This window comes from Chitinophaga agrisoli, assembly GCF_008386695.1.
GTDB lineage: Bacteria > Bacteroidota > Bacteroidia > Chitinophagales > Chitinophagaceae > Chitinophaga > Chitinophaga agrisoli.
This window is the reverse complement of the sequence record NZ_VUOC01000003.1, coordinates 230,687-288,357: the sequence shown is the minus strand read 5'-3', so window position 1 is coordinate 288,357 and position 57,671 is coordinate 230,687. Positions and strand designations below refer to the sequence as shown.

53 protein-coding genes (2 of these 53 running past the window's edge) are annotated in these 57,671 nt (G+C 49.7%); 22 read left to right on the top strand and 31 right to left on the bottom strand.

The window, feature by feature from the left end:
- The 11 genes from F0L74_RS16440 to F0L74_RS16390 form a co-directional block, all read right to left on the bottom strand.
- Positions 1-849: the 5' portion of a DUF4833 domain-containing protein gene (locus F0L74_RS16440; protein WP_149838998.1), read on the bottom strand. It extends 447 nt beyond the left edge of the window; only the first 849 of its 1,296 coding nucleotides appear in the window; the start codon lies at positions 847-849; its stop codon lies off the left edge, out of view.
- 10 nt (positions 850-859) lie between these two features.
- On the bottom strand, positions 860-3,427 hold the full coding sequence (locus tag F0L74_RS16435) for a DUF5686 and carboxypeptidase-like regulatory domain-containing protein (RefSeq protein ID WP_149838997.1): 2,568 nt from the start codon (positions 3,425-3,427) through the stop codon (positions 860-862).
- Complete coding sequence (locus F0L74_RS16430; RefSeq protein ID WP_149838996.1) at positions 3,424-3,795, bottom strand: GtrA family protein; 372 nt, start codon at positions 3,793-3,795, stop codon at positions 3,424-3,426. The genes F0L74_RS16435 and F0L74_RS16430 overlap by 4 nt, the downstream gene beginning before the upstream one ends.
- Positions 3,796-3,800: 5 nt before the next feature.
- Positions 3,801-4,259 carry a phosphatidylglycerophosphatase A family protein gene (locus F0L74_RS16425; protein ID WP_149838995.1) on the bottom strand — a complete coding sequence of 153 codons (459 nt, stop codon included), beginning with the start codon at positions 4,257-4,259 and terminating at the stop codon, positions 3,801-3,803.
- The gene (locus tag F0L74_RS16420) at positions 4,256-5,587 is read right to left on the bottom strand and encodes an inositol-3-phosphate synthase (protein WP_149838994.1); all 1,332 of its coding nucleotides are present in this window, start codon (positions 5,585-5,587) and stop codon (positions 4,256-4,258) included. Before F0L74_RS16420 ends, F0L74_RS16425 begins: the two co-directional genes overlap by 4 nt.
- 109 nt (positions 5,588-5,696) lie before the next feature.
- Positions 5,697-6,686, bottom strand: a complete 990-nt coding sequence (locus F0L74_RS16415) for an NAD-dependent epimerase/dehydratase family protein (RefSeq protein ID WP_149838993.1) — start codon at positions 6,684-6,686, stop codon at positions 5,697-5,699.
- A 51-nt stretch (positions 6,687-6,737) separates the two neighbouring features.
- On the bottom strand, positions 6,738-7,907 hold the full coding sequence (locus F0L74_RS16410) for a GNAT family N-acetyltransferase (protein WP_213086998.1): 1,170 nt from the start codon (positions 7,905-7,907) through the stop codon (positions 6,738-6,740).
- Positions 7,904-9,094, bottom strand: a complete 1,191-nt coding sequence (spt, locus tag F0L74_RS16405) for a serine palmitoyltransferase (protein ID WP_149838992.1) — start codon at positions 9,092-9,094, stop codon at positions 7,904-7,906. The genes F0L74_RS16410 and spt overlap by 4 nt, the downstream gene beginning before the upstream one ends.
- A gap of 384 nt (positions 9,095-9,478) precedes the next feature.
- Complete coding sequence (locus tag F0L74_RS16400; RefSeq protein WP_149838991.1) at positions 9,479-10,054, bottom strand: YceI family protein; 576 nt, start codon at positions 10,052-10,054, stop codon at positions 9,479-9,481.
- Between the two features lie 51 nt (positions 10,055-10,105).
- Positions 10,106-10,705 carry a TetR/AcrR family transcriptional regulator gene (locus F0L74_RS16395; RefSeq protein WP_149838990.1) on the bottom strand — a complete coding sequence of 200 codons (600 nt, stop codon included), beginning with the start codon at positions 10,703-10,705 and terminating at the stop codon, positions 10,106-10,108.
- 127 nt (positions 10,706-10,832) lie between these two features.
- Entirely contained in the window at positions 10,833-11,027 is a 195-nt protein-coding gene (locus tag F0L74_RS16390; protein ID WP_149838989.1) for a hypothetical protein, read from the bottom strand.
- Positions 11,028-11,509: 482 nt separating this feature from the next.
- On the opposite strand from F0L74_RS16390, the gene F0L74_RS16385 reads away from it, so the two are divergent.
- From F0L74_RS16385 to F0L74_RS16350, 8 genes are all read left to right on the top strand, one after another.
- Positions 11,510-12,109 carry a TetR/AcrR family transcriptional regulator gene (locus F0L74_RS16385; RefSeq protein WP_149838988.1) on the top strand — a complete coding sequence of 200 codons (600 nt, stop codon included), beginning with the start codon at positions 11,510-11,512 and terminating at the stop codon, positions 12,107-12,109.
- Between the two features lie 560 nt (positions 12,110-12,669).
- Complete coding sequence (locus F0L74_RS16380) at positions 12,670-15,177, top strand: TonB-dependent receptor (protein ID WP_246197741.1); 2,508 nt, start codon at positions 12,670-12,672, stop codon at positions 15,175-15,177.
- Between the two features lie 28 nt (positions 15,178-15,205).
- Entirely contained in the window at positions 15,206-16,369 is a 1,164-nt protein-coding gene (locus F0L74_RS16375; protein WP_149838986.1) for a PepSY-associated TM helix domain-containing protein, read from the top strand.
- Entirely contained in the window at positions 16,366-17,073 is a 708-nt protein-coding gene (gene pxpB, locus F0L74_RS16370) for a 5-oxoprolinase subunit PxpB (protein WP_149838985.1), read from the top strand. Before F0L74_RS16375 ends, pxpB begins: the two co-directional genes overlap by 4 nt.
- A 147-nt stretch (positions 17,074-17,220) precedes the next feature.
- On the top strand, positions 17,221-18,219 hold the full coding sequence (locus tag F0L74_RS16365; RefSeq protein ID WP_149838984.1) for a 5-oxoprolinase subunit C family protein: 999 nt from the start codon (positions 17,221-17,223) through the stop codon (positions 18,217-18,219).
- Positions 18,206-18,946 (top strand): 5-oxoprolinase subunit PxpA, encoded by a 741-nt coding sequence (locus F0L74_RS16360; RefSeq protein ID WP_149838983.1) that lies wholly within the window; start codon positions 18,206-18,208, stop codon positions 18,944-18,946. The genes F0L74_RS16365 and F0L74_RS16360 overlap by 14 nt, the downstream gene beginning before the upstream one ends.
- A complete protein-coding gene (locus tag F0L74_RS16355; protein ID WP_246197740.1) occupies positions 18,943-20,118 on the top strand; it encodes an NRAMP family divalent metal transporter in 1,176 nt (391 codons plus the stop codon). Before F0L74_RS16360 ends, F0L74_RS16355 begins: the two co-directional genes overlap by 4 nt.
- Before the next feature lie 155 nt (positions 20,119-20,273).
- Positions 20,274-21,158 (top strand): DMT family transporter, encoded by an 885-nt coding sequence (locus F0L74_RS16350; RefSeq protein ID WP_149838982.1) that lies wholly within the window; start codon positions 20,274-20,276, stop codon positions 21,156-21,158.
- A gap of 6 nt (positions 21,159-21,164) precedes the next feature.
- Here the strand turns inward: F0L74_RS16350 and F0L74_RS16345 are convergent, their stop codons facing one another.
- Together F0L74_RS16345 and F0L74_RS16340 are read right to left on the bottom strand one after the other, a co-directional pair.
- On the bottom strand, positions 21,165-21,563 hold the full coding sequence (locus F0L74_RS16345; RefSeq protein ID WP_149838981.1) for a DoxX family protein: 399 nt from the start codon (positions 21,561-21,563) through the stop codon (positions 21,165-21,167).
- 134 nt (positions 21,564-21,697) lie between these two features.
- On the bottom strand, positions 21,698-23,827 hold the full coding sequence (locus F0L74_RS16340) for an alpha-ketoacid dehydrogenase subunit alpha/beta (protein WP_246197739.1): 2,130 nt from the start codon (positions 23,825-23,827) through the stop codon (positions 21,698-21,700).
- Positions 23,828-23,905: 78 nt separating this feature from the next.
- On the opposite strand from F0L74_RS16340, the gene F0L74_RS16335 reads away from it, so the two are divergent.
- Positions 23,906-24,340, top strand: coding sequence for a MarR family winged helix-turn-helix transcriptional regulator (locus F0L74_RS16335; RefSeq protein WP_149838980.1), 435 nt, complete (start codon positions 23,906-23,908; stop codon positions 24,338-24,340).
- A gap of 154 nt (positions 24,341-24,494) precedes the next feature.
- Here F0L74_RS16335 and F0L74_RS16330 read toward each other — a convergent pair whose 3' ends face one another.
- From F0L74_RS16330 to F0L74_RS16315, 4 genes are all read right to left on the bottom strand, one after another.
- Positions 24,495-25,106, bottom strand: coding sequence for a fumarylacetoacetate hydrolase family protein (locus F0L74_RS16330; protein WP_149838979.1), 612 nt, complete (start codon positions 25,104-25,106; stop codon positions 24,495-24,497).
- Positions 25,107-25,153: 47 nt separating this feature from the next.
- A complete protein-coding gene (gene pth, locus F0L74_RS16325; RefSeq protein WP_149838978.1) occupies positions 25,154-25,735 on the bottom strand; it encodes an aminoacyl-tRNA hydrolase in 582 nt (193 codons plus the stop codon).
- A 144-nt stretch (positions 25,736-25,879) separates the two neighbouring features.
- Positions 25,880-26,470, bottom strand: a complete 591-nt coding sequence (locus tag F0L74_RS16320) for a 50S ribosomal protein L25 (RefSeq protein WP_149838977.1) — start codon at positions 26,468-26,470, stop codon at positions 25,880-25,882.
- Between the two features lie 36 nt (positions 26,471-26,506).
- Positions 26,507-27,457, bottom strand: coding sequence for a ribose-phosphate pyrophosphokinase (locus F0L74_RS16315; RefSeq protein WP_149838976.1), 951 nt, complete (start codon positions 27,455-27,457; stop codon positions 26,507-26,509).
- A gap of 222 nt (positions 27,458-27,679) precedes the next feature.
- Between F0L74_RS16315 and radC the strand changes: the two genes are divergently transcribed.
- Entirely contained in the window at positions 27,680-28,387 is a 708-nt protein-coding gene (radC, locus tag F0L74_RS16310; protein ID WP_149838975.1) for a RadC family protein, read from the top strand.
- A 105-nt stretch (positions 28,388-28,492) separates the two neighbouring features.
- Positions 28,493-29,476 carry a Gfo/Idh/MocA family protein gene (locus F0L74_RS16305; RefSeq protein ID WP_149838974.1) on the top strand — a complete coding sequence of 328 codons (984 nt, stop codon included), beginning with the start codon at positions 28,493-28,495 and terminating at the stop codon, positions 29,474-29,476.
- Between the two features lie 106 nt (positions 29,477-29,582).
- Here F0L74_RS16305 and F0L74_RS16300 read toward each other — a convergent pair whose 3' ends face one another.
- From F0L74_RS16300 to F0L74_RS16285, 4 genes are all read right to left on the bottom strand, one after another.
- Positions 29,583-30,266 carry a 2-C-methyl-D-erythritol 4-phosphate cytidylyltransferase gene (locus F0L74_RS16300; protein WP_149838973.1) on the bottom strand — a complete coding sequence of 228 codons (684 nt, stop codon included), beginning with the start codon at positions 30,264-30,266 and terminating at the stop codon, positions 29,583-29,585.
- A 60-nt stretch (positions 30,267-30,326) separates the two neighbouring features.
- Complete coding sequence (gene queA, locus F0L74_RS16295; RefSeq protein ID WP_149838972.1) at positions 30,327-31,376, bottom strand: tRNA preQ1(34) S-adenosylmethionine ribosyltransferase-isomerase QueA; 1,050 nt, start codon at positions 31,374-31,376, stop codon at positions 30,327-30,329.
- A 90-nt stretch (positions 31,377-31,466) separates the two neighbouring features.
- Positions 31,467-33,221 carry an ABC transporter ATP-binding protein gene (locus F0L74_RS16290; RefSeq protein ID WP_149838971.1) on the bottom strand — a complete coding sequence of 585 codons (1,755 nt, stop codon included), beginning with the start codon at positions 33,219-33,221 and terminating at the stop codon, positions 31,467-31,469.
- Between the two features lie 79 nt (positions 33,222-33,300).
- Positions 33,301-34,071 (bottom strand): AMP nucleosidase, encoded by a 771-nt coding sequence (locus F0L74_RS16285; protein ID WP_149838970.1) that lies wholly within the window; start codon positions 34,069-34,071, stop codon positions 33,301-33,303.
- A gap of 57 nt (positions 34,072-34,128) precedes the next feature.
- Between F0L74_RS16285 and F0L74_RS16280 the strand changes: the two genes are divergently transcribed.
- The gene (locus F0L74_RS16280) at positions 34,129-34,572 is read left to right on the top strand and encodes a type I restriction enzyme HsdR N-terminal domain-containing protein (protein ID WP_149838969.1); all 444 of its coding nucleotides are present in this window, start codon (positions 34,129-34,131) and stop codon (positions 34,570-34,572) included.
- 51 nt (positions 34,573-34,623) lie between these two features.
- Here F0L74_RS16280 and F0L74_RS16275 read toward each other — a convergent pair whose 3' ends face one another.
- The 4 genes from F0L74_RS16275 to F0L74_RS16260 all read right to left on the bottom strand — a co-directional run bounded on the left by F0L74_RS16275 (position 34,624) and on the right by F0L74_RS16260 (position 37,717).
- Entirely contained in the window at positions 34,624-36,042 is a 1,419-nt protein-coding gene (locus F0L74_RS16275; protein ID WP_149838968.1) for a Glu/Leu/Phe/Val family dehydrogenase, read from the bottom strand.
- A gap of 29 nt (positions 36,043-36,071) precedes the next feature.
- The gene (locus F0L74_RS16270; protein ID WP_149838967.1) at positions 36,072-36,314 is read right to left on the bottom strand and encodes a CcmD family protein; all 243 of its coding nucleotides are present in this window, start codon (positions 36,312-36,314) and stop codon (positions 36,072-36,074) included.
- Complete coding sequence (ccsA, locus tag F0L74_RS16265) at positions 36,311-36,973, bottom strand: cytochrome c biogenesis protein CcsA (protein ID WP_149838966.1); 663 nt, start codon at positions 36,971-36,973, stop codon at positions 36,311-36,313. The genes F0L74_RS16270 and ccsA overlap by 4 nt, the downstream gene beginning before the upstream one ends.
- Positions 36,974-37,057: 84 nt before the next feature.
- The gene (locus F0L74_RS16260) at positions 37,058-37,717 is read right to left on the bottom strand and encodes a heme exporter protein CcmB (protein WP_149838965.1); all 660 of its coding nucleotides are present in this window, start codon (positions 37,715-37,717) and stop codon (positions 37,058-37,060) included.
- A gap of 234 nt (positions 37,718-37,951) precedes the next feature.
- Here F0L74_RS16260 and accC point away from each other — a divergent pair, with 234 nt between their 5' ends.
- Both accC and F0L74_RS16250 read left to right on the top strand, forming a co-directional pair.
- Positions 37,952-39,436: an acetyl-CoA carboxylase biotin carboxylase subunit gene (gene accC, locus F0L74_RS16255; protein WP_149838964.1), complete on the top strand. Its 1,485-nt coding sequence runs from the start codon at positions 37,952-37,954 to the stop codon at positions 39,434-39,436.
- Positions 39,437-39,495: 59 nt separating this feature from the next.
- Positions 39,496-39,990 (top strand): GtrA family protein, encoded by a 495-nt coding sequence (locus tag F0L74_RS16250; protein WP_149838963.1) that lies wholly within the window; start codon positions 39,496-39,498, stop codon positions 39,988-39,990.
- Between the two features lie 3 nt (positions 39,991-39,993).
- On the opposite strand, the gene F0L74_RS16245 is transcribed toward F0L74_RS16250, so the two are convergent.
- Positions 39,994-40,566, bottom strand: a complete 573-nt coding sequence (locus F0L74_RS16245; RefSeq protein WP_149838962.1) for a thymidine kinase — start codon at positions 40,564-40,566, stop codon at positions 39,994-39,996.
- Between the two features lie 128 nt (positions 40,567-40,694).
- On the opposite strand from F0L74_RS16245, the gene F0L74_RS33315 reads away from it, so the two are divergent.
- Complete coding sequence (locus F0L74_RS33315; protein WP_188316038.1) at positions 40,695-41,645, top strand: DUF8457 domain-containing protein; 951 nt, start codon at positions 40,695-40,697, stop codon at positions 41,643-41,645.
- Here the strand turns inward: F0L74_RS33315 and F0L74_RS16230 are convergent.
- Positions 41,615-42,919, bottom strand: a complete 1,305-nt coding sequence (locus F0L74_RS16230) for a 3-deoxy-D-manno-octulosonic acid transferase (protein WP_246197736.1) — start codon at positions 42,917-42,919, stop codon at positions 41,615-41,617. The genes F0L74_RS33315 and F0L74_RS16230 overlap by 31 nt on opposite strands.
- A 116-nt stretch (positions 42,920-43,035) precedes the next feature.
- On the opposite strand from F0L74_RS16230, the gene F0L74_RS16225 reads away from it, so the two are divergent.
- From F0L74_RS16225 to rfbD, 6 genes are read left to right on the top strand one after another with little or no spacing between them, the layout of a single operon-like run.
- Entirely contained in the window at positions 43,036-44,163 is a 1,128-nt protein-coding gene (locus F0L74_RS16225; protein WP_149838959.1) for a DegT/DnrJ/EryC1/StrS family aminotransferase, read from the top strand.
- A 6-nt stretch (positions 44,164-44,169) separates the two neighbouring features.
- A complete protein-coding gene (locus tag F0L74_RS16220) occupies positions 44,170-45,489 on the top strand; it encodes a UDP-glucose dehydrogenase family protein (RefSeq protein ID WP_149838958.1) in 1,320 nt (439 codons plus the stop codon).
- A 54-nt stretch (positions 45,490-45,543) separates the two neighbouring features.
- Positions 45,544-46,488, top strand: a complete 945-nt coding sequence (locus F0L74_RS16215) for a UDP-glucuronic acid decarboxylase family protein (protein ID WP_149838957.1) — start codon at positions 45,544-45,546, stop codon at positions 46,486-46,488.
- A 45-nt stretch (positions 46,489-46,533) separates the two neighbouring features.
- Positions 46,534-47,586 (top strand): dTDP-glucose 4,6-dehydratase, encoded by a 1,053-nt coding sequence (rfbB, locus tag F0L74_RS16210; protein ID WP_149838956.1) that lies wholly within the window; start codon positions 46,534-46,536, stop codon positions 47,584-47,586.
- Positions 47,587-47,604: 18 nt separating this feature from the next.
- A complete protein-coding gene (rfbC, locus tag F0L74_RS16205; protein WP_149838955.1) occupies positions 47,605-48,165 on the top strand; it encodes a dTDP-4-dehydrorhamnose 3,5-epimerase in 561 nt (186 codons plus the stop codon).
- 5 nt (positions 48,166-48,170) lie between these two features.
- The gene (gene rfbD, locus F0L74_RS16200) at positions 48,171-49,037 is read left to right on the top strand and encodes a dTDP-4-dehydrorhamnose reductase (protein ID WP_149838954.1); all 867 of its coding nucleotides are present in this window, start codon (positions 48,171-48,173) and stop codon (positions 49,035-49,037) included.
- A 75-nt stretch (positions 49,038-49,112) separates the two neighbouring features.
- On the opposite strand, the gene F0L74_RS16195 is transcribed toward rfbD, so the two are convergent.
- Both F0L74_RS16195 and hscA read right to left on the bottom strand, forming a co-directional pair.
- A complete protein-coding gene (locus F0L74_RS16195) occupies positions 49,113-50,519 on the bottom strand; it encodes a hypothetical protein (protein WP_149838953.1) in 1,407 nt (468 codons plus the stop codon).
- A 112-nt stretch (positions 50,520-50,631) separates the two neighbouring features.
- Complete coding sequence (gene hscA, locus F0L74_RS16190; RefSeq protein ID WP_149838952.1) at positions 50,632-52,461, bottom strand: Fe-S protein assembly chaperone HscA; 1,830 nt, start codon at positions 52,459-52,461, stop codon at positions 50,632-50,634.
- A 169-nt stretch (positions 52,462-52,630) separates the two neighbouring features.
- Between hscA and tyrS the strand changes: the two genes are divergently transcribed.
- Positions 52,631-53,914 carry a tyrosine--tRNA ligase gene (gene tyrS / locus F0L74_RS16185; RefSeq protein ID WP_149838951.1) on the top strand — a complete coding sequence of 428 codons (1,284 nt, stop codon included), beginning with the start codon at positions 52,631-52,633 and terminating at the stop codon, positions 53,912-53,914.
- Positions 53,915-53,955: 41 nt separating this feature from the next.
- On the opposite strand, the gene F0L74_RS16180 is transcribed toward tyrS, so the two are convergent.
- Both F0L74_RS16180 and F0L74_RS16175 read right to left on the bottom strand, forming a co-directional pair.
- On the bottom strand, positions 53,956-55,248 hold the full coding sequence (locus F0L74_RS16180; RefSeq protein WP_149838950.1) for an amidohydrolase family protein: 1,293 nt from the start codon (positions 55,246-55,248) through the stop codon (positions 53,956-53,958).
- Positions 55,249-55,284: 36 nt separating this feature from the next.
- Positions 55,285-57,671 carry the 3' portion of an amidohydrolase family protein gene (locus F0L74_RS16175; RefSeq protein ID WP_149838949.1) on the bottom strand. It continues 694 nt past the right edge of the window, so only the last 2,387 of its 3,081 coding nucleotides appear in the window; its start codon lies beyond the right edge, outside the window — the gene reads right to left on this strand; the stop codon is at positions 55,285-55,287.

Genomic DNA, 57,671 nt, shown 5'->3' with positions numbered 1-57,671 from the left:
AGGTACCGGAAAAACCGGCCGGTCCGGACCACCATTCGCCTGGCTGGCCTTTACACCAGCGCCAGTGCACAGCAAAACTATTAAACCTACCAGCGCTATCAGCTGTTTGCCTGCGGGCTTGCTTTGTGCCGCCCCCGGCGTCTGTTGCTCTTTTTCCATGGTCTTTTTCGCATCCCGTAAACGGTTCACCGCCGTAATATTAGTCATCACAGCCAGCACCGTAATTGGAATGGTAAAGATAGACATGGTTTCAAAAATATGGAAGGGTAAACCCGGTATAAATAATTTATAGCCGCCGCCAATGTAATGGCCGGCTACCCCGCACGCTATGGCAGACAGCGCTATCAGCACCACCCGCTCCGGGCGCTGCATCAGACCGCCTTTGCACTCAATGCCCAAACCTTCTGCCCGGGCCCTGGTATAACTTACCATCATGGAGCCTATCATGGCAATAAAAGCAAACAGGGAACTGAGGAAGTAGTGATGGGCCACCAGGTAATAACAAATACCCAGGAACAGCACCAGCTCGCTGTAACGGTCCAGTACGGAATCATATAGCGCGCCAAACTTGGAGCTCATTTTGCCCAGGCGGGCCACCTGGCCGTCCAGCATGTCAAATAATCCTGCAAAAAGGATCAGGGCGCCTGCCCATCCTACATAGGAAAGATCGCCCCGGTTACTTTTCTCTGCCCCTACCACAAATATGATGGCTACCCCAATGTTCAGGATCAACCCTATGGTGGTAACCGCATTGGGCGTAAGCCCTATTTTTATCAATCCTTTTACAACAGGATTTATGACCACATAAATGGCCTGTTGTAACTTATCTCTGAAAGTGCTCTTTTTCATCGGTACAAATTTAGAAATCCAACCTTACCCGCGTTCTGATACCCCATTTGGGAACATCCGGGTGGTCGAGGTACGTAAACCTCCTTACCAGGTCTACACGCACCAGCTTAAAAATGTTCGCAATACCTACGCTGCCTTCAACATACGGCTTTTCATCCAGGCTAAAGGTAGTAGGCATACCGTATTTGTCCACCGGGAATTTGAAGAGCGTAGGGTCGTTTTCCGGCCTGTTCTCCGCACGGACGCCGCCGTACAGGAATTTGGCAGCAGCCACCTCGCGCAGCTTCAAACGCTTCAGCAACGGTATTTTATTAAAGATAAACCCATTAAAGTGATGGTCTATATTTAAGCTTATATAGTGATCGCTCACGAACTCCAGGAAGTTCATCATGTTATACGACTCCAGCTGGTAAGCATAGGTCTGGTTAGCATGGTGAACCGTCAGCAGCGGGAACGGTACTTTACCAAAGGTATAACCTCCTTCTATCACCACCTCACTGTAGCCAATGGGCGAAAGATAGATCAGCTTATACATGTTCAGGCTGATGTTCTGATAGTTATACTGGCTATTGAAAAGGCCTTTCACCCCAAAGATCGCCCGGAGCGTAAAAATCGGGTATTTATTGGGAATAGGAACACGAAATTGTTTTCCCTGGTAGAACTGCTCATGGGGCGCCCACCTGAACTCGCCGGAGAACTCCGTGGTAGTGACCTTTTGCACACTGTCTGATGCAAACGAACCTTTGATATACGCCAGGCTGCCCGCCGGAGTTTGCGCCCAGTTCTTGAACCCTACCCTAAAAGAGGTATGGTTCCGGAGCTCATGGAGATAGGTGACATTATAAATATCGTTGTACAGCCACTTATCGTTATTGCCCCGTTTGAATGACAGCAGGAAGTTATCTTCCTGGATAAACTGCAGTTCCTGACCAGGGATCTTCATATCCCGCTGATAGTTGGCGGATAACGACCTTACCGGGAACTCCCATATGGAACGGTGGGTAAAGGAATAAGTGCCGCCAAAATAGTATTTCCACTTTTCGTCCTTGAAGCCATAAGCGGCATAGGACTCCAGGTAAATGCTCTTGTTGAATTTAGGCGTGGTACGGCCACCCAGGCGAAGACGGAAACCCTCTACCGGGTTAAAGCTGTAAAAAGTGTTCACCGGTCCTACCTCTATGGGGCCAAAGCTTTTATAACCCGCCAGCAGCAAGGTGGCAATATCCATGGTACGCCGGAAGGACTTCATATGCTGCAGGCTGTCAATATTGGCGTATACCTTGGATTCTGCGTTAGACAGGGTATCATGACGGTTTTGCTGCCAGAACCCTTCGGTAACTGTAGTAGCGCTATCCGGCGTTACCTCAGTGGCGCCTTTGTAAAAATCATCCGGCATGGCCTTGTTGATCACAAAATCCTTTACAGATACTGTACGCTCCCCGTAAATACCGCCTTTGCCGTTGGCAAACATACCCATGTCCGCCATCAGCGTACTTTTACTGGTATACCAGCGGTTATCCGCCGTTTTCTGGAACTCCTGCAGTACGCGGAAATCACGGATCCAGTTAATATTGGTGCGTTTATTACCGGTCATATCCGCCCGCTGAATGGCATAGTGCCCATCCAGGGTCACATACAGCTTACCCTGCAGCAGCAGGTCTGTCTGGTTCCGGGGCACAAATTCCATTTCGATCAGCTTATCGCCGGATTCGGTGGTAATCGTGTCTGTGATGAAGTATTTATAGAAAGTAGGCGCTGCGTTGGCGATAGGGCTCAGGAACTGGTTAGTGAACAACATCAGGTTGTTGTCATAAATGTTGAAGTCCTGGTAAATATGGTTCAGATAAGCGCTCATACCCTGGTTATCGATATAATCTTCAAAGCTTACCTTCTTATCCCCCTTTACAAACTCTTTCTTTTTCTCCGGGTCACGGCGGTAGTATACGTCTGCGACTTTCTCCTCCAGGTAAATAGGCAGCAATGATTTGCCCTCTACCTTGGTGGTGTCCTGGTTGTCAAACATAAACTGGTACTTACGCACCAGCCGGCCGTTCTTAAATTTTTCGGAAACATTACTTAATGAGAACGACAGCTTTTCATACTGGTTAAACTGGCTGTAGTCATAATGTTCAATACGATTCTTGTCCCTGTTGTCTATCACCAGGCGGATAAGCTCTACCGCCGGGTTATCTTTATTACGGTAACGTTCGCGTTTGCCGCTTTTTACCACTACTTCCCCTAACATACGGGATGTAGTTTCCAGCCGTACATTCAGCGTTTGTTCTGCGCCAATGTTCAGCTTTACTCTAAAGGTGCGGTAGCCCAGGTTGGCTACATGTAAACTGTCGTACCTGCCGTTAAACTGCAGGCTGAATTTACCGTTCATGTCCGTTGATGTACCAATGTTGGTACCCGGTATAAACACGTTCACGAACGGCATAGCCGTCTTTTGTTTTGCGTCTACGACGGTTCCTCTTACAGTGGTGGTTTGCGCGTACATCCTCAACGAGCAAACGGTTAACAAAAACATCAGCACCAGGCTTATCTTTTCCAAGCTATGGTCCTTACTAATCTTCATCTGAATACAAATTTCTTTTGCAATACATAATTATACCCTATGCCCACCACAACAGCTGTCACTACTTTTGAGATCACATAGCTCTGTCCTATGTATTGCGTGATCAGAAAAACTCCTGCCGCATTCAGCAGGAGGTTGCCGGTCCAAACCAGCACGTACTTAATAAACTGCCATTCTATTTTCCTGTCGGCTGCATTAAAAGCCCACAGCCGGCCTATCATAAAGTTGAGTATGCCGCCGGCAATGGTTCCCGTTATACTACCCGCCAAGTACCACCATCCAAAAACATTCACCAAAACGATTGTGGTCAAAAAGTCGAAACAAGTGGCTGCCAAAGACGCGGCCTGCGCTTTTATAAAGGTCGCCATTTTATTTAAAACAGTTTAGACCTGCATATCACCTGTAACAGCAGGTTGGCATATACACCCGCTATCACATCGTCCAACATTACGCCCCACCCACCGGGTAAACGCTCTGCTTTTCTGATATACAAGATTTTGGTAATATCGAAAAAACGGAACAGGACCAACCCTGCCGCCACATAAGGTATGCTTAGGGGTACCATTAGCAGGCTGATGCACATTCCGGCTACCTCGTCTATCACCACCCGCTGGTGGTCTTTACCCCAGTCTGCCTCTACATGGTTTGCGCTCCAAACACCTACTGCTACTATCAGTACAGTCACTGTCCACTGCATTGTAAAATTGGGGATCTCCCCAGCCTGGAGTATATACCAGCAAACGGCCGTTACCAATGCGGCTACGGTTCCCGCTCCTTTGCCTATATACCCTATCCCCAGGCTGGTGGAGATCAGCTGATGGAACTTTTTCATGCGTCAGCTGCAATATCCTCGTAATAATCCAGGCCAAGATGCGTGATCAGGTCTTCGCCCATCATATGACGTAAGGTATTTTCCAGTTTTATCAACTGTTTGAAGATATCATGTTCAGGCCTCAAACCAGGCGCAGTTTGCGGCGATTTGAAGTAGAATGACAACCATTCCTGTACACCAGACATGCTGGCCCTTTTAGCCAGGTCGATGAATAAGGCCAGATCCAGTACAATAGGCGCTGCCAGGATAGAATCGCGGCACAGGAAATTGATCTTGATCTGCATGGGATAACCCAGCCAGCCAAAGATGTCAATGTTATCCCAGCTTTCCTTATTATCTCCACGGGGAGGATAATAGTTGATACGGATCTTATGGTATAGGTCGCCATACAGCTCAGGGTTTAAGTCAGGACGGAAAATATCCTCCAGTACCCCTAGTTTGGACACCTCTTTTGTTTTAAAGTTATCAGGATCATCCAGTACCCAGCCATCGCGGTTGCCCAGGATGTTGGTAGAGAACCATCCCTGTACGCCAAGCGCCCTTGCATGCAAACCGGGTGCCAGAATCGTCTTCATCAGGGTCTGGCCGGTCTTGAAGTCCTTACCACCAATAGGCGTGTTGGTCTCTTTAGACAGCTGTACCAGGGCCGGAATGTCGCAGGTGAGGTTAGGCGCGCCGTTACAGAAAGGCACACCCAGCTTCAGGGCGGCATACGCGTAGATCATGCTGGGCGCTATACGGCTGTCATTAGCCTTCAGCGCCTGTTCAAACTTTTCCAGTGTTTCATGGATGTCTGCCGCTTCATGGAAGATCTCCGTAGAGCCGCACCATACCAGTACTACACGGTCACAGTTATTTTTGGCCTGAAAATTCTTGATATCCTCCATTACAGCCAGTGCCAGGTTGTACTTGGTATCGTACTCCTTTACGTGGGTGCCATCGAGGTTCTTTACAAAATTCTTGTCAAAAGCAGCCTTCATGGGTACCAGGGCTTCCAGCTCCGGCTGTATGGCCTTCAGCAAGTGGGTATCCAGTACGCCGGCTTTAACGGCCGCTTCGTACACGTTATCTTCATAAACGTCCCAGCCGCCAAATACGATATCATTTAAATGAGCCAGGGGAACAAAATCTTTGATCTTGGGAGTCCTGTTTTCTGTTCTTTTGCCCAGGCGTATGCTGCCTGTTTGGGTAAGGGAACCAATGGGTTGGGAAAGCCCTTTCTTAACTGCCTCCACGCCGGCTATTACCGTTGTGGCTACCGCACCTAAGCCTGGAATCAATATACCCAGCTTTCCTTTCGCATCCTGAACTTGTTGTTTCTTCGCCATATCAGTTTTTTGTTTTAATTCCCGGCTGTCCCTCCCTTTTTAACGGCGGCAGGTGATGTACCGGGGTTTCATCTCAATTATTTAACCTTCTTGATTAAACATTTTCATCCTATAACCATTTATGGTCCTTATACCATTGCATCGTTTCTGCCAACCCCTTCTCCAGGTCATAGTCCGGTACAAACTGCAGGTCTGCCCGGCTTTTCTCAATGCTGCAATGCCAGTTTGGCGCCGTGAGCTCATTCAGTTTTTCCCTGTTGAGCGCTGGCGCTTTCTTCCCACTGGAAGGCATTTTTTCGAGTACTCCCGCTATCACCTGCACAATACCATACGGTACGTGGAACTTTAAGGTGCGTTTGCCAAGCAGCTTTTTTGAAATGTCTGCTAAAGCGTAACGGTCGTACACATTTCCATCTGACAAGTTGTAGGTGCCTGTGCCGGGCGATGTAAGTGCACTAATGGTGGCCTTTGCCAGGTCTTTCACATAGATGAAGCTGAAGCGTTGCCGCTGGCTTCCTATATACGGTTCCAGACCCCGGCTGATCAGTTTGAACATAATGAATATGTCCTTATCCCGGGGGCCATACACAGCAGTGGGACGTAAAATGATCAAGGGAAGTCCCTCCATCTGCTGTAAATACTGTTCTGCCAGCAGTTTACTCCTTCCGTACGCCGTAACAGGCCGCGGCTCATTATCTTCCAGGAGCGGGGCCTGCGCATCATATGCAATGGGCCCCAATACTGCCAGGCTGCTGATAAACACGAACTTACTCACCGGTTTGGCCGCATTACGTATAGCCTCTGCCAGGTGTTTGGTATACCCTGCATTCACCGCGTTGTATTCCTCATCGGAGAATGCTTTGGTGATACCGGCTGCGTGTATCACATAATCATACTGCTTATCATTCAGCACTTCCCTTATGGAAGCTTCGCTGTTAAAATCAGGGGAAACATATTGCACCTCATATCCCTGCAAATGATCAACGCGGCTGGATGCCCTTACGGCTGCATGTACTTCCAATCCCGCCTGTAATGCTGCCTCGATCAAATGAAACCCAACAAACCCACTGGCGCCTGTAATAAGAACTTTTCGTCTCACTTTTATGTATTTGTTTGAAGGTATAACTCCTGATAAACGGATACCCTACCTTCAAATCGCCTTTTCGTATATACGGTACGTCTTATAACGCTCTCCGTTCATATGCTCTATGGGCTTGTTCATCATATCATTGTGCTCCAGTATCCAGCTGGCTTCCGCCCACCGGTAACCTTTCTCACGGCCTTTTTCCATGATCATGCCATAGAAAACACCTTCGATACCCAGTTTACGGTATTCTTCCAGCACACCCAAAACGGCTATGCGCAGCACTTTGATCTTACTTTTTCCCAGCAACAGCTTCAAAAGCCCCGTAGGGAATAACCTGCCTCTTTTTACGTTGATCAGGATCTGGTTCACATCCGGTATACAGATGGTAATACCTATTACCTTACCCTCATGCTCTGCCAGCAGCACAAAATCGGGGTCCACCACCAGCTTCAGGTCATTGGCCATGTAGTCAAACTCCTTATCGTTCATGGGCACAAAGCCCATGTTCTTATCCCAGGCGGCATTATATACACCACGAACCCGCTCGGCTTCCGCCTTGAAGTCCTTCATGTTTATTTTCCGGATGGTGATGTTCCGCTGCGCCAGACGCTCCTTCAGCAGCTGCACCATCCGTTGCGGCTTGTCATTTACATTCTCATCCTTGATCCGGAATGCATACGTATCCACTTTTTTCTGCAATCCCCAGGCGCCTAACAGGTCAATATAATACCGGGGATTGTAAGTCATCATGGCTACCGGCGGCATGTCAAAACCATCTACCAGCAGGGCGCAGGGCTCATTGGTAGAGAAATTCACAGGGCCTATCATCGTTTGCAGCCCTTTTTCCTTTAACCATTTTTCGGCTGTCTGGAACAGGGCGTCTGCTACAGACTGATCGTTGATGCTTTCAAAGAAGCCAAAGAACCCGTCATTCGCATTATTGAATACATTATGATTCTTGTTGTGGATAGCGGCTATCCTGCCCACGATCTTATTATCCCGCCATGCCAGGAAAAGCTGCAGGGTAGAATGGTCATGGAAAGGATGCTTGCCGGGTGTTAGCAGATCGCGCTGCGCAATGAACAGCTCCGGTACATAGTTGGGATCATCTTTATATAGATCATGGGGAAAATCTATGAATTGCCCCAGTTGTTTCTTGGATTGAACGGGCTCTATGCTCACGGCTGCTCCAGATTGCTGCTTACGCTGCTGCACCGGCGATGCGTCCATCATATCTTTTCTTTTACGGTTAAAACGTTCAGTTTCTTAAACGCGCGTTGCATTTTCTCAACCGCCTGGTCTATCTGTTCAAATGTATGGGTGGCCATTAAGGAGAAACGGAGCATGGTAGCGTCTGCAGGAACTGCAGGGGCCACAACGGGGTTTACGAATAAGCCGTTATCCTGGAGCAGGCGCGCCATCATAAAGGTCTTTTCCTGGTCCCTTACATACACCGGTATAATGGGAGAAGCGGTAGGCCCTAATTCGAAGCCTTCTTCTGTGAGTAGTTCTTTGGCATAGTTGGTATTGGCCCAGAGCTTTTCTATATGCTCCGGCTCTGTTTCGATGATATCCAGGGCGGCAGTTACGCTGGCTACGGAAGCAGGCGTCATGCTGGCGCTGAAGATCAGGGAACGGGCGCTGTGTTTCAGGTACTCGATGGTATCCGCATCGCTGGCCAGGAAACCTCCCAGTGAAGCAAATGACTTGCTGAAGGTACCCATGATCACATCCACCTTGTCATTCAAACCAAAGTGTGATGCCGTACCGGCGCCTTTTTCGCCTACCACACCCAGGCCATGCGCGTCATCCACCATAATACCGGTGTTATACTGCTCTGCCAGGGCTACGATCTCCGGCAAACGGGCCAGATCGCCTTCCATGCTGAACACCCCATCCACCACGATCAGTTTGTTCACTTCCGGGGGTAAGCCCTTCAGTTTGGCTTCCAGGTCCTCCATATTGTTATGGCGGTACTTGATCACCTTTGAATAGGATAAACGGCTGCCGTCCAGGATGGAGGCATGGTCATACTCGTCGAGGATCAGGTAGTCGTTACGGCCGGTTAAACAGGACAAGCCACCCAGGTTAGCCTGGAAGCCGGTGCTGAACAGGATCGCCTTTTCCTTACCCACATACCGGGCCAACCGCTCTTCCAGTTCAATATGAAGGTCCAGGGTGCCATTGAGGAACCTCGAGCCGGCGCAGCCGGTGCCATAGGTATCAATCGCTTTTTTGGACGCTTCCTTGATCTTGGGGTGGTTTGTAAGCCCCAGATACGAATTGGAACCAAACATCAGCACCTTTTTCCCATCAATGATCACCTCAGTGTCTTGAGCAGATGATATAGGCCTAAAATATGGGTATATACCTTTTTCCTTGGCAATAACTGCCTCTTTTACAGGTAGCCTCTTGTACATTAATTAATATGCTTGAGCTGTGAAAATCGTACGCGTAATTTGCTTTTGCTTGCCATAAAAGCCTTTAAATCATTCGACTCAAAAACTTTTAATGTCCAAAAATACAATTCTTAAACATTTCTTAACAAAAAATTTTGAAGCTGGTCTTGGTTTAGCATAGGGATGTGATTCACTTTCAATAGGTTAAATATTTTTATAATTATTTTAACTGTGCTCCCGATCATCACATATATATTAATCTTTCCTCGAATGGAAAAATATCCTATCGTTTCCAGAGACAAAAGCTAACAAAGCTGCAAATTAAAAACGAATTACACAAATTGCTATAATACAATCGTGTAATTCGTTCATCGTAGATCTTAATGGAAAAGCCATGCGGCCGTATTAACCTTTTACGAATTCTGTGTTCGCAGTGATGGTTACCTCGTCGCTCAGCATACCGCTGGGGAATTTGGAACCAAAGGCGAAATCAGAACGTTTGATAGTACCGGTAACTTTGAAGCCAGCAGTAGGTTTCTTGCTCATCGGGTTCTCTGTGATACCCCTTAAAGTAGCATCCAGGGTTACGGTTTTGGTAACGCCATGCAGGGTCAGATCACCGGTCACTTTGTACTTTTTCTCGCCTACTTTCTTGAAAGACTTGCTTTTAAAGGTCAGGGTGCTGAATTTAGCCGCGTCAAAGAAATCTTCAGATTTCAGGTGGGCATCCCTTTTTTCGTTGTCAGTGTTCACGCTGTTCGCGTCAGCAGTCAGTTCTACTACAGCATCAGAAAAGTCGTCTTTAGCGCTGGTGATGGTAGATTTAAAGGAGCTGAAGATACCATCTACGTCAGAGATCATCATGTGCGTAACGGTAAAACCTAATTTAGAGTGGTTAGGGTCAGCAGTCCAGGTTGATTGTGCAAAACCCGCTACCGATAAGATAGTGCATACTGCAAAGAGTAAGGCGGTCTTTTTCATTGTTTGTTTGTTTGATTGTTGATTATTTATTGTTTTTAATGAATAAAAGGTTCATGCTTTACATCCTTTGATAAAACCTGAGATCAGGTCCTGCAGGATGAGTTTGTTGAAATCTTCCTTATTGGCCGGCCCTATCATGTTAATGGACACCAGTCCGTGTATCATGGACAGGAAGGCCTGGAACTTCAGGAAATGGTCTATACCCGGATAACCGCAGCGGTGAATGACCTCATCTATAGCGCACTGGATCACGTGCATACAGTCCTCTACCTCCGGTATCTTACGGGCGCTCTCGCAGGTAGGTACCCCCAGGCTGAACATCAGCCGGTAATACTCCCTATGCTGGAAGGCAAAATCCCAGTACCCGGCGCCTACCGCTTCCAGTTGCTGTTCCGGCTCCTGGTACCGTTGCCGGTAAGTAACCAGCTGGTCCCGCAGTAGCTGGAATCCTTTTTTATTGAATTCCGCTATGATAGCGTCTTTATTCTCAAAATGATCATAAACCACGGGCACGCTGTATTCAATGGCGTCTGCTATCTTCCGGATAGACAGGGCCTGCCAGCCTTCCTCATTCACGAGTTTCCAGGCAGCTTCCAGGATGGAAGCCCTTACCTCTTCCTTTTGCCGTTGTTTACGCTCTGTAATACCCATCTTTCTAATTGATCATATGTGCAAATGTGGCCGATGTGCCGCCCGGCGTGTTCACTGTTCTGTTTGACAATTCCGTTCTACATCCAATGTGTCATTTCCACTATCAGTTCACTTTTCAGCCGTTCTTTCATCCCTCCGGTGCCATCTTCTTCACAATCCGTGCTTTTATCCATTCTTCCATCCCGCTCTCATCCATTTTTCCTGCCTTCTCATCCTTCACCCGCCCTTTTGGCCTTCCTGTGTCACATTTCCATTCTTCTATCATCTTCTGCACCATCACTTTCACTATTCCCACTCTCATCCATTCCTCCGGTCTTTTCATCCTTCATCCGCCCTCATAGCCTTCCTGTGTCACATTTCCATTCTTCCATCATCCTCTGCTCCATCTCTGTCGCCATCCCGCTCTCATCCATCGCTCCTGCCTTCTCATCCTTCACCCGCCCTTTTGGCCTTCCTGCGTCACATTTATCCATTCTTCTCTCCTCTTCTGCACCATCCTTCCTTTATCCTTTCCAATCTCCCTACTGTCCAGTTGGCTCGTCCAGTTCCCCTCCGCGGTTCCCTTCCAACCTCTTCCGTCAACACACCCGTCACACTTGCAAATATTCTTTTTTTCCTATCGGCTATTAGAAAACCTAACAGCGTTAGCAAAGGTAAGGGGTAATATTTGTTTCAACAAATATTTCTTATCTTTCAGGTATAAATTTTTCGACCGTTAAAGATTTTCAGTCTGAAAGTCTGTCAAAAATTGGGGCTTATCATTTTTTCTAGCTAGTTTTGAGCAGAACGACTTTTAAACCTACAATGACAACACTGGCGAAAGACGAGGTGATCAAATCCGATATACTGGATGAAGCGGCGAAGCTTTTCCGGCACTATGGGCTACAGAAAACTACCATGGAAGACATTGCCAAGGCGGTAGGTAAGGGAAAAAGCACGCTGTATTACTATTACAAGAATAAAGAAGAGATCTTTGATGCGGTGATCCGGAAGGAAAAGAATGCTATTTTCCGCAATATCCAGGAGGCCGTGAGTAAGGAAGATAGTGCCGTAAAGAAGCTGGAAGCCTTTACCCGCAGCAAAATGCGGGAAATAAGGCGGATGACCACCCTCTACCAGGTGGTGGCTACAGAGGTACGCAATTGCAGTGAACTGGAAATGGGCATCCGTAAGAATTATGACTGTACTGAGGTCGAAATACTGAAAAGCATTCTCCAATACGGGGTTATCACCGGCGAATTTCCCAACTATGATCAGCAGGAACTGGACATCCTGGCCTTTTTACTGGCCAATGCCCAACGCGGCGTAGAAGCAGCACTGATCATGGACAAGAAAATGGATGAGATTGGCGAAAAAATGGATTTCCTGGTTTCTATATTGATGAATGGGATAAAGAAATCCTAAATTTTTTTGCCGCTTCTTCGACTCCAAAACGATAATATTCTACTTTTTTATCAATAAATAATTGCTGTTACAACAGTGTAACAGTTGTAGGTTTAGGCAATAAGCCGGAATATTCCTGTTCCGGCTTTTTTATTTTTTGGGAGCGTTAGATCCATTTCGGGAGGTCTCTGTAAACTTATTTCAGGACTAGACCCACTTATAGATAACCGGTATATAACCCGTATCTGACCCGTATATAACCCGTATATAAGCCGTCCCTTTATAGATACGGGTTATCTACCAGTTAACTACTGGTCAGTTAGCGCTTAACTACGTGTTGTCTATCTGTAGCTAACGTCAAATGATCCACTTGCGGAAGTAAATCACTGTAAATCAATAGTTTGCATAATGCCTGCCCGCAGCCCCCACCGCCACTCCTGTAATTTTCCCTTTTGCGTAAATCGATTTCCCGATTGGCGTACTAACAAACTAATATCCCGGTGTTTCTTTGCGCTCGCAAAACACACGCAAAAACACAAGCGCAACAGTTGAACATGCCAATTTCTACTAACCGGAGCATTTTGACAGCATTATTCATCTTACTGTCATTCAATGCATTAGCACAGAACAGCATCAAAGGAACAGTGAAAGACCTGAACAGCAGTCCTTTAGAGAAAGTAAGCGTAACGCTGATCAACAAGCAGCGCAGCGCCGCCACTGATTCCAACGGGGAATTCAGCTTTACAGACCTACCGGCCGGAAAATATACCGTCCGCTTTTCCCATACCGGCTTCGAAGCCGATCAAAAGACCATTACCCTGGCACAGGGCGAATCCCGTGTAATAGACATCGTAATGGTCCCCTCTACAGAACAGCTGCAGACCGTGGAGATCACCGGCCGTAAGGAATCCGGGTATAAAAACACGGCGTCCTTCATAGGCAGCAAAACAGCTACCGCCCTTAAAGACGTGCCACAGGCCATCTCCTACGTGACCAAAGAGCTCATGCAGGACCAGTCTGCCGTACGCGTAGGCGATGTAGTGAAGAACTTTAGCGGCGTGAACCAGTTCACCTTCTATGATGACCTCACCATCCGCGGTTTCCGTATCAACGGTGGCAGCACCACACAGCTGCTGAACGGTATGCGTACCTTTACCGGCTTCTGGAAACAGCCTATGGTTAACTACCTCGAAAGGGTGGAAGTGATCAAAGGCCCCGCCTCTGCCTTGTTTGGCAATGCCTCCCCCGGCGGTACCGTTAACAGGGTTACTAAAAAGCCCCTGGAAGAAGACCGCAAATCACTGAGCTTTACCGTGGGTAGCTTTAATACCACCCGCGCGCTGGCAGATTTTACCGGCCCGCTCAACAAAGACAAGACCATCCTGTACCGCCTCAACATCGGTTACGAGAATGCGCAGTCTTTCCGGGTGCTGCAGTTCGACAAAAACATTGTAATAGCGCCTTCCATCTCGTTCCTGCCTACGCCTAAAACCAGGTTGAACTTTGATGCGGTGTATAATAAATCCAACAGCCGCCTGGACCGTGGACAGTCTGTATTCGCCGGTAAGACCGAAGAAGCGCTGTACACCACGCCCATTTCACAGGCGTTGAACGCGGTGAACGATCACCTGGATGAAGAGAACTATACCGTTATGGCCTCCCTCACCCACCAGTTCACCAGCAAACTGGCTTTCAACCTCTCTTACCTGCGTACCGGTTACCTGCAGGACCTGGTAGAGAACCGCAGCGCTAATGCTTATGCGGTAGACTCCCTGGGCAATACCATCAACTCCCTGGTAGGCAGACAGGCCTTTATCCGTCAGTCCAAACAATTCAGCGATAACGTATCCGCTTATTTCACCTACGAGGCGCATACCGGCAAACTGGAGCACAAACTGCTGCTGGGCTATGACTATGCGCAAAGCACCCTGCCAAAAGGATCTGATCAGTCAACCGCCAGCGGTTACCTGAAAAAAGACGGTACTACCGGCGCTTATAACAAGAATAAGCCCGGCGACTATGTGATGATGAACTACACGGTAACAGATAAAAACGGCAAACCGCTCCAGGGCGCCGCCGGTAAGGACTCTATTATCCGTATCCCCAAACCTAACGTGCCTTCCTACGACCTGATCAAAAGGAACAACAACCTGGAAGACATGACCAAGTACATTTTTGCTACCGGCGTTATCAACAGCGCTACGCAACCGGTGTTTGGCGGGTTAAGCGGCGTGTACGCACAGGACCAGATCAAACTGGGCGCTTTACAGGTATTACTGGGCGTACGTTATGAAGTGTACACGGATAAAGCCGCCTATCAAACGGATAGCCAGCACATTGTAAGGCAGCATAAATTCCTGCCCCGTGTAGGTCTGGTATATAGCGTTAACAATCATATCAATGTTTACGGCGTATACACCCAGGGCTACAACCCACAGGATCCGGCTATACAGTCTGATCCCCTGGCCGGTGGCCCCTTTGCGCCTATAGAAAGCAACCTGGTAGAAGGCGGTCTTAAAACAGAATGGCTGGGTGGCAGGCTTACTGCAAACCTGGCGGTATACCAGATCCACCAGACAGGTACCCTGTACCAGGATTCCAAAAGCGATTACCTGGGCGCGTATGTGCAGATAGGTAAAGAGCGGGCCCGCGGCGTGGAACTGGATGTAACCGGTCAGATCGCTCCTCATTGGGATGTGATCGTTACCTATGCTTACAATGACGCACAACTCCAGGATGTAGGTAAAGCAGACTCCGCATGGCTGGGCAAACAAAAGCCCAATGCGCCCAAACAACAGGGTAGCCTTTGGACTAAATACACAATTCCTGCTGGTCCCCTCAGTGGATTTGGCATAGGCGCAGGCGGCAACTTTGTGACCCGCAGGAACCTGAGCCTGGATCCCAGCGTGACCATCCCTGGTTTTGTACTGTTCAACGCGGCCTTGTATTATAAAGTAAACAGGGTACAGATCCAGTTCAACCTGAACAACCTGGCCAACAAAACATATTGGGTGGGCGGGTATGATTACCTCCGCCTCTTCCCCGGTGCTCCCCGTAACTGGCAGACCACCATTTCGTATACTTTTTAATGATAACGAACGCACTTAAAATATTTCAGTGAAAAAGATCATCGACTGGTTACATCTATGGTTGGGGATCGCCTCCGGACTGGTAGTGCTGATAGTAGCTGCCACCGGTAGTCTGCTGGTATTTGAGGACGAGCTGGAGCCTATGCTTCACCCCTCTTTCTACTATGTGCAGGCACCTGAAGGCGAAAAAGCCCTATCCATGGATGTACTGGCCGGTGTAGTAAAAGACCGGTACCCCGGTTATAAACTGCGGGAGATCAATATAGAGCAGGAGGCTAACCGCAGCCTTATCGTACTGGTAGACAAAGGAAAGGATGATATACTGGCCGTGGCCGTGAACCAATATACCGGCCAGGTCATAAAAGCGGTAAATGAACAGCGCCGCTTTTTCTATGTGGTACTGCAGCTGCACCGCTACCTGTGTATGGGCAAGGTGGGTAAAGTGATCACCAGCATTTCCTGCACCATTTTTCTGATACTGGTAATAACAGGGCTGGTGCTCTGGTGGCCCAAGCGTAATACCCGCAAACAGCGCATACGCGTAAAATGGAATGCCTCCTGGAAAAGGCTTAACTGGGATCTGCATGCGGTACTGGGTTTTTATGTACATATCGTGATCTTTGTAATTGCCCTGATGGGCCTTACCTGGAGCTATGAATGGGTGAACAACCTCATCTACCTTACGCTGGATGGCAAACCATATAAAAAAATAACCGCTCCCAAAGTAGAACCGGCAAAAGCCAAACATACCGCTTACCTGGACCGGATCCTGGCCAGCACCGATAGCGCCCTTACCTACCACGGCCCCATCAAGATCCGTTTTGCGGAAAAAAAGGGAGAGGCCATCACCGTTAACCGCAAGAACAAGGATGCCGCCATTGACAATACTATTAGTTTTATGTACTTCCAGCCCGGCACCGGCGCGCTGGTAAAAACCCGCCTGTATGAAAACGAGAGCCGGGGCTTTAAAGCACGCCGCCTGGTCTACCCCATCCACACCGGCAGCCTGTTAGGCTGGCCTACCAAGATCATTGCGCTGATAGCTGCCCTGACCGCTACTACCCTGCCCGTTACCGGCTTTTGCGTATGGCTGAACCGCAAAAAGAAGAAAAAACCTGCCAGGGCTAAAAAGCCCGCACTGAATGAAGTCCTCCTGGCGAAAGATTCCGTATCTTTCCCTGCAGGGATATGAATAATCATTTTAGTATTACTCCGCTGGGCGATAGCGCCATCATCATTGAATGGGAACAACAGATAAACCCCGCTGTGAATGCGCAGGTAATGCAAGCCTATCACCGTTTACAGGCACTATCACTCCCCTATATTACAGACCTGGTGCCCGCTTACGCCTCCCTTTCTGTATTATATGATCCGCTGCTCATCCGCAGCCGGGTAAAACGCCCTGCCCGCGCATGGATCACCGGCGAAGTGATCAAAGCCCTGCAGCATGGCGCAGATGTTGTCATGGAACCTGCCCGCAGCCTGGAGATACCGGTCTGTTATCATGCCTCCCTTGGGCTGGACATTACAGAGATGGCCCGGCAAAAAGGCATTACGGAGCAGGAGATCATTGCCTTACATACCTCACAGACCTATACGGTATACATGTTGGGCTTTTTACCGGGCTTCCCCTACCTGGGTAAGGTAGATGGGCTGCTGGCCACACCCCGGTTAAAACAGCCAAGAACCCAGGTACCCGCCGGCAGCGTGGGTATTGCCGGGGAACAGACCGGCATTTATCCCATGGCATCTCCGGGCGGATGGAACCTGATCGGGCAAACGCCCTTGCGGATGTTCGATCCCTCGCAAGAAGATCCCAGCTATTGCCGGCCGGGAGACCAGGTAAAGTTTAAAGCCATCACCCTGGATGCCTTTAATAAAATGATCAATAACTGATCCCAGGACAACAAGTATATATTGCCACCCGTTTTTAATGATATATAAAACCTGTTAATGCGGACAGTATCAATCACGCAGCGGTACAATTGAAAATTAGACATATAATTGCGGACAGCATGACCACTTCCAACAATTCCTGATCATATGCTACGTGTTTTACAACCCGGCCTGCTGGATACCGTGCAGGATGCAGGACGGCCTGGCTATCAGCACCTGGGCATTAACCCCGGCGGGGTAATGGACCGTGTAGCCCTGAGCGTAGCCAATAGCCTGGTGGGCAACGAACTTACAGAAGCTGTGCTGGAGCTGCATTTTCCGGCAACCGCCTTCCTGTTTGAGGACTATGCCATGATCGCTATTTCCGGGGCCGATCTTGGGCCTATGATAAATGACCAGCCCGTGCCCATAAACAAGCCCCTGCTGGTGTCCCGGCAGGCCGTATTGCGCTTTACCCGGCCGGTAAGTGGCGCCTGCTGCTACCTGGCTATCCGTCATGGCCTGGCATTAACGCCCTGGTTAGGCAGCAATAGCACCAACCTCAAAGCCAATGCCGGCGGTTTTATGGGCCGGTCCTTACACAAGAATGATGTATTGCCTTTCCGCCAGTCCGTTCCCTACAACGTAATACTGAAAAAGCAAGAACTGGATGAATTACCCTGGACGGCGGATATGTATGGTTTATACGGCCCCGCTGACAGGCTGCGCATCACCACCGGCAGCGCCTTTGCTACGCTGGACAGCCATTCGCAACAGCTGCTTACCGGCAGCGCCTTCTCTATTGCCCCGCAAAGCGATCGTATGGGCTTCCGCCTGGCGGGCCCCCATCTGAAAAGAACAGAACACCAGGAGCCGCTTTCTGCCGGCGTTACCCGCGGTACCATACAATTACTGCCCAACGGGCAGCTCATCATCCTGATGGCAGACCACCAGACCACCGGCGGTTATCCCCGGGTAGCCCATGTGATCACGGCAGACCAGCCCGCGCTATCCCAGCTGAGGCCCCGTGATGACCTGCGCTTCAGCATCCTATCCCAGGAAGCCGCGGAAGATGAGTTATGGCAGCAGGAACAACGTTTGCTCTTTCTGCAAAATGCCTGTAAATTACGGTTAGAAGAATGGCTCTCTCATTATGGCTTACATTGATCTGAACTGTGATATGGGCGAAGGCCTGGATACCGACGCCGCCATCATGCCCTATATCAGCAGCGCCAATATTGCCTGCGGTTATCATGCCGGTGATATGGATACCATGCGTTATACCGCTACCCTGGCCGTACAACACCAGGTAGCTATAGGCGCCCACCCCGGTTTTGCAGATAAACAAAATTTTGGCAGAACGGAACAGCACCTGGAAGATAATGCCCTGTACGACCTGGTGACCCGCCAGCTGCACACGCTGCAGGAGGTATGCCGTTCCCTGCAAACGCCCCTGCGGCATGTAAAACCGCATGGCGCTTTATACAATATGGCTGCCAAAGACCTGCCTATGGCCCGCGTAATTGCTAAAGCCATTGCCGATGTAGATAAAAGCCTGTGCCTGTTTGGGCTTAGCAACAGCCGGCTGCTGGAGGCCGGTCAGGAAGCAGGATTGACCACCGCCAGCGAAGTGTTTGCAGACAGGACCTACCAGGACGATGGCGCCCTTACTCCCCGCAGCCATCAACATGCATTAATAGACAATGAAGCACAGGCAATACAACAAGTGCTGCAGATGGTGACCCGGCAACAGGTCACTACCGTAAACGGCCGTATGATACCTATTACGGCCGGCACTATCTGCATTCATGGCGATGGCGCGCATGCTGTTGCTTTTGCCCGTGCGGTACATACCGCTTTACAACATCACCATTTAACTATCCGGCGCCCTTGAACAAACAACGATCCTCCGCCCTGCTGGGCGCTGCTTTCCTGATGGCCACTTCCGCCATTGGTCCGGGATTCTTAACGCAAACCACCGTTTTCACGCAACAGCTCACTGCCTCCTTTGGCTTTGTGATACTGGTATCCGTGCTGCTGGATATAGGCGCGCAGCTTAATATCTGGCGTGTTCTTACCGTGACGGAATACCACGCCCAGGACCTGGCCAATGCGCTGGCGCCTGGCCTGGGTTATATGCTGGCCGCGCTGGTGGTGCTTGGCGGCCTGGCATTTAACATTGGTAATATTGCCGGCTGCGGCCTGGGCATCCAGGCGCTAAGCGGAATGGACACCATATATGGCGCACTACTGAGCTGCGGTATTGCCCTCTTTATCTTCTGGCTTAAGGAAGCCGGTAAGGCACTGGATCATTTTGCGCGCTGGCTGGGTATCCTGATGGTGCTGCTTACCATGTATGTGGCCATCAGCTCCCATCCGCCGGTAGTATCCGCCCTGCAACAAAGTATATGGCCTGCTGTTATTGATACCAAAACGATCGTAACGCTGGTAGGCGGCACCGTGGGCGGGTATATCAGCTTTGCAGGCGCACACCGCCTGTTGGATGCGGGCATTAGCGGGCCCGGTAACATCAGGGAAGTAAATAAAAGCGCGGTAAGCGGTATTATCATTACAGGTATTATGCGCGTGCTGTTATTCCTGGCGGCGTTAGGGGTAGTTACACAAGGCGCGGTGCTGGATAGCGGCAACCCGCCGGCTGCCGTATTCCGTTTTGCCGCCGGCGAGATAGGTTACCGTTTCTTTGGGATGGTCATGTGGAGCGCAGCTATCACTTCTGTAGTAGGCGCAGCTTATACCTCTGTTTCCTTTCTGAAAACATTCCATCCTTTTATAGCAAAACAGGAGCGTTGGTTTATCTCCTTCGTTATTGTTTTTTCCACTGCCGTCTTTATAGTAGTAGGAGAGCCGGTACGCCTGCTTATTATGGCGGGCGCGCTCAATGGCCTTATACTACCGGTAGCCCTGGCCGTGATATTGATTGCCAGCAGCCGCAAACGGCTTACCGGTGCATATAAGCATCCCTTATGGATGCAGGTAGCCGGATGGCTGGTAGTGATCATTATGAGCTGGTTATGCGCGGTTACTATCAGAAACTGGCTGATATAATCACGGAGCGCTGGTCCGGGGCTATGGGTGGCTCCAACATCCCTGCAATCTGCATAGCGGCAACGCTTCGCCACGCTGCCACTTGTGGGCAGTCTGCTTTCAATAACCAGGGAACACCCAATTCGTAACTGATAATTCGTAATTTAACGCCCCTTATGCGTCAACTATTTGCCGGGTTACTTTTTGCAGCATTATGGGCGTCTGCTGCGGTAGCCACTAAATTCGGCATACATACTACGGATCCCCTGTTACTGGCTAATATACGCTTCGTGCTGGCCGGCAGCCTTATGCTGGGTTATGCCTATGTGCTCCGGAGGGATAAACAATACCGTGTGCCTAAAGGCGCTGAGTGGCGGCACCTGCTTATCTTTTCCTTGTTAAATACTACTATCTACCTGGGCTGTTTTGTGTTGTCTATGAAACAGGTGTCTGCCGGCATTGGCAGCCTCTCTACGGCTACCAGCCCCTTGTTTATTATGCTTATTTCCGCGGTGTGGTTAAAAAGAAAACTACGCTGGTATGAAATTACCGGGGTGATATTGGGCCTGGTGGGCGTTGGCCTGGCTACCTATCCTTTACTGCAGGATAGTCATGCTACCTTAGGCGGTTTAGCCATCCTGCTCAGTGGTATGGTATCCGTATCTGTTGCCACAGTGTATTATAGCCGTGTGGAATGGCAACTGCCCAATATCGTGATCAATGGGTGGCAGGTATTGCTGGGTGGGTTGCTGTTATTGCCGTTTACCCTGCTGGCGGCTGATTTTAAACACTCTCATTTTACCCTCGTATTCTGGGGGGCGGTGTTCTGGCTGATCATACCAGTATCCACCATTGCTTTGCAGCTTTGGTTCTACCTGGTAAAACTGGACGCTGTAAAAGCTTCTTTCTGGATCTTCCTGTGCCCTATTTTCGGGTTCATATACTCCTTCCTGTTATTGAACGAGCCTATTACGGCGTATACCTTTGCCGGCACCGCCCTGGTGATTGGTGGATTGTACCTGGCGCAGCGGGAAAAGTTCAGTAAGCAAGGCAAATCATAATGCAGGTTACCGCTTCCTTGCCAGATTCTCATCCACACTCAATGGCCCTGCGCCAAAATAAGCAATGATCAATGCGCCGCCCAGCATAGACATATTCTTCATGAACATGGCCATATTCATCTGCGCCTGCATTGGATCGCTCATGTTCCAGAAGGCATGCATCCAGAAAGACACCGGTATCAGGAAAATAACGATCAGCCAGGCGCCCAGCCGGGCCTTATAGCCAAACATAATGCTAAGCGAGCCTATAAAGGCAATAATGCCGGAAAACGGCACCAGGAACGAGGGAGCAGGCACTCCCTGGGAAGCCGCATACCCTGTCATTTGCGGGGAAAAATGCCCGATCAGGGTGTTCAAGAAGATCAGTGAAAACAGGATGCGGCCCAGTAATACAACAAATTTCATGGCAAAGTTTTTTGGTTAATTATTCGCTCATTGAAGTTGTCATCTTTCTAACGGCCATCATGGATGGTAAAGGATCACACTGTCAGTATACAAGGCAGCTGCAGGACAGCTACATTCTTCCCCCTCATATACAATCAATACGCCAGTATATCCCGGATAGCTGCTTCCACCTTTTCCGGCGTAGGCAGCATAGCGCTTTCCAGCGCCAGGTTAATGGGTACAGCCGGCAGGTCCAGGGCGCCCATCGTATATACGGGGGCATCGAGCTTACGGAAGCACTGCTGCTGTATACGCGCCGCCAGGGCTTGTGCAAAGGAGTTATTCAACTGCTCTTCCGTTAGTACCAGGCACTTGCCGTGCCGGCTCACCGTTTCAAATACCAGGGCCTCATCCAGCGGGTACAACGTGCGCAGGTCTATGATCTCCACATTGCCGGGGAATGCCTTAGCGGCTGCCAGCGCCCAGTAAACGCCCATACCATAGGTAATGATACAAAGGCTGTTGCCCAGCTGTACATCTTTGGGATGGGCATGCTGCACCACCCTGCCCTTGCCCAGTGGCAATACATAGTCCTTATCCGGTTCTATGGTCATGGCCTCCTGGGTGCCTGGCACTTTGCTCCAGTACAGCCCTTTATGTTCCAGCATCACAACCGGGTTGGGATCCAGGAAAGCGGCTTTCATCAAACCTTTCATATCGGCCCCGTTGGAAGGGTATACCACTTTAATGCCCTTAATGGTAAGCAGCGTGCTTTCTACGCTGCCGGAGTGATAAGGGCCACCGCCGCCGTAAGCGCCTATCGGCACACGGATCAGGGTCTGTACCGGGTATTTGCCGGCGCTCAGGTAGCAGGATTTGGAGATCTCCGTTACCAGCTGGTTAAAACCTGGATAGATATAATCTGCAAACTGTACTTCTACTATGGGTTTTACGCCTACGGCAGAAAGACCGGCTGTAGCGCCTATGATATAAGCTTCCTGTATAGCAGTGTTATAAACGCGGTGATCGCCAAACTTCTCCGCCAGGGTAGCCGCTTCGCGGAATACGCCGCCCAGGCGGCGGCCCACATCCTGCCCGTAAAAGATGGCTTCCGGGTATTGCTGTAAGATCTCTTCTACGGCATGCAACGCGGCATCTACCATTACTACCTTGCTGCCATTGGCCGGGCTGCGCTGTCCTTTTTCTTCCGTTACGGCTGCGGGGGCAAATACATGGTCCCGTACTGTTTGCGGATCTGGCGCCGGCGCATCTGTGGCTATCTCAAATGCGGCTGCCACGCTCAGTTTGGTTTCCGTCTCTATGGCTGTAATGGTGGTCTCGCGTACGCCTTTATCCAGCAGCAGCTGCCGTAAGGCCGGCAGCGGGTCCCGCCGGGAATGGGCGGCCAGGTCTTCTTCTGTCCGGTACCACTCCTTACGCACGCCGGAGGTATGATGACCCAGCAAAGGTACATGGGCCTGTACCAGGATGGGTTTCCTTTCCGTACGCACAAAATGGATGGCTGCCTGCATGGCCTGGTAACTTTTCTCAAAATCACTGCCATCCACCCGCATACGTTCCATTCCTTTAAAACCGGCGGCATACTCGTAAGCGTCCATGGCCCGGGTTTCTGCACCAGTGGCAGAGATGCCCCAGTCGTTATCCTGTACCAGGTAAATAACCGGCAGCTGCCATAACACGGCGCATTGCCATGCCTCGCTTACTTCCCCTTCCGTTACACTGCCATCGCCCAGGGAGCATAACACTACCGGCAGCTCGCCTTCCGGCCCTTTGTTTAACAGGCCGGGCTCACTGGTCTCCAGGTAGCGGATCCCCTGCCCCATACCAGTAGAAGGGATCACCTGCATACCGGTGGCGCTGCTTTGATGCGGGATCTGTGGCCGGTCATCGCGCCGGCTGCTGGGATGGCAGTAATAGGAGCGGCCGGCAGAAAACGGATCATCCGCCTTGGCCAGTAACTGCAGCATCAGCTCTTCCGGGCTAAAGCCCATGGCCAGCATCAGGCTGTCATCCCGGTAATACGGGCTTACGTAATCCCATGGCTGTAATTGAAGACCGGCGGCAATCTGGATGGCCTCATGGCCGGCGGAAGTGGAGTGTACGTATTTGCATATGTTCCGGTTAGCGTCGTAAGTGGCGGCCATCTGGCGGGCTAAACACATGAACCGGTACGCTTTCAATAATAATGCATCCTTGTTGGCGGGGCGTTCCTGTCCTGTAATGGTGGTTTTTAAAGTTGGAACGCTTGTATTATCTTTAAACACGTAAAATTGTTTTGGTGTGAGCTATTCCAGATAAATAATAGTTGCTACTACAACTATTGCTACTGCAAATTACAAAATATGCCTGATACTTATGTCAGCAATCCATCTTTTTTCAAGCTGGATGCTACCCTTAAAAAGATCCGTAACTACTGGCAAAAGAATTTTGATGCCCATCAGAAAGATATCACGGTGGATCAGTGGCTGCTACTGGAAAACCTGCACAAGCATAAGAAGATCACCCATAACGAGCTGGCCCGTCTTACCTCTAAAGACATCACTACTGTATCCCGTATAATAGAGTTAATGGTAAAAAAGGAGCTGGTACAACGGGAGAGCGCCGTTAGCGACCGGCGTAAGGTATTTCTGCAGCTCACCGCGTCCGGTATGGAGAAGTACCGGGATGTAAGGCCCCTGGTGCTGGAGATGCGTAAGACCGGCTGGAAGGATCTTACAGAAAGGGATTACCTGGAGTTAACGAGGATCCTGGATGTTATTTATCATAATATACCCTGATTGATGTGCTGATATGCGGATGTGTAGATGTGCAGATGAAAATGCAGCGGACGATTAAATCTATCTCCATTATACGCTACCAGATCAATAGCGCAAGGCGCTTGTGCGGTGGCCATCATTAGCACATCCGCACATTTGCACATCCGCACATCGGCTATTTCACCATAAACTCCAGCAGGCTATCGTTCTCAATAAACGCTTCCAGACTGTCGCCTATTTCCACGGGGCCTACGCCTACCGGGGTGCCGGTAAAAATAAGATCCCCTATGTTAAGGGTAAAGAACTTTGATATATAGGCCAGCAGAAAATCGAAAGTGAAGATCAGGTCTTTGGTATTGCCTTGCTGCACGATCTCTTTATTCTTGTACAGGCAGAAATTAATATCCTTTTTATCTGTTTCCGGCGTAAGCGGTATAAATTTCCCCACTACGGCAGAGTTATCAAATGATTTGGCGATCTCCCAGGGTAATCCTTTGGCTTTTTGCTTATCCTGCAGGTCCCGGGCGGTAAAATCAATACCTACTGATATTTCGTTGTAATATTTATCGGCGAATTTCTCCTGGATATGTTTACCATTCTTGCATACGCGCAGCACCAGCTCGCACTCATAATGCAGGTTATCTGTAAAATCAGGATAGTAGAATGGATGATTATTCTGCAATAATGCGTTTTTGGGCTTCATGAATAATACCGGTTCCGTTGGCACCTCGTTTTTCAGTTCCTTGGCATGTTCGGCATAGTTTCTTCCAACGCAAATAATCTTCATAATGCGCATTTTTAAAGGTTAAATAAAATGGCCCCTTTTCTGCAAAGTTAGCTGGCAGAAGGGAAAGTCAAATTATTATAATTATTCATTGTTCTGGGCAACCCTATGGCGGCAATACTCTCTATGATCTCCACAGATTTATCTATCTTCTGCTGCACCACGGGGCCCTCCTTTTCTGTCCACCTACCCAGCACATACTCCACCTGCCGGCCTTTGGGGAAATTATTTCCTATACCAAACCGCAGGCGTGGGTATTGATTGGTACCCAACAGCTCCTGTATACTCTTGAGCCCGTTATGCCCGGCATCACTGCCACCCGGGCGAAGCCGCAGCACCTCCAGGGGCAATGCCAGTTCGTCCATCACCACCAGCAGGTTCTCCAGCGGCACTTTCTCCTTATCTACCCAATACTTTACGGCTTTACCGCTGAGGTTCATATAGGTAGTAGGTTTTATTACTACAAAAACCTTTCCCTTCCATTTGCATTCCGCCACATCTGCTAGCCGGTCGCTCTTAAATGTGCCGCCATGTTTGGCTGCAAATGCATCCGCTACGTCAAAGCCTATATTATGACGGGTATGCCTGTATTCTTCACCTATATTGCCTAAACCGGCTATTAAGTATTTCATTGGGTTGCTAAATCATCATCAAAAATAGAAATTAAATCCGCATAACATCCTATGGCCTGCCCATACGGGTGTATGATACTAAAAAAAATCCCCGGTCGCCTGTTACCGGGACCGGGGATTCTATAAAAATATCTGCAGATGCGATTATTTCTTCTTAGCGTCTTTTTCAGCGCTTGCTTCGTCCTGGCGTAACTGACGAGTCATTACAACAGAAGCAACGGGGATACGGGGAGAGTTCAGTACTTCTACGTTCTCCACCTTTACATCTTCCACGCGGATGTTCTCATTCAGGTCCAGGTTGTCGATGTTCACTTCAATGTTCTCACGCAGGTCTTTAGGCAGGGCTTTAACTTTCAGCGCTTTCATTTTCACTACCAGTTTACCACCAGCTTTTACGCCAACGGACTGACCTACCATTTTCAACGGCAGGGTAGCTACTACTTTTTTGTCTTCCACCAGCTCCAGGAAGTCGATATGTGCCAGTTCATCAGTCACCACATCAAACTGCTTGTCTTTCTGGATGCACCGGTAAACTTTACCGCCTAGTTTAATTTCCGCGATCTGGAAATCCGGTGTATACACCAGTTCCTGGAAGGCTTTAACCGGAGCTGAGAAGCTCACTGTTTCGGCACCCCCGTAAATAACGCAAGGCACTTGCTCCTCAGAACGAAGTTGGCGGGTGGCTTTTTTGCCGAATTCGCTCCTGAGTTGTCCTTCGATGGTTATTGTTTTCATTTGTTAAACATTTATTTAAAATGATAAAATACTTAGTTACATCCCCCTGCGCTGGCTATGTACAAACAGGCTGGTAATAGACTTGTTCTCGTACATGTTACGGATAGCCACCGCAAAAAGCTCTGCTACGCTGATCACCTTTATCTTGGAACACTCCCCTTTTAAAGGCATGGTATCACATACCACCAGTTCGCTTAATATAGACTTTTCAATATTCTCATATGCCTTACCGCTCAATACCGGGTGTGTACAGAAGGCCCGTACGCTCCTGGCTCCCTTCTCCATCAACAGGTTGGCCGCCTTGGTAAGGGTGCCCGCCGTGTCAATGATATCGTCTATCAACACAATGTCCTTATCTGTCACATCCCCTATCACCACCATGGAGGCTATCTCATTAGCGCGTTTACGGTGTTTATCACATATCACCATTTCCGCATTGAAATAAGATGCTACCTCCCTTACCCTGTTAGTGCTACCCACATCAGGGGACGCAAAGGTAAGGTTTTCCAGCTTCAGATTCTCTATATACGGGATGAAAATTGCCGAGCTGTCCAGGTGATCCACGGGGATATCAAAGAACCCCTGGATCTGGGGCGCATGTAAATCCATGGTTATCACCCTGTTAGCGCCTGCAGAGGTAAGCAGGTTGGCTACCAGTTTGGAAGCAATGGCCACCCTGGGCTTATCCTTCCTGTCCTGGCGGGCAAAGCCAAAATAAGGGATAACGGCGGTAATATACCCGGCCGATGCCCTTTTGGCGGCATCTATCATCAGCAGCAGCTCCATAAGGTTATCCGCCGGAGCATTGGTGCTTTGGATCAGGAAAACATAGTCCCCCCGTATACTTTCCATGTATACCGGCTGGAACTCGCCATCGCTGAATTGCTGGATCTGTAACTTACCAAGACCATTGCCATATCTCTTGGCAATTTTTTCGGCTAATGCGGGGTTGCTGTTGCCCGTAAAGATTTTTACTGATGGTTGCATGACTATGGGAAAGAGGTGCAAAACTATAACTTTTGGGGGGATCTGCCCTATTTTTTTTCCGGACAGGGCCATAAGAAACACTTTTGCACTTTTGGGCATAAGTAAAAACACCAGTACCAGGCGTTTCAGCGGCTGTATCCCCGTAAATGCCGGTGCGGATTGTGGAGTAAAAAATTTTTTTTGCCGGAGAGGAAGGGCTAATTTTAGTTAAACGCTTGAAGGATGCACATTAATGTTAACCTGCCGCACAATTCCATCAGAAATTGGTCCCCAGATGATCAACCAAGAGAAAAATTAATGTACAAAGGCGCCGCTACCCTCAGCGATGCAGAGTTATTGGCTATCCTGCTCAATAATGGTTCCAGGCACAAATCCGCCCTCACGCTGGCCCGTGAGATCTTAGCAACCGCCCACAATAATCTTGGAGAGCTGGGTAAGCTAAACATATGGCAGCTTAAAAAACTGCGTGGCATAGGCAATGCCAAAGCCGTTGCCGTTGTAGCCGCCATGGAGCTGGCCCGCCGCAGGCAGGCCGGTTACATGCGCCAAAAGAAAGTGATCCGCCATGCCATAGATGCCGCCCTGTTCTTTAAACCCCTGCTCGCAGATTACCAGCAGGAAGCCTTTTATGTGCTGTTCCTTAACCATGCCTCCAGGGTATTACATTACCGCTGCATCAGCACCGGAGGCATGTGCGCCACCATCGTAGATCCCAAACTCATCTTCCGCGAAGCCCTCGAAATAGGCGCCTCCCGCCTGCTGCTTTGCCATAATCACCCCTCCGGCAATCTCACCCCCAGTTTTGCAGATATCGGGCTTACCCACAAATTAAAAGAAGCCGGCAAACTCTTCGATATCACCATCATGGATCACATCATTGTTTCAGAAGCCGGCTACTATAGCATGGCAGAAGAAGGTAAAATCCAATAAAGTATGGATGCAGTAATACATAGCTAAACTTTTGGATATAATAATTCCCATTTTCCTTACATTCGCAGATATTTCGTTCAAATCTGTATTATTTACTCACCTGGTATGCTGAAAATTGGAATTTTTGGTGTTGGACATTTGGGCAAGATTCATCTTTCCCAGCTCATGACGATGAAAGATGTAGAAGTGGTAGGATTCTATGATCCCAGCAACGCTAACGCGGCCAGCGTGGCAGAGCAATACCAGCTTCCCCGGTTCACGATCGCGGAAGAGCTCATACAGGCCGTAGACGCCATCGATATCGTAGCGCCCACCACCCTTCACTTCAAACTCTGCGAAATAGCCCTGCGTAACGGCAAACATATTTTTGTAGAGAAACCCATGACCAATACCATGGAAGAAGCTAAAACACTGGTAAAGCTGGTGGAAGAGGCCAATATAAAATTCCAGGTGGGGCATGTGGAACGGTTTAACCCGGCTTTCCTGGCACTGAAAGGTTATGACCTGAAGCCCATGTTCATAGAGGTGCACCGCCTGGCGGAGTTTAACCCGCGGGGCACAGATGTAAGCGTGATACTGGATCTTATGATCCACGATATAGATATAGTGCTCAGCATTGTACAGTCCACCATCAGCCGCATATCTGCCAGCGGCGTGGCTGTAATGAGCGATACGCCGGATATTGCCAATGTACGTATAGAATTCCACAACGGCTGTGTAGCTAATCTTACCAGCAGCCGTATCTCTCTCAAAAAAATGCGCAAAATGCGCCTGTTCCAGAAAGATGCTTACATAGGCATCGATTTCCTGGATAAGAAAACAGAGATCATCAAGCTGAAAACACCGGCAGATGAAGGGCTTTTTACGCTGGATATTGATACCAATTCCGGCAAAAAGACCATCGCGATCGATAACCCGGAAGTAAAACAATCCAATGCCATCCGTATGGAACTGGAGCTGTTCCGCGACAGCATATTGGAAAATAAACCGGTAGCCGTAAATGTGATAGATGGATTACAGGCCCTGGAAGTGGCCCATCAGATATTGCAGAAGATCAGCAAGAACCAGCCTGCCGCTGACGCCTCCTGATGCATATTATAGTCTTATCGGGAAGCAGCCTGTGGCGCTTTAGCATATGTCATGAATCAATTTGCCGTCTTCTAAAAAGACGCCAGCAGTAAACACGCCAGCTCCCTCATTCCCCTCCTTTTGCCAGCAATGCATGCGCAATCACCAGGTCCAGCGGACGGGTGATCTTAATATTACGCTCCTCTCCCTGCACCAGGTGTATGCGGTGCCCCATCCGTTCCACTACCGTGGCTTCGTCCGTAAATAAAGGATCATAAGGCAGCTCAAAGGCCGGCAGCAACTGTTCTGATAAAAAGGTCTGGGGGGTTTGTATAATACGGAACTGCTCCCGGTTCCTGGCGGCATTGCCTTCACCGTTCACCTCACGCACACTGTCCTTCATGTCTGTTACCGGTATGGCATTACCATGCAGCAGGGTTTGCTCATAACAATGGCGGATCAACGATATGGTCAATAAAGGCCGTACCCCGTCATGTACAAATACCACCGATCCGTCCTGTACCTGCTGCAGGCCATTCTTTACAGAATGGAAGCGGGTTTCGCCGCCTTGCACCAGCGTAACGGGCGGGGGCGTATCAAAACAGGCCAGCACCTGGCGGGCAGGCTCAAAATGGGCCTCCGGCACTACCAGTACTACCTGCATATCCGGATAAGCGGCCACAAAAGCGCTGATGGTGTGATACAATACCGGTTTGCCCGCCAGCTCCAGGAACTGTTTGGGCATTGTGCCGCCCATCCTGGTACCGGAGCCACCGGCAACGATGATGGCTATTTTACTGCGTTGTTCCATGCGGTCCAAAAATAAAAAAGTCCCACCGTAGTGAGACTTTTTTTAGCTGATAAATATGGTTTATAAGATCAGCATGGCATCGCCATAGCTGAAGAAACGGTACTTTTCCTTGATAGCCTGCTGGTAGGCTTCCATGATCAGATCATAACCGGCAAACGCGCATACCATGATCAGGAGGCTGGTCTTGGGCAGGTGGAAATTGGTCACCAGCGCATTGGGAATGGAGAAATCATAAGGCGGGTGGATAAAAGTATTTGTCCATCCTTCTGCTGCCTTTAAATGATTCTGTGCGGTAACGGAAGATTCTACGGCCCTTACGGTAGTGGTACCAATGGCGCAGATCTTACGGTTCTCGTCCTTTGCCTTATTTACGATCTTAACGGCATATTCCTCTATATGGAAATACTCAGCATCCATTTTATGTTTGCTCAGATCTTCTACCTCAATAGGCCTGAAAGTGCCTAAACCGGTGTGCAGCGTTACTTCTGCAAACTTGATCCCCTTTATCTCCAGGCGTTTGATCAGCTCGCGGCTAAAGTGTAAACCTGCGGTGGGAGCAGCTACCGCACCTTCGTACTTAGCGTACACGGTCTGATAACGTTCCTTGTCCTCATCTTCCGGCTTACGTTTAATGTACTTGGGCAAAGGTGTTTCACCCAGCGTATCCAGCACAGCCTTGAACTCATCATCATTGCCTTCGAACAAAAAGCGGATGGTACGTCCCCTGGAGGTAGTATTATCAATTACTTCCGCTACCAGTGATTCGTCGTCTCCAAAATACAGCTTGTTACCTACCCTGATCTTACGGGCAGGGTCCACGATCACATCCCACAAACGGTTCTGCTTGTTCAGTTCACGCAGCAGGAATACCTCGATCTTAGCGCCTGTTTTCTCTTTACGGCCGTATAAGCGGGCAGGGAATACCTTGGTATTGTTCACCACCATTACGTCCTTGTCATTGAAATAGCCGATAATGTCCCTGAAAACTTTATGCTCTATTTTGCCGGTGGCACGGTTTACCACCATTAAACGGGCCTCGTCTCTTGATTTGGAAGGGTGCTGCGCGATCAGATTTAAAGGAAGATCGAACTTGAATTGCGATAATTTCATATTACGGTATGAATGAATTTAAAGGTTGCAAAGGTATTGATAACTTATAAGTCTACAAAAAAAACATTCTCGTTCCTGGAAAACAATAACTTATGAATAAATATTTTTAGGAATGGCGGCAATTAGCTGCTGGGTATACGCACTTTTGGGGTGATCGTACACCTCTCCTGCCGGACCGGTTTCCGCTATCCGGCCCTTATTCATCACCATCATACGGTCGCTCATAAACCGTACTACAGAGAGGTCGTGGGAAATAAAGATATAAGTGAAACCATACTCCTCCCGCAGCTTTATCAGCAGGTTCAGCACCTGCGCCTGTATGCTTACATCCAGCGCGGCTACTGATTCATCGCAGATAATGAACGAGGGGTGCAGGGCCAATGCCCTTGCTATCACGATCCGTTGCCGCTGCCCGCCGGAAAACTCATGTGGATAGCGGTAAAAATGCTCCGGACGCAGGTTCACTTTTCCCAGTAATTCTATTGCCTTCTCTTTCCGGCCCCGTTCATCACCATACAAACCGTGTACCAGCATAGGCTCAATAATAGCCTGGCCCACGGTAAGCCGTGGGTTCAGGGAGGAATAGGGATCCTGAAAAATGATCTGCATATCTTTCCGCAGCTCCCGGAGGTCCGATGCGCCCATGCTATTGAGCTCCTTTCCTTTATAAACAATACTGCCGCCAGTTGGTTCTACCAGCCGCAATAATGTTCTGCCCAGGGTGGTCTTGCCACAGCCGGATTCGCCCACCAACCCCATCGTTTCCCCTTGTCTCACGGTAAAGCTTACCCCATCTACCGCTTTTACCCAGTCCTGCACTTTACCAAACAGGCTGCGCCTGGCAGGGAACCAGGTTTGCAGGTTATGCACTTCCAACAAAGGGGCGCTTTGTTGCAGCTGTTGCTCCCTGGCAGCCAGCTGTGGCGCGGGGGCTACCAGGCTGTTGACCAGCTCCTTCACGGCATATGGTTTTTCCCGGATCTGGCCGGCGGCGTCTGTTTCCATAAAATCAGCCGTTACCGGCAGACGGTACAGCTGTTTATCCAGCGGCGGCCGGCAAGCCAGCAGGCCCCTGGTATAAGGGTGCGTTGGGTGACGGAAGATCTCCTGTATCGGTCCCTGCTCCACTATGCCGCCTTTATACATTACGGCCACCTGGTCCGCTATTTCAGCGATCACGCCCAGGTCGTGCGTAATAAATACCACGCTCATGCCTGTTTGCTGTTGCAATTCCTTCAGCAGCTCCAGTATAGCTTTCTGTACGGTTACATCCAGTGCGGTGGTGGGCTCGTCTGCTATCAGCAGCTGCGGCTGGCAGCTAATGGCCATGGCGATCATTACCCGCTGCTTTTGTCCGCCCGACAGCTCATGGGGATAGCGGCGCAGCAATTGCTCCGGGTTGGGCAGTTTTACCTGGCGGAATAAGTGAATGGTTTGTTCCCGGGCGGCTGCGCGGGAGACGTTTTTATGCAGGCGGATGGCTTCTGCTACCTGTACGCCACAGGTAAGTAAGGGATTCAGGGAGGTCATAGGCTCCTGGAAGATCATGGCCAGCTCATTTCCGCGCCGGGCACGCATCGCTTCAGGAGAAAGGGCCAGGAGGTCTACCGGCGCGTGTCCGGGGGCATGATACAGGATACGGCCGCTGGCGATCCTGCCGGGCGCCTGCACCAGGCGCATCAGGGAAAGGGCGGTAACGGATTTACCAGAGCCGGACTCCCCTACTATACCCAGGATGCCGCCCCGCGGTATATCCAGGGAGATATTGTTCACTGCCTTGATTGCTTCCTGCTCTACAGCAAAAGTAACGGTAAGGTCTTGAATGGAAACCAGGGTATCCGGCATGCAGAATACAAGATTTTATGACCGTGGATCTAATGGCGGCAAAACGCCGCTACCAAATCTACGACCTAAAATCCAGATGCTAAAATCGTAGGTGCTTCACTGTTTGGTGGTCCTTGATCAGGTTCTTCAGGGAGTCTATACCTATCTTCAGGTGGCGCTCTACAAAGTTGGTAGTCACTTTACGGTCGCTTTCCTCTGTTTTAACGCCTTCCGGCACCATAGGCTGATCGCTTACCAGCAGTAGGGCCCCGGTGGGGATCTTGTTATAGAAACCTACAGAAAAGATAGTGGCAGTTTCCATATCCACTGCCATTGCGCGGATCCGCTCCAGGTAGTGCTTAAACTCTATGTCATGCTCCCATACGCGGCGGTTGGTGCTGTAACAGGTGCCCGTCCAGTAGTCACAACCGTATTCCCGGATGGTGGTGGAGATCACTTTCTGCAAGGCGAATGCAGGCAGGGCCGGCACTTCCGGGGGAAAATAGTCGTTCGAGGTACCCTCGCCGCGGATGGCTGCAATGGGCAATATAAGATCGCCAATGCTGTTCTTTTTCTTAATGCCACCGCATTTACCCAGGAATAACACTGCCTTGGGGTGGATGGCGCTTAAAAGATCCATTACGGTAGCGGCGCCGGGGCTGCCCATACCAAAGTTGATAATGGTAATATCCCCTGCTGTGGCGCATTGCATAGGTTTACCGATACCAATGATCTCGGTATCATTCCATTCTGCAAATAAACTGAGATAATTACTGAAGTTAGTGAGGAGGATGTGAGAGCCAAAGTTCTCCAGCTTTTCGCCTGTATAGCGGGGGAGCCAGTTAGCTACAATTTCTTCTTTTGTCTTCATAGCCTTTTGACACGCAAATGTACGCCTTTTGGGCGACATTTACGTTAGCTTTGTGTTATGATCGCCATCGAGTTCCCTGCGCCTGACTTTAAACTGGTACGTGAAGACAACAAAGAGCTGATATTTGACCAGTACCGGAAAAAATACGTAACGCTTACGCCGGAAGAATGGGTAAGACAGAACTTTCTGAACTACCTGGTAAAAAGCCTGCGCTACCCCAGCGTGTTAATAGGCATTGAAAAAGAGATCTACCTGGGCGAACTAAAGAAACGCTGCGATATTGTGGTCTATAACCGGCAAATGCAGCCCTGGATGATCGTAGAATGTAAGGAAATGAATGTGCCGCTTACCCTGCTAACCGTAGAGCAGATCGTGCGGTATCATATGGTGCTGCGGGCCGTATACCTGGTTATTACCAACGGGGTTAACACCTATTGCTGCTGGTACGCCCCCGAAAAGGAACAATGGGAGTTTGTAACGGATATACCGGTGTATGAATAAAAAAGTCCTGCACCGTAACGGCGCAGGACACATATAGATAAAAAGATAAGATCAAGGGAAAATACCCAGCTGCTCGTAAGCTGCGCCCACTTTATCGATAGCGCAAACATAAGCGGCTGTACGCATATCATGGATCTTGCTGTTGGTGACCATGATCTCGCGCACTTCATGTAAAGCTGCATGCATGGTCTCTTCCAGGCCGGAGTATACCAGGTCCACTTCATCAGCGCCATGCGCAATGAACTTCCTTTCTTTGTCAGACACCTTCTTACCGGTCAGGTCTTCAATCGTGCTCAGGATGTGGATGTTCATGTTCTCATCAAAACGCTTGCCCAAACGGCCATAACGTACGTGGCTCAGGTTCTTTAACCATTCAAAATAAGAAACGGTTACACCGCCTGCGTTCAGGAACATATCCGGCACTACGATCACGCCTTTTTTATTCAGGATGGCGTCTGCTTCCGGCGTAATAGGGCCGTTGGCTGCTTCGCCTATGATCTTGGCCTTGATATTGGGAGCATTGTCTTTATGGATCACATTCTCCAGGGCAGCCGGGATCAGGATATCGCATTCCATTTCCAGGCCGTCCGTATTTTTCTTCAGGCTGGTGCCGCCGGGATAGTTAACGAGTGAACCGGTTTCGTTACGGTGTTTCATCACCGCTTCCGGATCCAGGCCCTTTTCGTTATACACAGCGCCATCCCACTCTATCAGGCATACGATGATAGCGCCTGCTTCGTGGAAGTATTTGGCAGCATGGTAACCCACGTTACCCATACCCTGTACGATCACTTTTTTGCCTTCCAGACCGGGCTCCAGACCCAACTTCTGCATATCTTCCTTAATGTTGCACAGCTCGCGCAGGCCGTAGAATACGCCCATACCGGTAGCTTCCTTACGGCCGCGTACCCCGCCCTGTGAAACAGGCTTACCGGTTACGCAACCGTAGCCGTCTATTTCCCCGGGACGTAAGCTCATGTAAGTATCCAGGATCCAGCTCATTTCACGTTCGCCGGTACCATAGTCAGGCGCCGGTACGTCCACGCCGGGGCCAATGAAGTTCTTTTTCACCAGCTCTGCCGTGTAACGGCGGGTAATATTTTCCAGCTGAAAAGGGGTGTAGTTGCGGGGATTGATTTTGATACCGCCTTTGGCGCCGCCAAACGGTACATTCACGATGGCGCATTTATAGGTCATCAGCGCAGCCAGGGCCATTACCTCATCCTGGTTCACCCCTTCGCTGAAACGGATACCGCCTTTACAGGGCAGTTTGTGATGCGAGTGCTGTACGCGGTATGCTTCAATAACTTCTATCTGGTTGCCTACCCTTACCGGGAATTTAATACGGTATACGGCATTGCAGGCCTTGATCTGCTCCAGTATACCCTTTTCCCATTTCGTGAACTGAGCCGCGTTGTCAAAGCTCCGTTCTACGCTTTCAAAAAAGTTGTAATGCTGTACTTGCGACATAAAAAATTGTTTTGGAAGTATTGTTTTGGTTATGACTTAGACTGTTGTTGATGTTCCAGCTTGCTGATCTTACGGTCCAACCGTATGAGATACAATATGATACCGATAAAGATGATCACCAGTACTACCACCACCACATAGATCTTACCATTGCTGCGCAACATTTCGTTCACGGGGCCTTTTTCTGTATTTTGCTGTTGCGCCTGCGCCATGAGGGATGTAAATACGAGGGCCAGGCTAAAAAGGAAATAAGCAATGCGTCTGTTGATCATTTAAAAATATTTTTTAACTCTAATCTCTTGTAGCGTACCCGCAGGGTATAGATCCATACGCCCAGCAGGGTCCAGCCGGTAAAGGCCGGATAAAATACCATCATCAGCGTACCGTCCGTATCCTTGGATTTGAAACCAGGACTGGTGGCGCTGCCCGGATGCAGGGAATCTACCATACGGGGGATGATATAGGTTAATGGTATTAACATGGCAAAGGCAAAGATGTTGTAGATCGCAGATACACGGGCGCGTTTATCCAGATCGTTGATAGACATGCGCAGTACCTGGTAGGCCAGGTAGATCATCAGCGCCACCGCCGTGGAGATCTGTTTAGGATCATTGGTAATGGTGCCGCCCCAGGTATAGGTGGCCCACAAAGACCCGGTCACAAAACCCATAAGACCAAACAGGATGCCCACATTAGCCGCGCTGCTGGCCAATATATCCTTTCTCAGGTCGTATTTATTAAGAAATAATAAGGAATTGACAACGGAGATCGTGAACAGCGTATACATGCTTATCCACATCGGCACGTGAAAGAAGAGATTACGCGTTGACTGCTCGTTATTTTCTATCACAGGTATCTTTACCAGGAACCCTGCAATGATCGTGTACAGCAGCAATAATACCGCCAGCGCTTTCCACCAATGTTTTGCCATTTTTTTGTCAGCTATATTGGGGGCAAACCTACAGGTTTTATCACGAATCACAAAATAACAGTGGCAACTTGTTTATGACTAAAATCAGTCTTTCCACAGAAAGGGAAACAGTATCATGGCCAGACCAACGATCAGCACATCCATTCCCCCCAGCAGTATGAACATATTGGATAAGCCAGGTTGGTAAACGGTCACAAAGGCGGTGCGGGCCACGCTGGCCAGCAGCATCAGCAGGGGCATAATGATCGGGAAACCCATAATGGCCATGAGGGCCGCATTCTGGTTAGCCTGGGCCGCAATGGCCGCCAGCATGGTAAATAACAGGGAAAGGCTGATACCTCCCAGCATCACCACCCCAATAAAATACCAGAATTTGGTAACCGGGTTCCCCAGGAAAACCATACAGCTTACCAGGGTGATAATGCTCATAACAGACATGAGCAATATGTTATAGAGCAGTTTAGCGGCAATAAAATTCCTGGGATGCACCAGGGAGTAGAAATACAACAGCCGGCCCCGGCTTTCCTGCATAAAGCTTTTGGCAATGGCATTTACCGATACAAACAGCTGTACCACCCAGAAAAGGGCATTCCAGATCTGCTCCTCCGGTTGGCCCATCATCATATTGATCACAAATACGGTAGAGATAATATACAGCAGGATGCCATAAAACGCGTATTGCTGGCGTAGTTCCAGTAATACATCTTTCTTTATCAGCGTTAAGGTTTGATGAAGGCCAGACATATGGGGGACAAATATAGAGAAATTAGCGCGCTAACGCGATATCCAGGGACGGACTGCTACTAATGTTATTTTATCAGGTCTCTCCTTCGCTTGTCCTTCGGTTGAGGTTCGCTTAAGGTTCGAATAAGCTATAGTGAGCGTCATTTGGTTAAAATAGTATCATATCCCTGTGTCCTAACTTTTTGGCCACCACCTAATTAATATTATCTTCGTCACCCTAACAACGACAGCAGCATGCAAAAAATACTGGTAGCCAATAGAGGGGAAATCGCGTTACGGGTAATGCGATCCGCCAGGGAAATGGGTATACAGACCGTAGCCGTGTATTCGGAAGCAGATCGTACCATGCCTTTTGTACAATATGCCGATGAGGCCATCTGCATAGGCCCTGCCCCCTCCAACCAGTCATACCTGCTGGGCAATAAGATCATTGAAGTGGCCCTGCAGACAGGGGCAGACGCTATCCACCCCGGGTACGGTTTCCTGAGCGAGAATGCCCGTTTTGCACAGGCGGTAGCCGATGCGGGGCTTATTTTCATTGGCCCGGACGCCCATTCCATTGAGATGATGGGCAGCAAGCTGGCCGCCAAACAGGCCGCCCAAAAATTTGGCGTGCCCATGGTACCGGGTACAGAAACGCCCCTGCGCAGCCTGGAAGAAGCGCAGGAGGTGGTGAAGAAAACGGGCTTTCCCATTCTTATTAAGGCGTCTGCCGGCGGCGGCGGCAAAGGCATGCGGGTGGTAAATAATGAGGGCGAGCTGGAAGAGCAGATCCGCCTGGCCAAAAGCGAAGCCATGAACGCCTTTGGGGATGACGCGGTATTTATAGAGAAGTATGTAGGCGCTCCCCGCCATATTGAGATCCAGATCCTGGGCGATAAACACGGCAATTATGTATACCTGTTTGAAAGGGAATGCAGCATACAACGCCGCCATCAGAAACTGGTAGAAGAGGCCCCCTCTTCCTGCCTTACCCCGGACATCCGGGCCGCCATGGGCAAATGCGCCCTGGATGTGGCCCGTGCCTGCCAGTACCATGGCGCCGGCACCGTAGAGTTCCTGGTGGATGATACGCTTAATTTCTATTTCCTGGAGATGAATACCCGCCTGCAGGTGGAACATCCCGTAACGGAGATGATCACCGGGCTGGACCTGGTAAAAGAGCAGATCCGCATAGCGCGGGGCGAAAAGCTAAGCTTTACACAGGAAACCCTTCAGATAAATGGCCATGCCATAGAACTACGCATCTGTGCAGAAGACCCTGCCAATAATTTCCTGCCGGATACCGGCTCCCTGGCCACCTATATACGGCCCCAGGGATATGGCGTTAGGGTGGATGACGGCTATGAGCAGGGCATGGATATCCCCATTTACTACGATCCTATGATCGCCAAGCTGATAGCCTGGGGCAGCGACCGGGAAGAGGCGCGGCTGCGGCTGCTGCGTGCCATAGACGAGTACCAGGTGACCGGTATTCACACTACCCTGCCCTTTGGCAGCTGGGCCTTACAGCATCCGGCTTTTATAGAGGGAAAGTTTGATACTCACTTTATTGGCAAGTATTTTGTCCCCTCCCTGCTGCATACGCCCAACGAAGCGGCTACACGTGCGGCCGCTATCCTGGCAGCGCAGATCTGGCAACAACACCGGGTAGAGCAAACACCGCTTTCTGCCCCCAGTGCAAACGGCCACTGGAAGAAAAGGAAAACCTTACGATAACACACTGCGGTTTTCTTATAAGCGAAAACACCTAAATTTGTGGTAATTTATAATATGAAATGAGGCAATTTATCCTTCAGATCATCGATTTTTTCTACCGGCCGTTTGCCAAGCTGATGCCTTTGCAAACGTTCCGTTACCTGGCATGCGGCGGTGGTAATACCCTGCTGGATATTGTGCTTTACTTCATTATGTACAATTTTGTGCTGCATAAACAGATGGTGCACCTCCCTTTCCTTACCATTACCCCGCATATTGCGGCCCTGTTTATGTCTATGTCCATTACCTTCCCCTCCGGCTTCCTGCTCAGCAAGTACATTGTATTTTCAAACTCTAACCTGCGCGGGCGCATTCAGCTGTTCCGTTATTTTATGCTGGTGAGCGCCTGTATATTGCTGAACTATGTATTTATGAAGCTGTTTGTAGAGTATCTGCATATCTACCCTACAGTTTCCAAGATCTTTACCACCTTCTTTGTGGTGTGCTTCAGCTACCTTACGCAGAAGAAGTTTACGTTCAAGGTGAAGTCTTCAGAAAAGTTAAATTTATTCTAAAATTCAGGCGGGTTTTTCGTAATAGCAGTGCCGGCAACGGGGCTCATATACGTCCTGTTCGCCCAGCAGCACTGTTTCTTTACTGGCAGTTTTACGGTAAGAGAAGCTGGCAATATTGCCACATTTTACGCAGATCGCGTGTAGTTTGGTGATATAATCGGCTTTGGCCAGCAGTGCCGGCATAATGCCAAAGGGGCGGCCCCGGTAGTCCATATCCAGCCCGGCCACGATCACGCGTATGCCACGTAAGGCAAGCTGGTCGCATACATAAGGTAGCTCTGCGTCAAAGAACTGCGCCTCATCGATACCTACAACATCCACCTCCTGCGCCAGTAATAAGATCTGCTGGGAATTATCAATAGGGGTTGACATAACCTTGTTCTCATCGTGCGAAACGATCTGCTGCTCATCATAACGGATATCTATACCCGGCTTAAATATTTCCATCTTCAGGTTGGCGATCCTGGCCCTTTTCAGCCGCCTTAGCAACTCTTCCGTTTTACCGGAGAACATGGAGCCACATATCACTTCTATCCACCCTCTGCGCTCTCCGGCAAGGGAAGGTTCAATAAACATATAATAGGTATTTTAATTAGCAAATGCCCGAAAAAAGCTAACTTTATGCAAATAAAATAAATTCTCCCACACCGCGTTAAAACAATTAAGGGCATCGTGGTTATTTAATTTCCAATCATAGTTGAGACATGGAAAAGATCAATGCATTAATTGACAAGTTACAGGAATTGAAAAATTCCAACGCAGACCTGCAGGCCATATCTTATTATGCGCAACTACTGCAGGCAGAGGTGTTACATGCACGTACCCTGCAAAGTGTACACGAACAGCACACGCAAAGCCAGGGCAATATAGCAGTGATCATGCCGTCTGCCACCGCGCAAACAGTTACTGTTGTGCGGCCGGCCGAAGCGGCTGCTGCCTATCATAACGCCGAGACGACTACTTACCATAACGGACATACGAATACGACGGTCCTGCACAACATTACTGTAGCGCCGGAGAAATATACGCCGCCGGCCCCACCGCCGCCACAACCGGTAACGGCACGGCCGCAGCCGATAGAGAGCATCCGGCCCGCTGCGGTAGTGGGCGCCCGCTCCCTGGAACGCCAACCGCAACTACAACCACAGCCACAACCATTGCCGCAGGCGCAACCACAGCCACAAGTGCAGGTGCAACCACAGCCGCAGGCGCAAACCCAGCCCCTGCCGGAAAGGCAACCTGCCACCGCCCCTGCTACCCTTTTTGATGTAGAAAAGGAGAAGGCAGCGCCAGCTAAAAAAACCAAAGAAGGCGGCCTTCGTAAGGAGATCAATGAGCTGGCAGCCCAGGGCGCCCCCTCCTTGAATGAGAAGCTCAAACAATCTAAATCAGAGATCGGGGAAAGGCTGGGCGAGATGCCTGTTAAGAACCTGAAGCAGGCCATTGGCATTAATGATAAGTTCCAGTTTATACAGGAGCTGTTCCGCGGCGATGTGGACATGTATGAACGTTCCATCAAAACCATCAACGAGTTCCATACCCTGCAGGAAGCAGAGTACTGGATAGAAAGGGAGCTCAAGATCCGCCAGGGATGGCTGGATGATACCCGTACCGTACAGCACTTCTACTCCCTGGTCAAGAAGCGCTTTTCCTGAATAAACGCCATCACCTTACCAGTAGCCCCTTTGTTGGCCGCCACATATTGGCTGGCTACATAACCCGTTTGCGTGCATGCCTCATCATTCAGCAGCAGCTCTTCCATCTGCTGTGCCAGGGCAGCATCATTGGGTACCGTAAACGCGCCCCCCAGTGCTACAAGATCTACGGCTTCCGCATATTGATCATAAACAGGGCCAAACACGACCGGTTTGCCCCAGGTGGCCGGCTCCAGCACATTATGGATGCCATTCCTGTCAAAACCGCCGCCTATATAACTTATACAGGCGTACCGGTACAGTGAGGACAGCATGCCTATATTATCAATGATCAGTACCTGCCCCGGGTGCTCAATATCCACCGGGAAATCGCTTTCCAGGTGCGGTACACGGGCATCTGCCAGCTCAGAATACCGCAGGGCGCCGGGAAACCGGCCCAACAGTTTCTTTATATGCGCCTCCCCAATTTCATGCGGCGCTATTACCAGCCGGCGATCCGGTTCATAATGCCCGGCCCACCAGGCAGCCAGTGCGCTTTCGTCACTGTCCCAGGTGCTTCCGGCTACTATCAGCCTTTTATTACCGGCAAACTGTTTGACCAGCGGCAGCTCTGCCGCTTCCTGCTGCAGGGCCCAAACCCGGTCAAAACGGGTATCTCCGTTTACCGTAACGTGCTCAATACCAATTTTATGTAATAATTCCCGGGAGGCAGCGTTCTGTACGAAGATGTGCGTAAGCTGACGTAACAAACGCCTGTAGAGCCCACCATACCATTTAAAGAAAGCCTGGTCTTCCCGGAAGATGCCGGAAATAAGCAGCGCCGGTATCTTACGTTTATACAGGGATGTCATAAAATGGCGCCAGTACTCATATTTTATAAAAAGGGCCAGGCTGGGCTGCACAATATCGAGGAAAACCCGGGCATTGTGGCGGGTATCTAACGGCAGGTAGCATACGTAATCCACCCCTTTATAGTCCTTTCTTACCTCATAGCCGGAGGGGGAAAAAAAGGAAAGCAGCAGCCGGCATTGCGGATATTGCTGCCGGAAAGCCTCCAGTACAGGCCGTCCCTGCTCAAACTCGCCAAGGGACGCCGCGTGTACCCACACCAAAGGACGGTTGCCATCCTTTGCCAGGGCTGTTTTTAGCCTGGCGGCCCAATCCTTCCGCCCATTCAGCCATAACCGTGCCTTTGGATTACCCGTAGCCGCAGCTATCCCTAGTCCCGCCCTGTATAGTCCGATACCCAGATCATAAATAAAGGTTGCCAGCATGTAAATAGGTGTTTATTTTTGAATCATTTTCTCCCTGTAGCACAAAGATAATCGCCTCCCAATGGCAATTTTTGTAAATTTGCACACTTTAAAACAAAATAAAATACCTATTCCACATGGTTCCTATTCAGATGGTAGATTTGAAACGCCAGTATTTAAAGATCAAACCACAGGTAGATGCTGCCATCCAGGAAGTGCTGGAAAACGCCAATTTCATAAATGGCGCGCCGGTGCAACAGTTTGCACAGGAATTACAGCAATACCTGGGCGTAAAGCATGTGATACCTTGCGCCAACGGTACTGACGCGTTACAAATAGCCATGATGGCCTTAGGTTTACAACCCGGTGATGAGGTGATCACCCCTTCCTTCACCTTTATTGCAACCGCAGAAGTGATTGCCCTGCTGCAGCTGAAGCCAGTTTTTGTGGATATAGACCCGCAGACCTACTGCCTGGATCCCGTAGCGGTAGAGAAGGCCATTACGCCTAAAACAAAAGCGATAGTACCTGTTCACCTGTACGGCCAAACGGCAGATATGGAGCCGCTGATGGCCATTGCCAATAAACATAACATTCCGGTAATTGAAGATAATGCGCAGGCTATAGGCGGTACCTACACCTTTAAGGACGGTACTGTTAAAAAATCCGGCGCCATTGGCCAGATCGGCTGCACCTCTTTCTTCCCCTCCAAAAACCTGGGATGTTATGGAGATGGAGGCGCACTGTTCACCAATGATGATGCATTGGCTGCTCAGATCAGGATGGTAGCCAACCACGGCCAGTCTGCCCGTTATTATCATGATGTAGTGGGCGTTAACTCCCGCTTGGATACGCTGCAGGCTGTAGTGCTGCGCATCAAGCTGCAGCTGCTGGATCAATATATCACTGCACGCCGCGCGGTGGCGGATGCCTATGATGCCGGCTTTGCAGGCATACCGCAGATCACCACGCCTTATCGTGCGGCAAATAGTTATCACGTTTACCATCAATACACCTTACAATTGAATGGCGCCAGCCGCGACGAGCTGCAGCAATACCTGCAGGAGCGTAAAGTGCCCGCCATGATCTATTATCCGGTACCCGCCCACAAGCAAAAGATGTTTGCTAATTTTGGCGGCGCTTCATTCCAATTGCCTGTTACCGATACTTTGACCACCAAAGTAATTTCCTTACCGATACACACCGAAATGGACCAGGATCAACTGGATCACATCATTAGCTCAGTTAAATCATTCTTAAACTAATCCCCAATGAGAATTACTGTAGTTGGCACCGGTTATGTAGGCTTAGTTACCGGCACCTGTTTTGCAGAAACAGGGAACAATGTTACCTGTGTGGATATTGACGAAAACAAGGTAAAAAAACTATCCTCCGGCCAGATCACGATCTACGAGCCTGGTTTGGAGAAACTGTTTGAACGCAATCTTAAGGAAGAAAGATTGCAGTTCACTACCAGCCTGGCAGAGGGTATAAAGGATGCGCAGGTTATCTTCCTGGCATTACCTACGCCGCCCGGCGCTGATGGCGCTGCGGACCTTTCCTTTGTATTGAGGGTGGCCGAACAGTTAGGCAAGCTGATCACCGATTATAAAGTGATTGTTGACAAGAGTACGGTACCGGTAGGCACTGCAGAAAAAGTAGAGGAGGCTATAGCCCGGAACTGCAAAGGAGAATTTGACGTGGTATCCAATCCTGAGTTCCTGCGGGAAGGCGTGGCAGTAGAAGACTTCATGAAGCCGGATCGTGTAGTGATAGGCACCCGTTCTGAACGGGCCCGCAAAGTGATGGGCGACCTGTATGCACCTTTTGTACGCCAGGGCAATCCCATCCTGTACATGGATGAAAGATCCGCTGAGCTGACCAAATATGCGGCCAACTCATTCCTGGCTACCAAGATCTCTTTCATGAATGAGGTAGCAGTACTGTGCGAGCGGCTGGGCGCAGACGTAGATATGGTACGCAGGGGCATTGGCAGCGATGACCGTATTGGTAAACGCTTCCTGTTCCCTGGTATCGGGTACGGCGGCAGCTGTTTTCCCAAAGACGTGCAGGCGCTGGTGAAATCTTCCCAGGATGCGCAGTATGATTTTAAGATCCTGAATGCTGTAATGGAAGTGAATGAAAAGCAAAAGCTTTTCCTGGTGCCCAAGATCAAGAACTTCTTTAACGGCGATCTTAAAGGCAAACGTTTTGCCTTGTGGGGTTTGGCCTTTAAGCCCAATACAGATGATATCCGGGAAGCGCCGGCATTGTATATCATTGAGTCGTTGCTGAAAGAAGGAGCGGAAATATGCGTATTTGATCCGGAAGCGATGCCAAACGTGCAGCAGATAGTGGGTAATAAGGTCCGCTACGCAGAACATCAGTATGATTGCCTGCAGGATGCAGATGCGCTGATCATTGCTACAGAATGGAGCGTTTTCAGAACCCCTGATTTTGACAAGATCAATGAATCACTCAAAAATAAAGTGATCTTCGACGGCAGGAACCTGTTTGATGTACAACGCATGCATGAACTGGGATTCTATTACGAAAGCGTAGGCCGTGCAGTAGCCCGGCAGGATGTATGATGACGGGTTTGCAAATCGTGCCGCATCATTATCATCCACATCTAAAATTGTACTATGAGTAAAAAAAGAGTTTTAATAACCGGCGCAGCCGGTTTCCTGGGCTCGCATCTTTGCGACCGGTTCATTAAGGAAGGATATCATGTTATAGGCATGGATAACCTGCTGACCGGCAATATCAAAAATATCGAGCACCTTTTCCCCTTACCGGAATTTGAATATTACCATCATGATGTGACCAAGTTTGTGCATGTACCCGGCCAACTGGATTACATCCTGCATTTTGCTTCTCCGGCCAGCCCTATCGACTATCTGAAAAAGCCCATACAAACGCTGAAGGTAGGCTCCCTGGGCACCCACAACCTGTTGGGCCTGGCTAAGGAAAAGAAAGCCCGCATACTGGTGGCCTCTACTTCCGAAGTATATGGCGATCCCAATGTGCACCCGCAACCGGAAGAGTACTGGGGTAACGTAAACCCTGTAGGGCCACGCGGCGTATATGACGAAGCCAAACGTTTCATGGAGTCCATTACCATGGCTTACCATAATTTCCATGGCGTAGAGACCAGGATCGTGCGCATCTTTAATACCTATGGCCCGCGTATGCGGCTGGATGATGGCCGTGCCCTGCCGGCATTTATGAGCCAGGCGCTTACCGGCCAGGACCTGACCCTGTTTGGAGATGGTTCCCAAACCCGCTCTTTCTGTTATGTGGATGACCTGGTGGATGGCATTTACCGCCTGCTGCTCAGTGATTACCACATGCCGGTAAATATTGGCAACCCCGAGGAGATCACCCTGAAACAGTTTGCAGAAGAGATATTAGCGCTTACCGGCGCCCGCCAGGAGATCGTGTATATGCCGCTGCCGAAGGATGATCCCAAGCAACGCAAACCCGATATTACCAAGGCGCGCCAGTTATTAGGCTGGGAGCCCAAGGTGAACCGGAAAGATGGTTTGAAGATCACTTACGAATATTTCAAAGAAGCTCTCAATAAATAATTACTAATTAGCAATTGGTAATTAGTAATTAACAAATTGACTCTTATGCGTACTTTATTGATTACTGGCGGTGCAGGTTTCATTGGTTCACATGTAGTACGGTTATTTGTAAACAAATACCCGGAATATAAGATTGTAAACCTGGATGCGCTTACCTATGCAGGCAATCTCGAGAACCTGGAGGATGTAAAGGATAAGCCTAACTATGTATTTGAAAAAGGCGATATTACTGACGAAACCTTTATCAACAAACTGTTTACTACCCATCAGTTTGACGGTGTGATACACCTGGCTGCTGAAAGCCATGTGGACCGTTCCATCATGGACCCGCTGGCCTTCATTAAGACCAATGTGCTGGGTACTGCCGTACTGTTGAATGCTGCCCGTAAATGCTGGCAGGATAACAAAGAGGGCAAACTGTTCTATCATGTATCTACAGACGAGGTATATGGGACTTTAGGAGAAGAAGGTTTCTTTACGGAAGAAACCAGCTACGATCCCCGCTCCCCCTACAGCGCATCCAAAGCCAGCTCTGACCATTTTGTAATGGCTTACCACCACACCTACCACCTGCCGGTTATCATCAGCAATTGCTCTAATAACTATGGTTCAAATCATTTTCCGGAAAAGCTGATCCCGTTGGCCATCCTGAACATACAGCACAATAAACCCGTGCCGGTATATGGCAAAGGGGAGAATGTACGTGACTGGTTGTGGGTAGATGATCATGCCCGGGCAATAGATACCATTTTCCATAAGGGCCGTGTAGGAGAAACTTATAACATTGGCGGTTTTAATGAATGGAAGAATATAGACCTGATCAACCTGCTGTGTATGATCATGGATAAAAAACTGGGACGTCCGCCCGGTACCTCTGCCCAGCTTATCACATTTGTGAAAGACAGGGCCGGCCATGACCTGCGGTATGCTATAGACGCAACTAAGCTGAATAAAGAACTGGGATGGCAACCTTCCCTCCAGTTTGAGGAAGGCCTGGAGAAAACAGTGGACTGGTACCTGGCCAATGAAACCTGGCTGCAGCACGTTACTACCGGCGCGTATCAACAGTATTATGAAGACCAGTACCAAAAGCGATAATAATAAACATCATCTTTCATGCCTTTTACGGAAACAGGAATACCAGACTTATTAGTATACGAGCCCAGGGTTTTTGCGGATAACAGAGGATATTTTTTTGAGAGCTATAACGCCGGCACTTTTGAACAGGAAGGCCTGCGCTTTCCTTTTGTACAGGATAACCAGGCCCGCTCCGTTTACGGCGTATTACGCGGTCTGCATTTTCAGCAGGAGCCTTATGCCCAGACCAAGCTGGTAAGGGCGCTGGAAGGCCGTATTATGGATGTTGCAGTGGATATGCGTAAAGGTTCCCCCACTTATGGGAAAGTATTCACGATAGAGTTATCCGCTGAGAATAAACTGCAATTACTGGTACCCAAAGGTTTTGCCCATGGCTATGCAGTGCTGAGCGAAACGGCGGAGGTAATGTACAAATGCGATAACTTCTACCATAAAGCCAGCGAAGGCGGCATCATTTACAATGACCCTGCATTGAATATTGACTGGGGCATTGACCTGAAGGATGCCGTTGTTTCTGATAAAGACCAGGTACTGCCTGTCCTGGCTGACTGTACACATAATTTTGTTTATAACTCATAGTGCACATGCAAAACATTCTGGTCACCGGCGCAAATGGCCAACTGGGGCAAGCCATCCAGTTAATAGCGGGTCAATATCCGGAGCTTAACTTCATTTATACTGATTTCCAGGAACTGGATATTACCAGTGCGGAAGCGGTAACTGCGTTCTTTACGGCGCAGTCCATACATGCCTGCGTTAACTGCGCAGCCTATACCGCAGTAGATAAAGCAGAAACGGACGAGGAAAAAGCCTTCCAGCTCAATTTTGAAGGAGCGCTGAATCTCTCTGCCGCCTGCCAGGAGCACGGCGCACAGTTGATCCATATCTCTACAGATTACGTATTTGACGGTAAATATTACCGCCCTTATACGGAAGAGGATGAACCCAACCCGCAGAGCATATACGGCGCTTCAAAACTGCGTGGCGAAGCTGCTGCGCTGGGCAATGATCCTGCTACCATTGTGATCCGTACCTCCTGGTTATACTCCCAGTTTGGGGTGAACTTTGTAAAACGCATGAAGGAACTGATGCAGGAGCGCCCCAGCCTGAACGTAGTATTTGACCAGGCAGGCACGCCTACGTATGCGGTAGATCTGGCAAAAGCCATTCTGCAGATACTACAGTACCGGCAGTTGAACCCGGAAACTAATTTAGGCGGTGTATACCACTACAGTAACGAGGGCGTTACCAGCTGGTATGACTTTGCAGTAACAATAAAAGAATTAACCGCGGCGGCCTGTCAGGTGCAGCCTATCACCAGTGATCAATACCCTACACCGGCTCAACGCCCGGCCTACAGTGTATTCAACAAACAAAAGATCAAAACCACCTTTGGTATTGAGATCCCCCATTGGAAGGATAGCCTGCGCGAGTGTCTGCAACACCTGTAAGCATATACAGACGATATTAAACAGCATAGCCGCCTCTCTGGAGACGGCTATGGCTGTTTCTGGGGTTATACCTGCTTAATACACAGGACTGCCGGTGGGGATGGTATTCAAACTTCCATCAGGCACTTTCCTAACCATAGCCCATCCACCATATCGCGCTAAAACATCCGGACTTGTAACATGGCATTTCCTTTTTGCTGATATTACGTACACTTCGGGGCGGTTATGCTCCTGCAATACGGTGCCCTCTACCGGTAGCGGATCCAGGCTGCTTAGCTTACCATCGGGCAATACCCTCACATTGCTCCAGCCTCCGTAAAAGGTTTCCAGAATGGCGGGGGATGGAATCCAGAATTTACGGTTGCCAAAGATCACATTCACATCCGGGGCTGATTGCTCGCGTACTACACTACCATCTTCAAATACAAAGTCCGGCGACTCAAAGCCATATCCCAGGCGAAAGAAACAGAATATAGGATGACTGCCGTGTGAACGGCTAACAGTAATAGTCCGGGTAGGATCTGCAATGGACAGCTGTATCACTACATTATCCTCGTTAGGGAAATTAGGATCATAGACCTTCAGGGTAAGATCGGTACCGTCCACTTCATAACCATATACCAATACCACGTGATTCTTACCCAATTGGGTAGGGTCCAGCGTTTTCACCTGCACCAGGGCCAGGGGGCATAACTGGTTGTTATCAATATCCTGCTTGATCCGCGGCCACTCCTCATGCACCATTTTCCAGGTTCTGCCATGCGGGGCAAAACCTATCTTGCTGGCTACCGTCTCATGATCCGGCAGGGCGGGATCCATGAGCCACATATAGTTGGCAATACCGCCGGGCAAGTTAAAACTGTCTATGAGCCGGTTTACCAGGAAGCTGAACATGGGACCGCCATTGCACAGCACACTGTTGGAGCTGGTAGCAGGCGGCTGCAGGCCGGCCTCGAACATATCGCGGGTGGCAAACACCATTCCGCCGCAAAGACCGTTGGAGGCATTGCCAATGGGAATGCTGATGTTGCCGTAAGGAATAGGCGGCTGTATGGTAAAGAGCGGGCAGGAAGGGATACCGCTGTTAGAGAAATGGAATGCGTTGCGGCTGGGTAAGAACCCATCTACACTGGCGCTGGCGATCCACGTATCAGAAGACCAGAGGGGCGCGCCGTTACCATCGTATATTACCAGGTTACCATCATCCTGCAGTACCAGGAAAGCGCCAGGACGCTGATCAGTAGCGCTGTCCCATACATAACTGTGACCAGGGCCGTACATCACAAAATTACCATCGCCCTGCATCTCTGCAATGTCCACTTGTTGTCCGTCTGTTGCGGTTGCCCACCGGGCCACATGATCCTTTACACGGTATAAGACCAGGTTTCCGTCTCCCTGTAAGATCAGGGTATGTTGTCCATTTGCGGAGGTTAACGATCCATTTACGGGCAGGCTCTGGCCCGCATACAATCTGTCTTGCATAACTGGGGGTTGAAGAATTTTTAACAAATAATGTTTGATTACAGATGCAAAGTAAATACATCCGGGTAGGCGGGGTTACAGTAGTAGCGCGGGTTTATAAAACTACGTAGTTTCACGGAGCCTTCCTCAGGGCCTTTTCCGTGAGCCTTTCCGCAAAGGGCAGGGTTATCTTGTTAAGTTGCTCTATTTTCTCCGTGATAGCCTCCTGGTCAGCGGTGGCTGCCACCTCCTGCAAGGCGTCCATAGCCTGCCGGGTATTGTCTGTTTCCTGTTCTGTAAGCAGCTCACTATTACGGTCCAGGAAAGCAGTTGTTACATCCAGCAGCTGCTGTGCTGCCGTCTGAATCTCCACCAGGTTACGGGTCTCCATATCTTCCTGGGCATGGGTAATGGCCGCTAACACCATTTTACCGGCCGTGTCGCCTGTAAGGCCGCGGGCCGGTTGTACGGTAATATGCTGTGCAGCGCCGCTACCCATTTCCCGGGCGTCTACGGTCAGGATCCCATCTGCATCCAACAGGAAAGAGACCTGGATCTGGGGCAGGCCGGCCGCCATATTAGGGATGCCAGCCAGGTCAAACTCCGCCAGTTTGCGGTTATCCTTTACCAGCTCCCGCTCGCCCTGGTACACGGCTATTTTCATTTCGCCCTGCCCATCCTGCTGGGTAGTGTAACTGCGGGTGGCGCTGGCGGGGATCCTGGTATTGCGGGGTATCAATACATCCATAAGGCCTCCCATGGTCTCAATACCCAGTGACAAAGGCGTTACATCCATCAGGGTCAGCTCCGGGCTGTTACCGGCCAGCATATCCGCCTGTATAGCGGCGCCTATGGCTACTACTTCGTCCGGATTAAGGGAATCGTTCACCGGTTGTTCAAAAAAGGCGCTTACCGTATCCTTTATCAGGGGAATGCGGGTGGAGCCGCCTACCATAATAACAGCGGCCAGATCCTTCACGGCCAGTTGCGCGTCCTGCAATGCTAACCGGCAGTGCTGCAGTGTCTTTTCTATCAGGGGTTGTATCAGCTCATCCAGCTGCTCCCGGGTTAGCTGCAGTTCATAATTGTTCATCCGGGTACGGAAATAACTGGTCTGCGACAGGGCCTGCTTGGCCTCTTCTGCTTTTAGCCGTAACTCCTGCGCCAGGCCCTTATTGCTGCCCAGTGCTTCCTGGGATATTTCGTGGAGGTATGCCCAGTGGTCTACTATTACCCGGTCCAGGTCATCGCCGCCCAGGCTGCTATCACCCTGGGTAGCCAATACCTCAAAATTCCCATTGCTGATCTTCAGGATGGAAATATCAAAAGCGCCGCCGCCCAGGTCATAGACCGCTACTGTTTTTTCCTCCTTCCCCATCCCCAGTCCAAAAGCCAGGGCGGCGGCGGTAGGCTCATTGATGATACGTAATACATCCAGGCCCGCCAGTTTGCCGGCGTCCCGGGTCGCCTGCCGCTGGGCATCGTTAAAGCTGGCAGGGACCGTGATCACCGCTTTGGTGACGGGTACCTTCAATATAAGCTCTGCCCGGCGTTTGAGCGCCTGCAGTATATAGGCGGATAGTTCAACCGGGGAGTAGGAAGTATCATTCACCTCGATCTTCACCACACTCTCTGCCTGACCGGCCGAGATCCGGTAGGAGTAAAACATGGTTTGCTCTCTGATATCCTCATAGGACCGGCCCATCAGGCGTTTAGTGCTGTATACCGTTTGACGGGGATGGGTGGTTAGTTTTGCCCTGGCCCGGTCTCCTACTACGATGTGATGCTCTTCTGTAAAATATACCACAGATGGCACTACGGCGCTACGGTCATACTCGCGCAGCGTTACAGGCTGCCGGAGTAGAGGATGCACCACTGCTATGAGGCTGTTGGAAGTGCCCAGGTCGATGCCTACCACTACTTCCTGCTGAGAATTTTGTGAATGGATACCGGTTTTTGCCATTATATCAGATTTTTTGAAGGCGTTAAATGTCAATAACTAGCTGTACGCCACTGGGTTTCAGCATAGAACCACAAACAACAGGCCAAGTAGGGCCCGGGCTGCCCCTACCCTGCGGGCTACCACAAACTGCCAACTATTTCTTAGGTTTGCACAAATTTTCAATATACCGATGAACCTGATAGAAGAATTGCGCTGGCGCGGCATGTTACAGGATATAAAGCCTGGCACGGAAGAGCAATTACAAAAAGAGATGACCACCGCCTATGTGGGTTTTGATCCCACAGCAGACTCCCTGCACATTGGCAGCCTGGTGCCCATACTGCTGCTGGTGCACCTGCAAAAGGCCGGTCATAAACCCCTGGCGCTGGTAGGCGGCGCTACCGGTATGGTGGGCGACCCGTCCTTCAAAGCAGAAGAAAGAAAGATGCTGGACCTGGAAACCCTCCAGTATAACCAGCAATGTATTAAGGCACAGCTGGAAAGATTCCTGGACTTTGATCCTTCCAAAGCTAACGCGGCGGAAATGGTGAATAACTATGACTGGTTCAAGGATATTTCCTTCCTGGACTTTATCCGCGATGTGGGTAAACATATCACGGTTAACTACATGATGGCCAAGGACTCTGTGCAAAAACGCCTGGAAGGTGATAACGGTATTTCCTTTACAGAATTTACATACCAACTGATACAAGGCTACGATTTCTACCATTTGTACACCGCTAAGAACTGTAAACTGCAGATGGGCGGATCTGACCAGTGGGGCAATATCGTAACCGGCACGGAGCTGGTACGGCGTAAAGCCGGCGGCGAGGCTTTTGCTTTTACCTGCCCGCTGATCAAAAAAGCAGACGGTACTAAGTTTGGCAAAACAGAGCAGGGGAACGTATGGCTGGATGCGAAAAAGACTTCGCCTTACCAGTTCTACCAGTTTTGGTTAAGGACCACTGATGCAGATGCTGAAAGCTACATCCGCATCTTTTCATTCCTGGACCAGCCTACTGTTGATGCTATTATTGAAGAGCACCGGCAAGACCCAGGTAAACGCCTGCTGCAGAAAAGACTGGCACAGGAATTAACCGTCTTTATTCACGGTGAAAAGGAATATGATTTTGCAGTGCAGGCATCCGAGCTGCTTTTTCGTAACGATACCGCTGCCATCCTGCAATCCCTTACAGAAGAGCAATTACTGGATATAATGGACGGCGTGCCCAGGGTGGATCTGCCCCGTGCAGATCTGGAAGCAGGCAAAGACATTATCAGTTTTCTGTCGGATACCAATATATTCCCCAGCAAGGGCGAGGCGCGCAAAATGTTGCAGAACGGCGGTATCAGCATCAATAAGAACAAAGTTGACGCACCGGACTTTGTAGTGGATCAATCATTGCTACTGCGTGATCAGTATATCTTTGTGCAGAAGGGCAAAAAGACCTATTACCTGATAGCGATTAAATAAAAAATAAGCATAAAAAGAAAAGANNTCTTTTCTTTTTATGCTTATTTCAATCCATACTTGTACTTATATCTTTCATACAACTGCTTATGCTTGTTATCCAGGTTCACTTCCCTACCCTGTATAAAAGCATGCGTAACATGGTTAGTTTTCATATCCAGTATATCCCCGGTGCTTACCGCGATATTGGCATCTTTTCCAACTTCCAGTGAGCCGGTGGTTTTATCGATCCCTAATATCTTTGCCGTATTCAGCGTAATGGCGCTTAAAGCCTCTTCCTTTGTCATGCCATAGGCGCTGGCGGTGCCTGCTTCGAACATCAGGTTACGCTGTTGCCAGAAACCTTCGTTGCTAATGCAGAACAGCACGCCGGCTTTTTGCAGCTGGGCGGCAGTTTTATAGGGCTGGGCCACATCGTCATCCTGCATCAACGGCAGGCTATGTGGTTGTTCCAGTATTACGGCAATATTGTTTTGTTTGAGTATGTCCGCTATCTGCCAGGAGTCTGCCCCGCCTACGATGGCCACATTAAAGCCAAATTCCCTGGCGATATCTACCGCCAGCAGCATTTCCTTTACAATGTTACAGTGTATATACAGTTTCTGCTCTTTTGCAAAGAGCTTGCGCAGGGCTTCAAATTTCAGGTTGGTCTCCGTATGTTTTTCCTCTTGTATATAGGCTTTGGCTTCCCGGAAAAAAGCGCGCACCTGTTCTACCTTATCCAGGGCATCCTTTACACGGTCTGTAGCGGGCGGTAGCGGGCCGCGGGGATTAGCCGGGGGCAATAACTTTGGCATATAGAAATGCTCGCCATCATCTGTTTTGTAGGCAGCATCTTCCCAGTTCCAGGCATCCAGTTGTACTACGGAGGAGGAGCCGGACAGCAGGTCGCCTACCGGGGCTATCTGTGCCAGCAGTATGCCATTCGTGCGCAACGTATTGATCACTTTGGAGTCTGTATTGTAGGCAACAATTGCGCTTACTGATGGGTTCAGGTCACCCACTTCTTCATAGTCATTGGTGGCGCGCACGCTTTCTACTTCTGTAAGGCCCAGATCTGTTGCGGGCGCTATAATGCCGGGATAGATATGCTGGCCCTGCAGGTCTATTACCTGTGCATCGGCCCCGCCGGTAACGCTGGCGCCTAAGGCAGTGATCTTTCCGTTGGAGAAGGCAATACCGCCTTTTTCTATCACCTGGCCATTACCCACATGTATAATGGCATTTGTAAGCACAATGTTTTTCTGCTGGGCAGGCGTTGGGTAAATGGTTTCCTGCGCAAAGGCCGTTGTGGTGAAGGCCAGGCAGGTTATATATGAACGAATATGTTTTGTCATGATGTTTTCCTGTTTAATGGTTTAGATGCATTGCAGTTATTGGTTGTCATCTCCGCCTATAATGCTGCGTTGGTGGCCGGCTTCCATGTCCTCACAGTTCCAGAGATCCTCGCGGGTAGGCACTGCTTTTTGTACCGGCGCACCCCTTTTCTTCTCTCCCAGCATTTTCTGGATCAGGCGGTTACGTTCTGCTGCAATACGTTCCTGCATTACCGCATCCCGCTCCCGGTCAAAGTATACGATACCGTCTACGATGGTCTTTTCTGATTTGGCGTAAATGCTCAGCGGGTGATCACTCCATAATACCAGGTCTGCATCTTTACCTGCTTTAATACTGCCTACGCGGTCTGCGATATGCAGGAGCTTAGCGGGGTTCAGGGTCACCATCTTCAACGCATCTTCTTCCGCCATACCGCCATAGGTAATGCTTTTGGCAGCTTCCTGGTTCAGGCGGCGGGCCATTTCAGCATCATCAGAGTTGATGGCCACTGTAAGCCCTAACCGCTGCATAATGGTAGCATTGTAAGGCATGGCATCCTGTACTTCCATTTTATAGGCCCACCAATCGGCGAAGGTAGAGGCGCCTGAGCCGTGCTTTTTCATCTTATCAGCTACCTTATAACCTTCCAATATATGTGTGAATGTATTTACGGTAAATCCAAAATGGTCTGCCACATGGATCAGCATATTGATCTCGCTTTGTACATAGGAGTGGCAGGTGATAAAGCGTTTATGGTTCAGGATCTCTACCAGGGCATCCAGCTCCAGATCGCGGCGTTTGCCGGCGCCCTGTTTTTCGTAGTCACGGGCGCGGGTAAAGGCGTCTGTAAGTACCTGGTCTACCCCCATACGCGTTTGCGGAAAACGTACCCGGGCGGCATCGCCCCAGTTGGCCTGTTTCACATTCTCGCCCAAAGCGAATTTGATAAAGGGGTCCCAGTTGGCAAATTTGAGCGCTTCTGCGTCTGCGCCCCAGCGTAGTTTTACCAGCTGCGTTTGTCCGCCTATGGTATTGGCAGAGCCATGCAGCAAATGGCTGGAGGTAACGCCGCCGCTCAGCTGGCGGTAGATATTTATATCGTCCGGGTTCAGCACATCTGCGATACGTACCTCGGAAGTAACGGACTGGCTGCCTTCATTTACGCCTTTGGATATGGCGATATGAGAGTGCTCGTCAATGATACCGGGCGTAAGATGTTTGCCGGTACCGTCTATTACATGGGCATTGCCGACAGCCAGGTTCTTGCCTATCTGCGCTATTTTGCCATTGCGGACCAGCACATCGGTATTTTCCAGTTTACCTTCCGTCTCGTTGGTCCATACGGTAGCGTTTTTAATAAGGATATCCTGTGGTGGAGGTAAGACTTCCCAGCCATAGCCGGTAAAGGGATAATATACCTTGCCCAGGTCCTGGGGCGCTTTATGTTTTGCGGTATCTGCCGGCGGCACAAAAGCTTTGGTAAACGCCGCGGTCCATTTGACCGGATTTCCACTGGTATCCTGGCCGTTGCCGGTCCAGGCATTATCCGTTAATACCCCGCTGAGGCGCAAGGTGCGGGTACTGCGTTTGGCTAACGGGAAGGACAGTCTTACCAGCTTACCTTCCAGCACAATGGTACCATTAAGAGTATCCTGCTGTTGCAGCAGGGAAAGGGAGGGCGCTACGGGCGAGCCCTTTACCAACAAGGTGTAGGTAGCGCCGGCATTTACGTTAAGGGTGTAAGTACCGCGTACATCCGTCCAGCCATCTTCATTGATGATATACCGTTCGCCTTGTACCCAGTTCTGGAATACCACGGTATTCTCCTTAAACAGCGGGCCGGAGGTGATCAGGAAGTTGGCCAATTTGCCAGCGTCCAGTGTGCCTACTTTATCATCCGCCTTAATAAGGGCAGCAGGTACTTTGGTAAGGGCCTCCAGCGCTTTCTGCTCGCTTAAGCCATATTCAATAGCCTTGCGAACGTTTGTCATGAACTGTTTCATGTCCTTTAAACCGGCGGCGGTCAAACAGAAAGGAATGCCGGCTTTTTCAAAAGCGGCCGGTTCTGTGGGGGCCAGCTCCCAATGTTTCATATCGCTCAGGGCCACAAAACGGGCATCATTGGGGTCTTCCACATCCATAGCGGCGGGAAAGTTCAGCGGCAGTATAAATGAAGCCTTTGTGGCCGCCATTTCCGGCATACGCTGGTATTCGTTACCAGCAGCTTTGATGATATACTGTACGCCAAATTCATCGCCTATCTTATCCGCCCGCAATACATCCCATTTATCAGCGGCTTCAAATACCTGGGGTAAACCCTGCTCTTCATTCCAGGCTTCCAGGCTAAGATTAGTGCCTTCCTTATAGGGATGGGCCTTGTACCATTGGGCATCCAGATAGGTTTGACGCAGCAGGGCAATACAGCCCATGAGGGAACCGGGGT

What these genes read in the sequence shown, in the direction of transcription:
- F0L74_RS16435 (WP_149838997.1), bottom strand. Translation starts at nt 3,427, where the DNA reads ATGAAGATTAGTAAGGACCATAGCTTGGAAAAGATAAGCCTGGTGCTG.
- F0L74_RS16430 (WP_149838996.1), bottom strand. Translation starts at nt 3,795, where the DNA reads ATGGCGACCTTTATAAAAGCGCAGGCCGCGTCTTTGGCAGCCACTTGT.
- F0L74_RS16425 (WP_149838995.1), bottom strand. Translation starts at nt 4,259, where the DNA reads ATGAAAAAGTTCCATCAGCTGATCTCCACCAGCCTGGGGATAGGGTAT.
- F0L74_RS16420 (WP_149838994.1), bottom strand. Translation starts at nt 5,587, where the DNA reads ATGGCGAAGAAACAACAAGTTCAGGATGCGAAAGGAAAGCTGGGTATA.
- F0L74_RS16410 (WP_213086998.1), bottom strand. Translation starts at nt 7,907, where the DNA reads ATGATGGACGCATCGCCGGTGCAGCAGCGTAAGCAGCAATCTGGAGCA.
- spt (WP_149838992.1), bottom strand. Translation starts at nt 9,094, where the DNA reads ATGTACAAGAGGCTACCTGTAAAAGAGGCAGTTATTGCCAAGGAAAAA.
- F0L74_RS16400 (WP_149838991.1), bottom strand. Translation starts at nt 10,054, where the DNA reads ATGAAAAAGACCGCCTTACTCTTTGCAGTATGCACTATCTTATCGGTA.
- F0L74_RS16395 (WP_149838990.1), bottom strand. Translation starts at nt 10,705, where the DNA reads ATGGGTATTACAGAGCGTAAACAACGGCAAAAGGAAGAGGTAAGGGCT.
- F0L74_RS16390 (WP_149838989.1), bottom strand. Translation starts at nt 11,027, where the DNA reads ATGAAAAGACCGGAGGAATGGATGAGAGTGGGAATAGTGAAAGTGATG.
- F0L74_RS16385 (WP_149838988.1), top strand. Translation starts at nt 11,510, where the DNA reads ATGACAACACTGGCGAAAGACGAGGTGATCAAATCCGATATACTGGAT.
- pxpB (WP_149838985.1), top strand. Translation starts at nt 16,366, where the DNA reads ATGAATAATCATTTTAGTATTACTCCGCTGGGCGATAGCGCCATCATC.
- F0L74_RS16365 (WP_149838984.1), top strand. Translation starts at nt 17,221, where the DNA reads ATGCTACGTGTTTTACAACCCGGCCTGCTGGATACCGTGCAGGATGCA.
- F0L74_RS16360 (WP_149838983.1), top strand. Translation starts at nt 18,206, where the DNA reads ATGGCTTACATTGATCTGAACTGTGATATGGGCGAAGGCCTGGATACC.
- F0L74_RS16350 (WP_149838982.1), top strand. Translation starts at nt 20,274, where the DNA reads ATGCGTCAACTATTTGCCGGGTTACTTTTTGCAGCATTATGGGCGTCT.
- F0L74_RS16345 (WP_149838981.1), bottom strand. Translation starts at nt 21,563, where the DNA reads ATGAAATTTGTTGTATTACTGGGCCGCATCCTGTTTTCACTGATCTTC.
- F0L74_RS16335 (WP_149838980.1), top strand. Translation starts at nt 23,906, where the DNA reads ATGCCTGATACTTATGTCAGCAATCCATCTTTTTTCAAGCTGGATGCT.
- F0L74_RS16330 (WP_149838979.1), bottom strand. Translation starts at nt 25,106, where the DNA reads ATGAAGATTATTTGCGTTGGAAGAAACTATGCCGAACATGCCAAGGAA.
- pth (WP_149838978.1), bottom strand. Translation starts at nt 25,735, where the DNA reads ATGAAATACTTAATAGCCGGTTTAGGCAATATAGGTGAAGAATACAGG.
- F0L74_RS16320 (WP_149838977.1), bottom strand. Translation starts at nt 26,470, where the DNA reads ATGAAAACAATAACCATCGAAGGACAACTCAGGAGCGAATTCGGCAAA.
- F0L74_RS16315 (WP_149838976.1), bottom strand. Translation starts at nt 27,457, where the DNA reads ATGCAACCATCAGTAAAAATCTTTACGGGCAACAGCAACCCCGCATTA.
- radC (WP_149838975.1), top strand. Translation starts at nt 27,680, where the DNA reads ATGCACATTAATGTTAACCTGCCGCACAATTCCATCAGAAATTGGTCC.
- F0L74_RS16305 (WP_149838974.1), top strand. Translation starts at nt 28,493, where the DNA reads ATGCTGAAAATTGGAATTTTTGGTGTTGGACATTTGGGCAAGATTCAT.
- F0L74_RS16300 (WP_149838973.1), bottom strand. Translation starts at nt 30,266, where the DNA reads ATGGAACAACGCAGTAAAATAGCCATCATCGTTGCCGGTGGCTCCGGT.
- queA (WP_149838972.1), bottom strand. Translation starts at nt 31,376, where the DNA reads ATGAAATTATCGCAATTCAAGTTCGATCTTCCTTTAAATCTGATCGCG.
- F0L74_RS16290 (WP_149838971.1), bottom strand. Translation starts at nt 33,221, where the DNA reads ATGCCGGATACCCTGGTTTCCATTCAAGACCTTACCGTTACTTTTGCT.
- F0L74_RS16285 (WP_149838970.1), bottom strand. Translation starts at nt 34,071, where the DNA reads ATGAAGACAAAAGAAGAAATTGTAGCTAACTGGCTCCCCCGCTATACA.
- F0L74_RS16280 (WP_149838969.1), top strand. Translation starts at nt 34,129, where the DNA reads ATGATCGCCATCGAGTTCCCTGCGCCTGACTTTAAACTGGTACGTGAA.
- F0L74_RS16275 (WP_149838968.1), bottom strand. Translation starts at nt 36,042, where the DNA reads ATGTCGCAAGTACAGCATTACAACTTTTTTGAAAGCGTAGAACGGAGC.
- F0L74_RS16270 (WP_149838967.1), bottom strand. Translation starts at nt 36,314, where the DNA reads ATGATCAACAGACGCATTGCTTATTTCCTTTTTAGCCTGGCCCTCGTA.
- ccsA (WP_149838966.1), bottom strand. Translation starts at nt 36,973, where the DNA reads ATGGCAAAACATTGGTGGAAAGCGCTGGCGGTATTATTGCTGCTGTAC.
- F0L74_RS16260 (WP_149838965.1), bottom strand. Translation starts at nt 37,717, where the DNA reads ATGTCTGGCCTTCATCAAACCTTAACGCTGATAAAGAAAGATGTATTA.
- accC (WP_149838964.1), top strand. Translation starts at nt 37,952, where the DNA reads ATGCAAAAAATACTGGTAGCCAATAGAGGGGAAATCGCGTTACGGGTA.
- F0L74_RS16250 (WP_149838963.1), top strand. Translation starts at nt 39,496, where the DNA reads ATGAGGCAATTTATCCTTCAGATCATCGATTTTTTCTACCGGCCGTTT.
- F0L74_RS16245 (WP_149838962.1), bottom strand. Translation starts at nt 40,566, where the DNA reads ATGTTTATTGAACCTTCCCTTGCCGGAGAGCGCAGAGGGTGGATAGAA.
- F0L74_RS33315 (WP_188316038.1), top strand. Translation starts at nt 40,695, where the DNA reads ATGGAAAAGATCAATGCATTAATTGACAAGTTACAGGAATTGAAAAAT.
- F0L74_RS16230 (WP_246197736.1), bottom strand. Translation starts at nt 42,919, where the DNA reads ATGCTGGCAACCTTTATTTATGATCTGGGTATCGGACTATACAGGGCG.
- F0L74_RS16225 (WP_149838959.1), top strand. Translation starts at nt 43,036, where the DNA reads ATGGTTCCTATTCAGATGGTAGATTTGAAACGCCAGTATTTAAAGATC.
- F0L74_RS16220 (WP_149838958.1), top strand. Translation starts at nt 44,170, where the DNA reads ATGAGAATTACTGTAGTTGGCACCGGTTATGTAGGCTTAGTTACCGGC.
- F0L74_RS16215 (WP_149838957.1), top strand. Translation starts at nt 45,544, where the DNA reads ATGAGTAAAAAAAGAGTTTTAATAACCGGCGCAGCCGGTTTCCTGGGC.
- rfbB (WP_149838956.1), top strand. Translation starts at nt 46,534, where the DNA reads ATGCGTACTTTATTGATTACTGGCGGTGCAGGTTTCATTGGTTCACAT.
- rfbC (WP_149838955.1), top strand. Translation starts at nt 47,605, where the DNA reads ATGCCTTTTACGGAAACAGGAATACCAGACTTATTAGTATACGAGCCC.
- rfbD (WP_149838954.1), top strand. Translation starts at nt 48,171, where the DNA reads ATGCAAAACATTCTGGTCACCGGCGCAAATGGCCAACTGGGGCAAGCC.
- F0L74_RS16195 (WP_149838953.1), bottom strand. Translation starts at nt 50,519, where the DNA reads ATGCAAGACAGATTGTATGCGGGCCAGAGCCTGCCCGTAAATGGATCG.
- hscA (WP_149838952.1), bottom strand. Translation starts at nt 52,461, where the DNA reads ATGGCAAAAACCGGTATCCATTCACAAAATTCTCAGCAGGAAGTAGTG.
- tyrS (WP_149838951.1), top strand. Translation starts at nt 52,631, where the DNA reads ATGAACCTGATAGAAGAATTGCGCTGGCGCGGCATGTTACAGGATATA.
- F0L74_RS16180 (WP_149838950.1), bottom strand. Translation starts at nt 55,248, where the DNA reads ATGACAAAACATATTCGTTCATATATAACCTGCCTGGCCTTCACCACA.